The following is a 57,671-nucleotide window of genomic DNA, read 5'->3' on the forward strand; positions in this document are numbered from 1 at the left end:
CTTGCTCAACAATAGATAATTTAAAGCCTAATGTATAATCTCGCTGAGTACGCTTAACGTCTTTAGTTTTAGTGGTTTTCATAAAATAAGTCCTAAATGTGTAAACACATTTCAGGACAAGACAATGAATGTATGCAAAAAGGCCTCCAGTTGGAGGCCTTTTTACGTTAATTCTTATCTGATGAATTAGGTTTTATACATGTTTCGGTTTTCAATTGCTTCACGCCAACCGCCTAACCATTCTGACTTAGGATCGATTTGCTGATAAGGGCATAGCTCTTTTGAGCGCCCGGCTAAACCTGCTTTAAAACCTTGAGAATGAGCTCTTTCTAAACGATCTCTTTTTTGTCTCTTCATCGGTAATATCCTCACCTTTTTTAATTATAAATTTTGTAGCATTAGTGAAATCTACATTTAATGAATAGTTAATAAAAATGTTAAATTCAAATAGCAAAATTAATTAATTTGTTTGACATTAACTAACATGCTGATGCAAAAATAATTTAACATTAATAAAAACACAGTGGTCGCACCACTTCATTTCTTACTACTTCTTTAATTTACAATACGGCTATCTAACCGCTTAAATGCACTTATGTGCTAAGGCGTGTTCTACTTTGCTGATTTAAATATCTCCATTAAAGCGATTAAATAACTGCTTAATGAAAGCAGCTAATGGGAAGCATATAGTTGGTATTTATGGTGCTTTACCGCCTTGTCTAAATGCCAAACACCACTGCAAATTTAACCAGCAAAAATCAACACGACCTATTTATCCGACACACCTTTTTTGGCTAAGTTCCAAACAAAAATGTAATCATGACGATTTTATTGCAATTTGCCCTTTTGTTTAAAAAACAGCTTTAACGATTTATTTTTAAACAATTGGTATTTATGCTTGATTAATTAAAGTCGATCGGTCTAATATGGGTTAACTTTAAAAAGGCTATTAGGGGTTACTTATAATGAATACTGCTCAAGCACCTGCACGGCGCGGAAGACCCCCTAAAATACCTCGTGAAAACGCCGATACCAAAGCGCACCTTATTAGGGTTGGCCTAGAAACCTTAACTGAATTTGGTTTTAGCGCAACTGGCCTTGATACCATTTTAAAAAAAGCCGGCGTGCCTAAAGGCTCGTTTTATCATTACTTTAAAAGTAAAGAAGCGTTTGGTATTGCCTTAGTAAATGCCTACGATGACTACTTTATTACTAAGCTCAAAAAATATTTAACCGATAGCAATACACCGCCCCTGGAGCGCTTAATTCACTTTACGCAAAGCGCCATTATGGGCATGCAAAAATACCAGTACAAACGCGGTTGTTTGGTCGGCAATTTAAATCAAGAGCTAAATCATTTAAGTGATGAATTTAAAATCCGCCTACTACAAAGCTACGTAGCATGGCAGCAGCAAGTTGAGCTGTGTTTAAATGAAGCACAGCAACAAGGCACGATTGCTAAAACTGTTGATACGCAGCTTATGAGTGAATATTTTTGGATTGGCTGGGAAGGCGCCGTTATGCGAGCTAAACTTACCCAATCAAGTAAACCCCTTACGTTGTATACAGAAATGTTTTTACGCGCATTACTTACCTAATGCGCATTTTATTTAGCCATTAAAAACCGATCGGTCTAAAAGGATATGTTATGAGTAACTCAGTTAAAGCTATTGTAATTACGAAAGACGAAAACTACGCTGCGGCGCTTAGTGAAGTGCAGCAAAGTGACCTACCAGATCAAAACGTGCAACTTGATGTACTTTACAGCACACTCAATTACAAAGATGGGTTAGCCATTACAGGTAAAGGCCCTGTTGTGCGCAGTTTTCCTATGGTGCCAGGCATCGATTTAGTGGGCACAGTAAGTGAAACAAGTACCGATGAATTTACTGTTGGCGATAATGTAATTTTAAATGGCTTTGGTGTGGGCGAAAAACACTGGGGTGGCCTTGCACAAAAGGCATCGCTTAATAGTGATTGGTTAATACCCCTCCCTGCAGCGCTTTCGCCAAAACAAGCAATGCAAATTGGCACCGCAGGCTACACAGCAATGCTGAGTGTTATTGCCCTTGAAAAACAAGGCATCACTCCAAGTGATGGCGAAATATTAGTGACCGGTGCAAACGGCGGTGTTGGCAGCTTTGCCATTTATTTATTAAATCAGCTGGGCTATAACGTAACCGCTGCCACAGGAAGAATGGAGCAAAGCGATTACTTAAAAGAGCTAGGTGCGTCACAAATTATTAGCCGAGATGAGCTTTCAAACCCAGGTAAGCCACTTCAAAAAGAGCGCTTTGCAGGTGCTGTAGATTCAGTAGGCAGCCACACACTTGCTAATATTTGTGCATCGCTTAAATACGGTGGCGTGGTTACTGCGTGTGGTTTAGCCCAAGGCATGGATTTACCCGCCTCTGTAGCGCCCTTTATTTTACGTGGTGTATCTTTAATTGGTATAGACAGCGTTATGCGCCCTAAAAAAGACAGAGTAGAAGCATGGGACAGACTAGCAAGCTTAATAAAAGCCGATTACCTTGATAAAATTTCAACCGAAATTACACTTGAGCAAGTAATCGAAAATGCCGAGCAACTTATGGAAGGTAAAATTCGCGGCCGCGTAGTTGTTAATTGCCAAAGTTAAGCAATTTTATCTATTAAAGCCTCGTTATTAAATTTATAATGGCATTTGTATTTTTATTAATGAGGCAACACCTATGAGCAACCAAGATCTTTACAGTAATAACCCACTGCAAGGCGTAAAATTAGAGCAAGTGGTTGAAGAACTGGTTGAGCAATATGGGTGGGAGCTACTACACGCTTATTTGCAATTAAACTGTTTTAAAAACAACCCTGATGTAAAATCGGCGGTTAAGTTTTTACGTAAAACACAATGGGCACAAGAAAAGGTAGATAACTTTTACCTATACCGCCTTAAAAACTTACCTAAACCCGACGATGTGCAATACGAATTACCGCCACGAGATAGAGTTATTCCTGCGGATCATAAACCGGGGGAGCCGTGCGAATTAAGTTTTAGTGATGCAAAGCGAATTATGGAAAAAAAGGCCACTAAACAACGCGCCAGGGCGCGAAAACAACGCTCAAATGCAACTAACCCGTGGGGTAACTAAGTTAACCTCAACTCTGGATAATAAATCTATCTCTAGCAGCTATTTTCAGCGCTAACAGCGTTGAATTTACTTGCAATAGGCTAGCTATTGACGCGTAAATTCGCCTTGTTTTCACCGAAAACCGCTGGCTAGAGAATTAAGCTTAAAGATCATCATGATAAATTATGTTGGTATATCTCTTAACCAGAGTTCAGGTTAAGTTATATTTTTAAAGCCAATGTATATTGGCTTTTTTAGCTCTGCAATTTTAGGGCTTAGTAACCTCGTTTACGCCAAAAATCATTAACAGAGCCTTGCTCTTCAAGTGCTACGTTAAATGTTTTATCGGCAATAATTTTATTATTTAGGGTGAGTGTCATTCGCCAATCACCTAATTTATTTTCAATAGGCTCCCACAGCGTATCACCTAAATAAAACTGCCAGTCGTTCTCTTTAATGTATTCAACGCCTTCAAAGGGCGGCATTATTTCACCATTACTGTCTGGTATATCGGGGTGATAAATGCAAAAGTGAAGTTTTTCGCCTTTTGCTTTTTTAATATTAATTATTAAACCAAATTCAACATCAAGCTTGGCAATTACATTGGTTGTAAACTGCTCAATTTGTGGCAATGCTTTACTTTTGCTATCCCAGGTAGAATAAATCCCACAACTTTGAATCGACACCTCAGGTTTTGATTTTGCCATTACACCATTCTTTACTTTAGGCTGTTAATGCACTGATTTTATAATACATGCAGCTTAAGTAGAATCACCTGATTAACAAACATACTCAATGTTGATTTATTTTTGCACATTGCTTGCACATTTAAGATCAAAAATAGCGTCAATTAGTACTTAATTGGCTGTGTATGATGAATCACTCTCTCTGTAATAAAGTTAAACTATTAAAAATTTCGTTATTAAGCGCAGCAATTTTTCTCTTGTTGCATGTGGCAGTGATGAGCAAAACCTAACAACCGCCACTGATGAAAGTACAAGTTCAAGCAGTGACAGCACAACAGCAACAAGTGGCACCAGCTCAACCGAGCAAGTGCTATGTGAATACAGTTACAATGAATACAACGACTCAACATCAGTGCAAACCACCAGCTCTGCTGATTGGGCATGCACAGGTACAACACGCGATGTAGTTGCTAATGGCATTCCCGATCATGATGTGGGCACGTTTCCTAACCCCGATAATCCAAACACTATTTCTGAGCAAACAGTGAGTGAGAGCTTTACGTTAACGCCTGAACAAAGCGATACAGCAACCTTAATGGGCGGCCCTCGAGGCGTGTTAGGCATAGTACTAAATGGCGTTAAAATTGATGCTGGTACCGGCGGCAGTTGTGATGACTCTGGCGATAATTGCTCGCTTGGCGATAACAGTGACAACTGGAGTATTGAAGCACTAAGCCAAGATACCTTTAGTTTTGGTACTGACGATAACAACGCACACGTACAGCCCGATGGGACATATCATTATCATGGCATGCCTGAGGGGTTTATCTCCCTTAGAGGCGGCAACAGCTCAACAATGACTCTAATTGCATGGGCGGCTGATGGGTTTCCTATTTATGCGCGTTATGGCTATAGCACCGCAGATGATGCAAGTTCGTCACTTAAAGTGATGACAGGTAGCTACCAACATATTAGTACTGTGAGCGATAACCGCCCTTCTACCGATATTTATCCACTGGGAACTTTTGCACAAGATTGGGAGTATGTAGCTGGCTCTGGCGATTTAGATGAGTGTAACGGGCGCTTTGGTGTTACCCCTGAATTTCCACAAGGCATATACCATTACTATGCAACCGATACTTATCCGTTTTTTCAACGCTGTGTTAAAGGCGAGCTATAAATTTACTTATAGGCAAAGTGAGCATGATGAAATTACATAAAAAAGCACTTGTTGCGCTTATTTTAGTGGCCAACATTGTTATAGCACCGGTTGTTTATGCACATTTAATGGTGGCTCAACACGGAACATTAAACCTGATTGATAACCATGCCTTTATTGTGCTCTCGCTGCCTATTTCTGCATTTAATAACCTTGATGATGATTTAAATAAAAAAGTATCTATGGATGAATTTAACGCCCATAAAAAGCAAATCAGCAAAACCATAATGCGAGGGGTTTATTTAAACGATCATCATTATAAGTTCTCCCTAGAAGGCTTATTACTAAACCCTGAAGTTTCGCATACTGATACTAATAACATTGAGTACATAACCATTACGGGCCGATATACAGTGCCCGATATAAGCGCACAGCTAAAATTAAACGTTAGGTTATTTAGTCAAAATTCTGATTTAAATAAGTACCACATTACTGCCACTAACAAACAGCAAAAAATGACTCATCAGTTTGACTTAATACCGCGTACGCCCTTTAGCACAGTGTTTTAAACTAACAATTAAGTAGCCAAGGGCAGACTTAATATTAAGCTGCACTTTTTTAATTTATTGCGCTAATAATTTTGGATTTTTAGGAAAGAAATTCTCTGGTTGTTTTTCACAAAGCGAAAATTCGCGAGTGTTTTTATAAGGAAGCTTCATAAATCCTGCTACCCCTACATCAGTAATGTTAACTGCATACTGCATTAATTTATTAAGTAACCGTTTAAACTCTAATTCTTTGCTTTCATCGAGTAAGCGATAGTAATGGTGTATTTTCATTCTATCTGGCAGGGCTTCAAATATAATACAGCCCGTATGATGAATTTGATTTAGCTCAAACACGCATCTAATCACTTTTTTAGGAAGTTGCAGCTGCTCATCAGGGTCTTTACCGTCTTCAAAGTAAGAATGTGGACGTGCAATTTCGTTTGCCTTCATACTGACAACTTCATAATCAAGCTCAGGGAGGTTATCAAACTTAAACGCCCCAGTTCCATCTCGCTCTAACTGAATAGTTTTACGCGCATCAAATAAACAACACTTAAATAAACCTTTTTGACTTATCGCTTGTGCAAGCATCACGGTATTATTAATGGCATCGGTAAAGGCTGTTTTTAAACTTTCATCATGCATAATAAGCGATGACTCAACAAACACCGACTCATCTTTCCAATGAAAACTCAATCCACCCACTACCGGGTATTTAGCTAGGCGGCTGATAGAGGCCAAAAAGGCTTTTTCGGTATCGCCGGTATCAAACAAAAACTCTTTATAGTAACGGTCTAATTGAGCATCGTTTACATCAAGCAATTGCTGATTATGATCGGCTTGTCGTAAAAACTGTTTTCGCGAGCTATATACTACGGTGTCGGGCTTATCGCCTTTACCAAACCAATACGGAATAGCAGGACGAGGCTCCGCTTTTTTAAGTTCAGGTAAATACGCCTTAGCCATTTTGGTAATGTTACGGATAAAATAATCGCCTGCGCCATCGCGTATGGTTTTATTTTTAGACAGCATGCCATCAATTACATTGGCAAGCTCTTTGGGTAAGCCAAGCGAGCTTGCAGGAATGGCTTGCGCACCAAAACGACACGACTGAGCGGAGGCAAGTGCATATAAAGTAGAAGCCACGCCTTGTTCATCAAAGCGTGGTGATGACTGCTCACCGGACATTTGCGCATCACCTATAAAATACACATCGCCCATTCTGGCATTAGTAGTGCTTAAATCTCTCGACATTAAATCCATAAAATTACTGGCTATAGGCTCACCCTTACTATCAACCTGTGCGTAAACAGAACTTCCCCAATCAACTAAAGACAGCGCATCGCTTTGCTCATCCCATACTAAGTTAGAAGGTTTAATATCGCCATGCACTATAGGTTGAGGGGTTAAACCATTTTTATGATTACGCAAATCAATTAATACATTACGTAGCCGCACCGCTAATTGCATTATATGGGCGGCACTAAAACGCCCTTTTTTTAGCGATACTTTTTCAAGGTCTTCTCCAATGGCACGGGCCATCATTAGAATACCTTGCTTTTTTATACGCTCAAAAGCATAAAAGGTAGGCACTAGCGGGTTATTAATTTGCGAGAGCATATACGCTTCGTCTTCTAGGCGGTCGCGCACACTTTGGGCAAGCGTAATACGCGAGAACTTAAACACCCAAGGTAAGGCATTTTCGTCATTGCCAGCAAACACAAACCCAAACGCGCCTGAGCCAATCATCTCTACATTTTTATACCCAAGCGCACTCAGTTGTTTAATACAAATATTAAGCCATTGACGGTGTTTTTTGGCATCTCTATGTGACAGCAAATAAACAGATTGCTCTTCGTTAATATAAAAATTGCGAATTTCTTTGGCTTTCAATACAGGCTCTTTGTTTTATAGGTTAAATAGTGAGTTAGCCACATGATTATTAGTGTTATATAGCCAGATTACAATACTCACTAGGTAGTTTTTACTAATACCTAAAAAGCTAACTAGCCAAGTGCTAAACATGCACTATTACAACTTGATAACAAATGTTGCATCCAATCGATTAGCTAGACCGTATTTAAACTATCTGCTTATTTTAGATAGTAAATACATAGGGATTTTAGCGATGAAGAGATTAGCTTTACTTACACTGAGCACGTTATATAGCATTAGCACCTACGCGAATATAGAGACCCTTACTGTTTATGGGCATAGAGATGGTTTAATTGGCGAGTCTATCAGTGCCTCAAGCGGTATTATTGGTCAAGGAGAAATACAGCAGCGCCCCATGCTCAGAAGCGCCGAAATGTTAGAGCTTATTCCAGGCATGGCGGTTACACAACACAGTGGCTCGGGTAAGGCTAATCAATACTTTATTAGAGGCTTTAATTTAGATCATGGCACCGACTTTGCCACCAGCATTGAGGGCATGCCCATAAATATGCGAAGCCATGGACACGGGCAAGGTTATACCGATCTTAATTTTATTATTCCAGAAGCTGTTTCAACTATAAATTACCAAAAAGGATCATACAGCGCTACACAAGGGGACTTTTCAAGTGCTGGGAGTGCGCAATTTAATTTAGCTAATAACTTAAAGCACAAGCAAATAGAGCTAAGCATTGGTGAAGATAACTATAAACGTGCAGTAGTGCTTAGTGCGGTTGATTTATCTAATGCCAAGTTAATAGCAGCAGCTGAGTGGCAAGGCTATGATGGCCCATGGGATGATATAGACGAAAACGTAAATAAGAAAAATGCCCTACTTCGTTATGTTGGCAAAGCTTTAAATGGAGATTTATCTATTACAGCAATGGCCTACGACAACACATGGCAATCAGCCGATCAAATTCCACAGCGCGCAGTGTCACAAAATATAACGTCACCATTAGGGTCGCTTGATACCACCCTTGGGGAGAGTTCGAGTCGCTATAGCCTATCAAGTGTTTGGCAATGCAAGCATATAAAAACCAGTATTTATGCCATAAATTATGATTTAACGCTGTTTTCTAACTTTAGCTATTTTTTAAACGACCCTATAAATGGCGATCAGTTTAACCAACAAGATAGCCGCACTATTTATGGTGGTGAGCTAAGTTATCAATTTGACTCCCTTACTGCTGGTTTAAATATGCAGCACACAGCAGGGCTTGAGGTTCGCCATGACGATATAGACAAGGTAGGACTTTATAACACTAAAGCGCGAGAGAGACTCAATACAATAAGACAAGATGCCATAAAACAAACAAGCTATTCGAGTTATTGGCAAACAAAAATACTTTTCACACCTAAATTAGAGGCCACCGCAGGCATGCGGTACGACTATTTTGATACCGATGTTAGCAGTATTACACGGGTAAATTCGGGCAAAGCAAACGATGACTTAGTAAGCTTTAAAGGCAGTTTAAATTATAAACTTACTGATTTGTTAGTCGCTTATGCAAACTGGGGGCAGTCGTTTCATTCAAACGATGCCCGCGGTACTACCATTAATATTGACCCTGTTAGCCAACAAAATGCCGAAAAAGTAGATTTACTGGTAAAAAGTGAAGGTGCTGAACTAGGCCTACGTTTTGCCGATGATAAAAACGTTAATTTATCCGCCGCTTTATGGTGGCTTACACTCGACTCAGAGCTTTTATTTGTAGGTGATGCGGGTAATACAGAGCCCAGTGATGCATCAAAACGTTATGGTCTAGAGCTAAGCGCGTATTATTGGATTAATGAACGCTTTAGCCTAGACATGGAAGCCTCGTTTACTCATTCAAGATTAAATATAAACTCTGACAAAAACTATATAGAAGGCGCAGTACCTGTTGTTGCAAGTGCAGGTTTAAATTGGCATATAAGTCAAATGTGGCAATCATCATTTAGAGTACGTCACATAGGTAAACGTATGCTTTCTGACTCTGGTGATAATCGTTCTGAACCATTAACGGTAGTTAATAGTGCTATTAGCTATAAACAAACTCACTGGAAAGTCGATTTTGAACTACTAAATTTATTTGATAGTACCGATCACGATATAGATTACTACTACGCTTCGCGCTTACCGGGCGAGCCTGCACAAGGTGTTGAAGATAACCACTTTCATCCTATTGAGCCTCGCACAGCCCGCTTATCAATTAGCTTATTATTTTAATCGAGTAAAACACTGTGTATAAAAACAGTACGCATATAAAAGCGCACCTTAATACATTTTTTAAGGTGCATTTCGCTGAGATGGCGCTGTTTTAAAACTTTTTAACATAGCGTGGGGATCTACGTTTTTACTATGTTGGCTGCTCGCCTGTGCCCACCACATCAGTTGGCTAAAAGTACGCGAATAATAATTAAACCACGATTTTTCTTCTTCACCCACTTGCATTGAACCATCGCTATTTAGCACCTCTTGCGCCTTTGGTACATGAACCATTGCAGAGACTGGTAAACACCCAAGTTCTGATAAAAAGGTACGTAAACTAATTGCCGCACGTAATCCTCCCCATTGCCCTGCCGAATAGGTGACAATAGCGCTTGGCTTATACGAGAACAACGAGCTGCCAAAATGGTTTAGCAAATCAGCTAATGCCGGGCTCATACTATGATTGTACTCTGGGCTTACCATTATATAGCCATCGGCTTGGGTAATTTTATCTGCTAAGGCTGTTAAATGTGCTGGAGCTTGGCTTTTTGCATAGGCAAAATGAGGTTTAAATACATCCTCTGAAGGAAAGTCGAGCGCGTCTATAAGTTCAAACTCGTGCTCGCTGTAGCGCTCGTTTAAACAATTGAGGCATGACTCAGCCACTCGCTCTCCTAATCGTGCTGGCTTAGGGGGTGTGCTATCTCTAACGGTGCCTAAAAAAACTAAAAATTTCATAAAAGCCTCTTTAATTGAGTGTTGTACCCACTATACCTTAAACCTAAAACATATTAAAAATGCGAGGCTTTTATTTGTTTGCACAATTTTTAGCACTCTAAACAAAAATTAATAAGGGTGGCACCCATCACTTACGCTTTAACGCTAACGCCAAGCCTACCCTCAATTAAATTGATAACTAACACCAAACCCTGCCCAAAATAAGGAGCGTAAATGTTCATCACCGCTATAGTGTGCAGCATCTTTGTTTATTGCAACGCTGTAACTGGCATAGCCAGATAGCATGACATTATTTAATAGTTGATAAGATAAATTAGCAGCAAGTTTTACGTTATTAAGGCCATTGTGGCCATCGCTTACATAACCACTATTAAAACCCGCCGCAGTTTGCAGCTCCAATCGCATTAAATCACTAAATGCATACTCTTTTGTAATTGCCAGCTCTATAAAAGAGCCACTGAGCGATAACGAGTGATAGATACTCGCTATTGCATGTATATCCCAATCATATGCATAGCTTATATCTAGGCTAAGCTCATTATCATGGGAATTTACTCCTTCCTCGCGTGCTTTTATATGGTTGTAACCTGCATACAACGTTAGGTGCTCTGCAAGCTCAGTTGAATAAATAGCATTTAAATTTAGCTCATCGTAGTCATTATCAGTGTCTGTTGCTAACCAAGGGATAAACGTAAAGTCATTGTAATTTATTTCGCCCGCAATAGAGGCTAAAGCGCTACCGGGCAAGTTATCGCGCCCTTCTGTCACATAATGGCTTTCCCATAAAGGATGAATATGAATATTTAATTTTTCATTTTCGTGATCAGGGTGGGCAACGCTTTTTATATTACCCCCTACACCTACCTCAAGCTCGTGTAGCGATTCGTTCGCAGCGCTTTTACTCGTACCTAAAGCCAGCGACATAATGCAGATCAAGTGAGAGATTTTTAAATTAGTTTTCATTAAAAGGTCCAAAACCAAAAAGTTGCGCATAATAGTGCTATTTAACGAAGCTCAGCAATAAAAAGATGCCTTTTTAAACAATTTATTTAAAAAATGGCTCACATCATTAAAAAACTAAGTAACTTGCTCATTTTACAATCTATAAGGTAGGATAAAAATGAGAAACCAACAACGCACATGGCTGATTTATAAATATAACTCGCGCATATTGTGCAATTAACAAGCAGGTAAGCGTTTGGCTCTTTAAATCTATATATAAGTTGGTATCCTACGCGGCTTTTTGATAATCATATTAAAATAATTACCCAGAGTTTAAGGTTAATTAGCCAAGGTGGGGCTCTCGCTGCATGGCACGTAAAGTGGCAGCAATCTAGGTTCAACGTAATAAAACGTTGTTCTAAATTTAAAAGCAAATATTAAGGTAACAGTATGCGATTTGGCCCAGGATTACTTGTAACAGCCGCATTTATTGGCCCCGGAACAATCACAACGGCAAGTGTTGCCGGTGCAAACTTTGGGTTTGCATTAATTTGGACATTACTTTTTTCGGTTATTGCCACTATTTTGTTGCAGTCTATGGCTGCTCGATTAGGAGTAGCAACAGGGCAAGATTTAGCACAAGCGTTACGTGCACACATTAAAACCCCTTATCTTAAAGCGCTTGCTAGTTTTTTAGTAATAAGTGCTATTGGTGTAGGTAGCGCTGCATATGAAGCCGGAAACCTCAGTGGTGCAAGTATGGGGTTGGTTGGTATTTTCCCAGGGGTAAGTGCACAAATATGGACGCCGTTAATTGCCGTATGTAGCGCTATTCTTTTATACAGTGGTAAGCACAAAGTGGTAGAAAATGCATTGATACTGCTGGTGATCCTTATGAGCCTGGTATTTATATCTACCCTAATTATGGCTGCGCCACCAATGGCTAAAGTACTCGCTGGGTTTATACCTACAATCCCAAGTGGCTCAATTACAACGGTATTGGCCCTCATTGGCACAACCATTGTTCCGTATAACTTATTTTTGCACTCTGGTGTTTTGGCAGCGCAAGATCATTCTCAAAGTGATAAAGACACTGTTATTAAACAAACTAACTTAGATACAGGTTTATCAATTACGCTAGGTGGGGTGATCACCCTTGCCATTTTATCAACCGCATCTGTTGCCTTTTATGGCACCGATGCTGGTAAAATTAGTGCAGCAAATATGGCCGTGCAACTTGAGCCATTACTTGGCGAAGCAGCCCATTACTTTTTTGCTATTGGCTTATTTGCCGCAGGATTAACCAGCGCAATAACAGCCCCATTAGCAGGTGCGTATGCGGTATGTGGCATGCTTGGTTGATCAAGCGAAATGAGTAACACCCGTTTTAAAACAGTCGCCATTACTATTTTAGCTTTTGGCGCATTTGTGGCCTCACTGGGGCTTGACCCTGTTGCGGTAATTATATTTGCACAAGCTGCAAATGGATTACTACTGCCCATAATTACCGCATATTTGGTGTGGTTAGTGAATCAAAAATCAGTCATGGGAAAATACACCAACTCAACACTTTTAAATGTAGTTATATTACCCGTGCTACTACTCATTTTTTCGTTAAGTTGTTACAAGCTATCAGGGTTAATTTTTTAAAACCAATTAACGTTTAACCATGGGCATGCCCATGGTTGAACATACAACCTGTGCTGCCTTGGCTGCTTTCAACTTGAATGGTGGCGTGTTCAATGTCAAAGTGGTCATGTAAATGGTGCTGTACTTCAATTAAAAAGTCGTTATTTAATGCGTTGTTGTCCGTTACTAAGTGAACAATAAGCGCAGACTCTGTGGTACTTAGTGGCCACACATGTAGCCCATGCACACCTGTTACATGCTCAATGCTTAAAAAATACTGCTTTAGTTTTTCTATACTAATATTTTTGGGTACGGCGTCTGTGGCGTAATTAAGCGAGTCTTTAAATAATCCCCATGTGCCAATAAACACAATCACTACAATACTCAAACTTACAACAGGGTCTACCCATTGCCAGTTTTTAAATAAAATAACAATGCCGGCAATTACCACACCTAAAGACACCGCTGCATCGGCCGCCATATGTAAAAAAGCACCTCTAATATTTAAATCGTGCTTTTGCCCCTGCACAAACAACAACGCAGTTAATGTGTTAATTACTACACCAATCAGCGAAACCACTATAACCGTCATGCCTGTAACCGGCTGAGGGTTTTCAAAACGTTCTATGGCATGCCAGGCTATGCTAGCAAGGGCAGCCATAAGTAAAACAGAGCTCATTAAAGACGCTAACACCGTTGATTTTTTATAGCCAAAGGTGCGCTTGTCGGTAGCTGCTTTACTTGCCAAAACATTTGCCCCCCACGCAAGTAATAAACTAACCACATCGCTTAGGTTATGCCCTGCGTCGGCTAAAAGCGCGAGGGAGTTGGCAAAAAAACCGTACCCGGCTTCTATCACGACAAATATAAAATTGAGTAAAACGCCTATAGCAAACGCGCGATTATAGTGACTAATATGATGGCTGTGATCGTGACTCATGTTGCTCCTTACATAGTAAATAACTTGATTAACCTGAGCTGTGAAAAATCTATTTTTAGCGCTCGCTGTGTTTAATTTATACAGTTAATGAGGTATGTGTTCGGAAAAGTTTAAGCGTACCTAATAAATAAAACAGCCCATAAATACTGCATACAATTGAGCTTACAATCCAAAATACAATGGAGTTGTGATGAATTAACTGACTGGTTGTTACAAAAGGAGCGATTAATCCTGCTATCCCCCTTAGTAAATAAACACCTGTTATTAATACCAAAGCCGTTTTTAAAAAAAGCAGCTTTAAAATAACACCTGCGCCAGAGAGCGCATACATGCCCCATATAGCAAGTATGGCTGATATAATTAAAGTAACAAAGGTAGGATACGTACTTCCCTGCTCAGCCAACTGCGCCATGTGCTCACCAGCACCAAAAAAGCGATACCAATCAGGGCCGCCAAAAATACAGGCAATATGTAAAAGTGACGCTATAAAACTTAAAACCCCCGCTATAACCAATAGCTTATTAAACTTCATATACTTATAAACCTAAGTTATTGGCTTAGGTAAGCAACAAAACCAATTAACGCTGCGTAAAAGCTAAAGCCAAGTAAACATATTAGGTAAACGTTTTTAGCTTTATTTGCCTTAAAGCTCATGTAATCTTTAATGTCAGCTTTAAACTTACCAAAGGTGAATACGTTTAAAATTGCACAGCCGGTAGAGTACAAAATAAACTCTAAAATGGTTTCTATCATTAGCCACATAACAATATCTAAAGCAATGCTCATAACACTCATCCATTAAGTAATGTAAAAACAGCGTATCAAATCTATAGTTGATTATCAGCGTATTTATAGCGTTAAGGTGTAACAATAAATTTCGTAAGCCCTATTAATTGCCCCGACTCAGTTACCACTTTTACTTGCCACTTACCTTTAGCATTATGCGGAAAATTTACTTTATGAGTCCATGCTCTGTAGCCTTGTTTTCGCCCGCCATTAATATTGAGCGTAATTCTGTCGACCTCTTTTTTATTGTGTATCCATACATGAAATATTTTTTCGTTTAGACCTCTTGGCGCTTTTACTGCGGTCCATGTGTATAACCCTTCATGATGAAGTGTATATAAATCAAGAGTATCAATGCTACCTAGTGGTTTTTTATGCTCAACATCTACTTTGTGCGCCAAGGTAATATCGGTTAAACGCAGGGCTGCTGGCGGAACAAAGCTGCGAAGCTGCCAAACCCCGGCGCTTATTACACATAAAATTAAAACTAAAATAGGAAAACGCCACCAGCGCGCATCAGGCATTAAGTTTGTTAAGCTAGGTAAAGTAATAAGCACTGAGGTTACAAGCGCAATTGCTAAGCTTTGGCTCGTAGTTAGGTTTAATAAAATAGGTAACGTAACAAGCAAAACCACAAATAATGCAAAGTTATGAAATACTGTAAACAGCGTGCGGTTTTTAGCTAACTTTTTATAGTAAAATGGATCTATTACCGATATGAAGGCACATATAATAATCAGCGATGTAAAGAGTGCTTGTGGGTGATCCCACTGAGTAACCGCTAAAAAAAACGGTAACGCAAAAAATAGGCTTTCTTGTTGCACCATTTGCAGTGCAAAGCGCATTACATTAGGAGATACGGCTACCCCAAAGCGCTCTTGTACTTTATCGCGTAGCCAATTGTCGATGATCAACCAAAACCAGCTCACCAGTAAAACAATGGCAATAACCTGCGAGAGCGACTCTTTTCTATCAACCATTACATAGCTTGCAACACCTGAGCAAAACGCCAATACAGCCAATAGCCCTGGTCGCTTTTGCATTGCCACTATAAATTGAGTAATGAGATTTTTTAGTTTGTTCATTTATTTTAGTGTCCGTACATAATGTACTTTATTATTATCAAGTTAGTTAAAACAGTGTAACTAAGCTTAGATGAACAACACATAGATGCCTGCAGGTATTATTTTTAGTTGTTGCATTAAAAACCACTCCCTTTTAACCGCTATTTTAATAAATAAGTGCCTATAACTCGCCGTAAAACTACAGTACTTTTTAAAACTGTAACTTTAAGCGTTAATTAAAATAAGGGATACAGCCGTGCCTGAATTTTATTAATGCGCAACGTGAATTTACCACAACAAACACATCTAGACATCTAAACACCTATAAATTATACGCTGCACTATTTTTTTACATGCCTAAACACAGGTTTATATTCTCTCAGTAACACATTTAATTTATATAAATGAATCAAACTCATGTTTTATGTGAAATTAAACCGTTTTTATTAAAGCACCAATCAACGTATAAATTATCCATCGGCCAGCGCTTATAAGCATTAAGCCTGTTTATTACAAAACCACCCTTTGAGCACGCTAAAGGCTTAGGTTTTAAATATACAATATGGATAGAGTTACCATGAGTAAAAACATTACATTTAATATTAAAAGTCAGCGCCTTGATGAAAACTACCAACCCGCTGAAAATACCCGTATAACCACTAATTTTGCAAACTTAGCACGAGGCGAACACCGCCAACAAAACTTAAGAAAAGCGCTAAATATGATCAACAACCGCTTTAACACCCTTGCTAATTGGGATAACCCAACCGCTGAGCGCTACAGTGTAGAGCTTGAGATTATTTCTGTAGATATTGGTTTAGATGAAAACAGCCAAAGCTTTCCTTCTATAGAAATATTAAAAACGAATATTATTGATACCAAAACAAACAAGCGCATAGAAGGTATTGTTGGTAATAACTTTTCATCGTACGTTCGCGACTACGACTTTAGCGTGTTACTTCAGCAACATAATAAAAATAAACCACAATTTAGTATTCCCGATAATTTTGGTGAGCTGCATGGTAAGTTATTTCAATCGTTTGTAAGCTCCAACACCTATAAGCAACACTTTAAAAAACCACCGGTAATATGCCTCAGTGTGTCAGATAACAAAACCTATCATCGCACTGCCAACGAGCACCCTATTTTAGGTATTGAATACCAACCAAACGAATCTTCGTTAACAGAGCAATACTTTAAAAAAATGGGCCTACAGGTGCGTTACTTTATGCCTGCAAATAGTGCCGCACCCTTTGCCTTGTTTTTCTTTGGTGACTTACTAAACGATTACACCAACCTTGAGCTAATAAGCACCATTAGCACAATGGAAACCTTTCAAAAAATTTATCGCCCAGAAATTTATAACGCCAATGCCAAAGCGGGTAACGCCTTTAAGCCTAATTTAAAAAATGCCGACCACTCACTCACGCAAATTTTTTACGACAGAGATGAGCGCAGTAAATTAGCCGCCGAGCAAGGCAAGTTTGCTGAAGAGCATTTTATAAAACCGTATAAATCAGTGCTTGAGCAATTTACATCAGCAAACGTCTAACCTTATTTTAATAAAGGGTCACTCTTATTATGAAAACATTATTACCTACATCTACAGCTGGCAGTTTACCAAAGCCCTTATGGCTTGCAGAGCCAGAAACCCTTTGGTCGCCGTGGAAGCTTCAAAACAACGAACTTATTGAAGGCAAAAATGACGCCCTGCGCATTGCACTTCACTCACAACAACTCGCTGGTATTGACATAGTGAGCGATGGCGAGCAAACACGCCAACATTTTGTAACTACATTTATAGAGCACCTAAACGGTGTTGATTTTGAAAAACGAAAAACGGTAAAAATACGCGACCGTTACGATGCAAGTGTTCCAAGCGTAGTTGGCCCTGTTAGCCGCCAAAAACCTGTATTTGTAGAAGACGCTAAGTTTTTGCGCTCGCAAACTAACCAACCTATAAAGTGGGCACTACCCGGCCCAATGACCATGATAGATACACTTTATGACGACCACTACAAAAGCCGCGAAAAACTAGCCTGGGAATTTGCCAAAATACTCAACCAAGAGGCCAAAGAACTAGAAGCCGCAGGCGTTGATATTATCCAATTTGATGAGCCCGCGTTTAATGTATTTTTTGATGAAGTAAACGATTGGGGCATTGCCTGTTTAGAGCGCGCAATTGAAGGGTTAAAATGCGAAACTGCTGTGCATATTTGTTATGGCTACGGCATTAAAGCTAACACCGATTGGAAAAAAACACTTGGCAATGAATGGCGCCAGTACGAAGAAGCCTTTCCTAAATTACAGCAATCAAATATTGATATTATCTCACTTGAGTGTCACAACTCACACGTACCTATGGACTTACTTGAACTGATCAGAGGTAAAAAAGTAATGGTAGGCGCTATTGATGTAGCCACCAATGAAATAGAAACACCCGAAGAAGTAGCTACTACTTTACGCAAGGCCCTACAGTTTGTAGATGCCGACAAACTCTACCCCTGCACAAACTGCGGCATGGCCCCGCTTTCGCGCGAAGTTGCAAACGCTAAGCTTAATGCATTGAGTAAAGGCGCGGAAATAGTAAGAAAAGAGCTATTAACGCAGTAAAGCTTGCTTTAAAACCAGCTATGTAATTAAAACCTGCGCACTTATTTTAAAATTAAGTGCGCTAATACGTATAGCTACAAAGGGGCTTGCAAGCTCAAGCGTATGTTTAGCAAAGTTGATTCAGGGTGCTAATTAGCTTTACTAAATTAAATTAAAATTTGTATGTAAAATATTATCATTGCAACAGTAATAAACGTAAGAAGTCCAATAACCACAGTCCGCTCAGGAATAGAATGAACTATCAGTGATGGCATTTTTTTAAAAACAGGAAAAGTTGGAAAAAAGAAAACTGAATGCTTTTCAAAATTTTTATATTTATCCCACACCTTTGAGAAAAACAGCTTGATACCTGAGAGATACATCAATACAAAGGTTGAAGCCCCAAGCACTTCTAGCATGGCCATAAGTTCAATACTTACCATTATTTCTGGCCCAGCTAATAGCATGACTATGATTACCGCTAAAGCGTGCCAAACCCCCTTTGACATCGCTATTTTTATCCTATCAAACACCAAATTTTCCTTGTAAAGCTAACGAGCAGTGACGTAGCTGCATAATTGCGAAGAGCCGCTGCGTTACTGTCCCAGTGAACGTGTTTAGCGTTTTGTTATATGCCGTTTTTTCTACGTCCATCTTCATAAAGAACAAAACAGTCTGCACTAATTTTACGAGACTGTTTTTGTACTTCGCACTCTAGTAAAGCTCTTTTGTTGGCGAGTTCTTGATTCGGATATCCATACCCATAGCCACTTACCCATGCGCCGTCTTTTTCCACGGCAACTGCATAAGCTTTCTGATTCCTATAATTTAGATATCTTTTTATATCACTATCCATTTCCGTTTTTGTAGCTTCTGGAATTGATTTTGTAGCGCAAGAACAAAGAACAACTATTGATAATGGTATTAGAAAAAGCTTCATTGTTTAAAACTCCTTTTTAGGCATATGATGAGCCTGTAGATTAACTCGTTATTAAATTTGTTTTTATTGATTAACAAACCATAGCTGAGTTCCTATTTTGGTTCAATTGATTACTGTATTTTTACGCAGAATATTAAAGTGTTTGATATTGTTTTAATTGGCGTTTTGAAGGGATTACGAGTGTTTGAGTGGCTTTTATTTAGGGTAAAAGGGGGTAATCTCCCCAAAAAATAATAGAAGCCAAATGTAGAATTTTCTCTTATTGTAAACACAGGAGAAGATTATGAAAAAAACACATTTTACAGACAGCCAAATCCTTGCCATTTTAAAACAAGCAGAAAGCGGCGTGTCTATTCCTGAGCTGTGCCGCGAACATGGCATGGGCAATTCAACCTTTTATTAATGGCGCGCTAAATACGGCGGTATGGATGCGTCTTTAATGACACGAATGAAAGAACTTGAAGATGAAAATCGTCGTTTAAAGAAATTGTATGCTATAGAGCGGTTAAAATCTGATGTTATTCAAAAGACAATGGCAAAAAAGTGGTGAAGGCTTCTGAGTAAATTATTAAATCAGAAAATTATTAAATCAGAAAATTATTAAATCAGACACAAATTATTAAATCAGACACAAATTATTAAATCAGACACAAATTATTAAATCAGATACCCACTATAAATCAGCGAACTGAACTATGTCACTAAACATTCTCCTCGGGTGCCGAATTAATTTTTTATTACTTGGTCACTTTTATTTCATCCAATAAATAAGTCAGTGGCATTCTCAAACCTGAATTACACGCATGAAAATAACTGCAAGATTGCAGTTTTAATTTTTACTGAATAATTTTTAATTTATGCGAGTAGCTTTTCGCAATTGCTAATATTTGAACGCCGTTTGCGCTTTAAATTTTCACAGTAACTTGCTTGTGAAGTGGGCTTCCCTACTGCACCATGAAATACGCGCGTAAATTGTGTGGTAAGTTTTAACCAGTTTTCTGGCGATATATTAAGCCTTACTAGCAAAGGAATGGTTATATTATCAATATGCCCGCGTTTATCCTCTCGCATTATTAGCCCTGTTAGCGCAACAAGCTCTAGTCTTGTTTTTTATACTAAATAAAAGCTACTCTCTAATTGCGTGAAGTGCAAAATTTAAGATGGGTGTCTCGTTAATAATTCCGCCATATTCATCATGCCGGTAGTAAATCAATTTAGGGGACTAGGTAACACTTTAAAATTGTTTGCGGCTGGGACTTTCGAGCTGTTCTATTAATTTAGAATAAAAAGGCTTGCTAATACAATGGGTGTGATAAAATTATTTTTATGCTAAACAAACAAAAAATTAAGGTTCTTATATGAAATGTCCACATTGTAAGTTAGATATTCATCTTCAGCCTCATGTTAGTGAATTAATGGAAAGTAAAGAAGGTTATTGGTTTGATCGCTTTGGCACATGCCCTTCTTGTGGAAATATAATAATTGATTTAATAGTTTCTGAAGGGATTAACCGCCACTTTAATTCTAAGCCTGATGGCAATCAAAAAGTTTTTAGGGCTTACCCACAAACTACTTCTTTTGATGAACCAAATGAGGTAGTCCCAGAATATTTAAGAAAGGATTTTATTGAAGCAAGTCTTATTATAACACTTAGCCCTAAAGCTAGTGCCGCTCTAAGTAGAAGATGTCTTCAGACAATATTAAGAGAAAAGGCCAATATTAAAAAAGGAAGCTTAGATAGAGAAATACAACAAGCTATGGAACATCTACCATCACATATAGCAGGCGCAATTGATGCTGTAAGAAATATTGGTAACTTTGCTGCTCACCCTATGAAAAGTAATTCAACAGGTGAAATAGTTGAGGTTGAAGTAGGAGAAGCTCAATGGAATTTAGATGTTATAGAGTCATTATTTGATTTTTATTATGTACAGCCTAGTTTATTGGCACAAAAGCAGGAAGCGTTAAATAAAAAGTTAACAGATATAGGTAAGCCGCCTTTGAAAACTAATACAATTTAGAACGCGAAAATGTTCAACGTTTTAATACAGCGGGTATCCTACTCATGTAGTACAACAAAGTGCCAACGGGGTTATGAGCCCTTTTTCAAGATTATCAATCTCCCCGATTTAAAACAAAAAAGCACAGCCCACAAGCGCCATGCTTTTTAAATCAATTTTAACCCAGTTCGGTTTACAAACGAATACCGCCGTCTATTTCAACCACGCGACCGGTGAAAAAGTCGTTTTCGATTATGTACTGTGCGGTATGGGCAATTTCGTCGCTTTCGCCTAAACGCCCTACGGGTGTTACTGCCAGCATGCGCTGTTTGGCTTCGGGTTTCATGGCGTCGGTCATGGCGGTACTTATTACACCTGGTGCAATAGCGCCTACGCGTATACCAAAACGGCCAAGCTCTTTAGCCCACGTGGTGGTAAGTGCCACTACGCCAGCTTTTGATGCCGCGTAGTTTGTTTGGCCTATGTTACCTGCGCGCGCTACACTCGACATATTAACTATTATGCCGCCTTTGCCTGATTCAATCATGTGGCTTGCAGCTTCGCGCCCTGCTAAAAATACGCCAGTGAGATTTACATCAATCACTGATTGAAATTGCTCAAGGGACATTTTTTTAACCACTTTGCCGTCTTTAGCTTTTATAAACATGCCGTCGCGTAAAATACCGGCGTTGTTTATAAGCACACCAATGTGGCCAAAATCGCTATTAATGGTATTAAATACGTTTTCTACTTCGCTCTCAACAGTTACGTTTGCGGCGTAGCCTTTAATAGTGCCAGATACACCTTCAAGCTGTGTGAGTTCTTCGCATGCGTTGTTTAACAGCTCTTGCGCCATATCTATAAGTGCGATGTTAGCTCCCATAAGGGCAAATTTTTTCGCCATTGCAAAGCCTAAGCCTTGTGCGCCACCGGTTATTACTACCGTGTTATTTTTAATTTCCACGCCTTGCTCCTACTTAGAAAACAGTTTAAAAATGGCGCTAAAATCATCACTGCCAGCACCTTGGTGCTGTAGCATAGTGTATAAATTTTTAGCCATTGAACCCATTGGGGTTGAAGAATTACTTTGCTGCGCGGCTTCCATGGCAAGCCCTAAATCTTTTGCCATTAAATCGACCATAAAGCCCGGTTTGTAATCATTGCTTGCAGGGGCTGTATCCATTACGCCTGGACATGGGTTGTAAAGCTCAAGCGTCCAGTTACGGCCAGAGCTTGCAGTCATAATGTCGCTGAGTACTTTTGCATCTAGCCCATTATTAATACCCATTTGCAAGGCTTCGCTCGTACCTGCCATTAAAATACTTAACAGCATGTTGTTGCATATTTTTGCAACTTGTCCTGCGCCAATATCGCCTGCATGAAATATGTTTTTACCCATATCATTAAGCACAGGTTGTGCGGTATTAAACGCGGCTTTATTACCACCAACAATAAACGTAAGCGTGCCTGCGGTTGCTCCAGCAACACCACCCGATACCGGTGCATCTACAAAGCTAATACCCTGCTCGCCAAGTGCGCTGCCAACCAAACGGGCCGACTCTGCATCTATTGTTGAGCAATCTATTACTAAGGTGTTTTTGCTAAGCACATTAATTAAGCCGCTATCGTCGTTATTGCCCAAATAAAGTGATTTAACATGTTTGCCCGCAGGTAACATACTAATAAGTATATCGGCATTGGTAGCACATGCATTTGCATTTTCAGCTGCGTGTGCACCTTTACTTGCAAGTTCATTTAAGACCGACTGGTTTAAATCAAATGCTGTAACATTATGGCCGGCTTTAATTAAATTAGCCGCCATAGGGCCGCCCATATTACCTAAGCCGATAAAACCAATATTGAGTTTAGTCATCGTCTTTCCTTTATGTGTGTGTTGGGGTGTCTAAGCCATTGAGAGGGTGGTTTTCGTCAAAACGGTTAGCAAAAAAGCTCTCTATTATGGCTTGTGGTACATCATTCAGTGTTTTGTATTGCCAATTAGGCGCGCCGTCTTTATCTATTAATAGTGCTCTTACGCCTTCTTGAAATTCACCTACTTCGCCAGCGCGTACCGACATACCCAGCTCCATTTTAAAACACGCTAGTAAGCTTTTGCCTTTACTGGCTTTTAGCTGCTCACTTACTAGCGCGCAACTTAGTGGGCAACCATGCTTAAGTGACTTTTGGGCGCGTTGCAGCCATTTATCGTCTGTAGCTAGGCCTAAAATATAATCAACTTGTTCTTGTAGCGTATTAAGCTCAGCTAATTTTTGAATGGTTGCTAAGTTAGCTTTAATATTGCCTTTGGGCATACGCGCAGATTGGTTATCTAAATCGGTTAATAATTTAGTCAAACGCTCATGATTTAAACTTGCGGTTTTGCCCCACTTAGCCGCTAAAATTTGCGCTAGCATGGCATCATATTTAGTGCTGTCGATAAAGTGATCGGCAAGCGATACAAAGCGTGCATCTTCACAATTAATAGAGGCCGATGTTAACCCTAAAAATAGCCCCACACCTTGTGGCATTTTATGCAAAAAGTAACTACCGCCTACATCTGGGTATAAGCCTATGGTTTGCTCTGGCATAGCAATGCGCGATGTTTCGGTTACTACCCGGTGGCTAGCACCGGCCATTAGGCCTAAACCGCCCCCCATTACTATGCCGTGCCCCCATACTAAAAATGGTTTTTCGTAGCAATGAATAAGATAGTCCAGCTGGTACTCTAGGGTAAAAAAGTCTTCCACTAAGCTTGTTGGTTTACCTTGCGCCATTGCATGATGCAGGCTGACTACATCGCCACCGGCGCAAAATGCTTTATCCCCTGCGCCTTTTAACAATACCATTGCAATTGCATCATCGCTTTGCCAAGCACGCAGCTGCGGCTCGAGTAATTTGATCATGTCAAAATTAAGGGCGTTTAATGCTTTAGGTACGTTGAGTGTAATAAGCCCAATTAAGCTGCCGTTTGCTGCACTTGCCGTTTCAAATAGCACGGGGTCGTCGGCATTATTTAATAACGTTAAATTACTCATTAGCCATTTACCCAATTTGCGCGGCGTTTTTCTAAAAAGGCATTAACGCCCTCTTGTTGATCTTGTGTATCAAACAGCCCAACAAACAATTCACGCTCAAGTGGTAATACGCTTGCCATAGGTTGATGGCGGCCTTTTTGTATAAGCGTTTTACATGCAGCTACCGAGCTTGGGCTTTGCTCGCTTACTTGATTGGCAAGTTTTAACGCCGCTGCAAAGCTTTCGCCTTGTGGGACTACTTCTTCTACTAAGCCAATTTGCAGGGCTTTATCGGCTTTTAAGCGCTCGCCACATAAAATCATGCGTTTTGCCCAGCCTTCACCTACAAGCCATGCTAAATTTTGCGTGCCACCCGCGCACGGTAATAAACCCACTTTTGCCTCTGGCAGTGCCATTTGTGCTTGCTCTTCTGCTATGCGTATATCACATGCAAGCGCTACTTCTAGTCCGCCGCCCATGGCATAACCGTTAATGGCCGCAACCGACACCCCTGTAAAATTAGTCAGTGCTTCAAATGCTTCGCCAAATACACGCGACATATCAGCGGCAACGCCTTTATCGCCACTAGCAAATACGTTTAAATCGGCACCGGCGCTAAAAAACTTTTCGCCTTCGCCAGTAAGCACTAAGGCATAAATATTTTTGTTGTTATTAAGCTCGTTAACTTTGTTTTTTAAATCAATTAAGGTGTCTTTTGTCCAGGTATTAGCTGGTGGGTTAGACATAGTTAAAATAGCAACATGGCCTTCGGTAGTCAGTTCAATACTCGGGTTAGATTGTGACATAACTTGCTCCTTATAAAACGTCGCTTGCAGACTCGGCTAAAATACGGCGCGCTATAATTACACGCATAATTTCGTTAGTGCCTTCTAAAATTTGATGAACGCGTACATCACGTACATGGCGCTCAAGCGGGTATTCTTTTATGTAACCGTAACCACCATGTACTTGCAGTGCCTCGTTACACACGTTAAAGCCAACATCGGTGGCAAAACGTTTAGCCATGGCGCAGTAGGTAGTTTTTTCACTATCGCCGGTATCAAGTTTAAATGCCGCAAGCCTTACCATTTGGCGCGCAGCTACAAGCTCAGTGTTCATATCGGCAATTTTAAATTGCAACGCCTGAAACGCAGCCAAAGGCTTACCAAATTGAGTACGCTCTTTTAAGTACTCTTTTGCCGTGTTTAGCGCAGCTTGTGCTGTACCAATTGAGCACGTGGCAATATTAATACGCCCGCCATCTAGGCCTTGCATGGCAAATTTAAAGCCTTCGCCCTCTTTACCTAATAAGTTATGCGCCGGAATACGCACATCTTCAAAACTAATTAAGCGTGTTGGTTGTGCATTCCAACCCATTTTCTCTTCTGCTTTACCGTACTCAACGCCTTGTGCGTCACCAGGGACTACAAATGCCGAAATACCCGCAGCGCCTTCGCCACCTGTACGTGCCATTACTACTAATACTTCGGTTTCGCCCGCACCCGATATAAACATTTTTGAGCCGTTAATAACGTACTCATCACCTTCAAGCACAGCTTTTGTTTTTAGTGATGCTGCATCTGAGCCCGCCCCTGGCTCTGTTAAACAATAAGAGGCAAGTAGCTCGCCCATTACTAGTTGTTCTACGTATGCATCTTTAACTGCATCTGTACCAAAACTTGCTACCATCCACGTAGCCATATTATGAATAGTTAGCATGGCCGTTGTAGCTGTACAGCCCATCGCAAGCTGCTCAAATATAATGCTTGAATCTAAGCGTGATAAACCAAGGCCGCCGGCTTCCTCTGGCGTATATAAACCGCAAAAGCCAAGCTCGCCCGCCGCTTTAATCGTATCTTTAGGAAAAATATGCTCGCGATCCCACTTTGCTGCATGTGGAGCAAGTTCTGATTCTGCAAATTGGCGTGCAGTTTCTGCAAAGGCTTGTTGATCTTCTGATAAGTTAAAGTCCATGGTAGACCTCTTTAATTGTGTTGTTAGTGTGTCCCATTAGGGTAAATGAGTGAAGAGCGGCAAAGGCTGATGTGTGTGTTCTAGTTGCTTGTCAGCGGATTTAGCCTTTGCGCCCTTCTTTATTATTATTTTTGAGTGTGTTTATTTTAAATTAATGCTCATGTTTGGACCTGAAGCGATGTCATCTTCAAACCAACGTGAAGTAATGGTTTTAGTTTCTGTGTAAAAACGTATACCTTGCTTACCATAAGTGTGTGTATCGCCGTAAAACGAGCCTTTCCAACCCGTAAACGAGAAAAACGGCAACGGCACCGGAATAGGCACATTAATACCCACTTGGCCTACTTCAATTTCGTGTTGAAATTTTCGAGCCGCAGCGCCACTTGAGGTAAATAACGAGGTACCGTTGCCGTACGGGCTTTCGTTAATAAGGGCAATTGCCTCATCAAGCGTATCTACAAACATACAGGCAAGCACAGGGCCAAATATTTCTTCTTTGTATAAGTCCATTTCTTTCGTCACATCGGTAAATAATGTTGGGCCAACCCAGTTACCTTGATCAAAGCCCTCTACTGTGTAGTTTGAGCCATCAATTAAACAGGTGGCGCCTTGCTCTTTACCGCTTGCTATAAGCGATAAAATACGCTCTTTTGCTGCTTTTGATGTTTGTGGGCCGTAGGCTGCGTCTTTGTCATCCCACACGCCTGGGCGTACGTTTTCAAAGCCTGCTTTTATTTCATCAACCCACTCACTTGCTTGGCCTACAAACACAGCCACCGAAATACCCATACAACGCTGGCCTGCTGCACCAACCGATGCGCCAACTAGGTTATTTACCACGTGCGATTTACTCGCATCTGGCATAATAACCATGTGATTTTTAGCACCCACACAGGCTTGTACGCGCTTAAGGTTTTGTGTGCCTTTAGAATAAATATAGGCACCTACACCACACGAGCCCACAAACGAAATTGCACGTACGGCTTTGTCTTCTAATAAGCGGTCTACTTGTGGTTTTGTACCATGAACCACTTGTAATACGCCTTTTGGTGCGCCGGCTTCAATAAATAGCTCAGCTAAACGCATTGGTGTGAGTGGGTCTTGCTCAGAGGGTTTTAAAATAAAGGTGTTACCACATACAATAGCTAGCGGAAACATCCAAAGAGGGATCATCGCCGGAAAGTTAAACGGCGTAATGCCTGCACACACGCCAAGGGGCTGCATGTAAGAATAGGTATCGATTTTACGAGCAACGTTTTCCATTGTTTCGCCCATCATTAGTGACGGTGCATTTGCAGCTTGTTCTACTACTTCAATACCGCGCCATACATCGCCTTTTGCATCTTCAAACGTTTTACCTAGTTCGTGGCAAATAATGGTCGCGAGCTCATCGTGGTGCTCTTTTAACAGCGCCGCGAATTTCATCATAATGCGGGCACGCTCGGTAATGGGCACATCTTTCCATGTTTTAAATGTTTCTGAGGCCGAGGCAATCGCTGCATCCATTTCTGAGTCGGTAGTGCATGGAACTTGCGCAAGTACTTCTTGGTTTGCTGGGTTAATTACATCAATAAGCTCTTCAGAAGCCGACTGAACAAATTCGCCATTTATGAGTAGTGGAACTTGGTGCATGGGTAAATCCTGTTGTTAGTGTGTTCTTTTAAAAAATGGCACCGTTTTGTTATTAGTATGAGTACGGTGCATTTTAGTTGCTGTTAGTTAATTAACTTTTTTGTTAGTAAGCCTCTACAGCCATGGCTACAGCTTCGCCGCCGCCAATACATAAAGACGCAACTCCTTTTTTAAGGCCACGGTTTTTAAGTGCGTGAATAAGCGTGACTAAAATTCTCGCGCCGCTGGCACCAATTGGGTGGCCAAGTGCACACGCCCCACCGTTTACGTTTACTTTGCTCTCATCAAGTTTTAATTCGTTAATAGCGAGCATGGTCACCATGGCAAAGGCTTCGTTAATTTCCCACAGGTCAACATCAGCGGTTGTCCAGCCTGCTTTTTCAAGCACGCTGTTCATAGCGCCCACAGGTGCTACTGTAAACTCACTTGGTTTTTGAGAGTGCGTGCTGTGCGCTACAATTTTACAAAGCGGTGTTAAGCCTTGCTCTTTTGCTTTTGATTCGCTCATTAATATAAGCGCTGCGCCACCATCAGAAATTGACGATGAATTAGCCGCAGTGATGGTGCCGTCTTTTTTAAAGGCAGCACGCAGGCTTGGTATTTTTTCTGGGCGGGCATTACCGGGTTGCTCATCAACCGATACGGTTACATCGCCTTTGCGAGTTTTTATGGTGTGCGGCGCAATTTCGTTTTCAAAGCTGCCGTTTTCAATTGCCGCATTAGCTTTACTCAACGAGCCCAGTGCAAACTCATCCATTTGCTCACGGCCAATGCCGTACTCATCGGCAGTATCTTGTGCAAAACAGCCCATTGCTTTGTTATCGTAAGCATCTTCTAGGCCATCGCTCATCATATGATCTTTAATTTCGCCGTGGCCCATACGCATACCGCCACGTGCTTTAGGTATAAAATACGGTGCGTTACTCATGCTTTCCATGCCACCAGCAATTGCACTGCTAATTGAGCCCGCTTTAATTAAGTCGTTTGCGAGCATGGCGGCTTTTAAACCAGAGCCACATACTTTATTAATGGTGGTAGCACCCGTGCCCAGAGCAAGGCCTGCTTTTAACATTGCTTGGCGTGCTGGCGCTTGGCCAAGGCCCGCTGGCAATACACAGCCCATAATTACTTCATCTATTGCATCATTTGCTAAACCAGTTTGTGCAAGCGCACTTGCAATGGCGGTTGCGCCAAGCTCGGTAGATTGTGCATCGGTCAATGCGCCCATAAACCCGCCCATTGGCGTACGCTTTGCTGCTACAATTACCACTGATTCTAAAGTCATAATTAACTCCGTTGTATTTATATGCAAATAGTTGTTAGAATATTTGCTCTATTAATTTAATATTCATTTATTGTTTAACACCCTTACACAATACTAACGTTTACGCTAACGTCAACTAAAAAGCGTTTAATTTTTAGTTTTAAAAGTGTAAGCATTATTTTCCAGTAACGGCGAAGTGAACAATTAATAAAAATAAACTATTGAATATTAATAATATAATTTAACATTTCACATCAACACTCCTTTATAAATAGTTTCACACCATACCAAGCTTTACCTTTACGTAAACTTCACTTATATTGGAGTTATTCGAATGAGGTAAACACAACTATGAAACCAGATAACCAAACAAACTTTGCAAGTTCTGCAAAAGCGTCAAGCAGTAACGATCAAACCTTTAGTATTAGCGATTTAGCTAAAGAGTTTGATATTACCACCCGCTCTATTCGTTTTTACGAAGACCAAGGTTTAGTAAGCCCAGAGCGTAATGGTCAAACCCGTATTTATTCAAAACGCGACAAAGTTCGCTTAAAACTAATACTGCGTGGCAAACGCTTAGGCTTTACATTGGCTGAAACAGGCCGTTTGTTTGAACTGTACGACGCTGATAAATCAAGCGCTAAACAGCTGGTGACTATGCTCGATTTAATTGCAGAGAAAAAAGCCGACCTTTCTCAGCAAATGGACGACATAAAAGTTGTGCTTATGGAATTAGTGACAGCGGAGCGCCGCTGCAGAGACACACTTAATAAAATAGACGAGTAGCCTATTTTAATAATAAAAACACACTGACAACACACACAGGAATGAATCATGAGCACTATTTCACTTTATAAAGAGATGAACTTTGGCCTTGGCGAAACCGCCGATATGATCCGCGACCATGTAAATAGCTTTGCAAGCCAAGAAATTGCGCCACTGGCTGAACAAACCGATATGGACAACGCGTTTCCTAATCAGCTTTGGCCGCAAATGGGCGAAATGGGTGTACTAGGCATGACCGTTTCTGAAGACTTTGGCGGTGCAGGCTTAGGTTACTTAGAGCATGTAATAGCCATGGAAGAAATTAGCCGTGCGAGTGCATCAATTGGCTTAAGCTATGGTGCGCATTCAAACTTGTGTGTAAATCAAATTAACCGTAACGGTAACCAAGCACAAAAAGAAAAATACTTACCAAAGCTTATTAGCGGCGAACACATTGGTGCCCTTGCCATGAGCGAACCAAATGCAGGCTCTGACGTGGTATCAATGAAACTTAAAGCTGAAAAAAAAGGCGATAAGTACATTTTAAATGGCAATAAAATGTGGATCACCAACGGCCCCGATGCACACACATTTGTTATTTATGCAAAAACAGATTTAGAAGCCGGCGCTAAAGGCATTACCGCATTTATTGTTGAAAAAGACTTCTTTGGTTTTTCTACCGCGCAAAAGCTAGACAAGCTTGGTATGCGTGGCTCAAACACGTGTGAACTGGTGTTTGAAAACTGCGAAGTACCCGAAGAAAACATTTTAGGTAACCTAAACGAAGGCGTTAAGGTACTAATGAGCGGCCTAGATTACGAACGTGTAGTACTTGCTGCAGGCCCCCTTGGCATAATGCAAGCCTGTATGGATATTGTTGTACCGTACATTCATGAACGTAAACAGTTCGACACCCCTATTGGCCAATTTCAGTTAATTCAAGGCAAAGTAGCCGACATGTATACGCAAATGAACGCCGCGCGCTCATACGTTTATACCGTTGCAAAAGCATGTGACCGCGGCGAAACCACCCGTAAAGATGCCGCCGGCGCCATTTTATATGCTGCGGAGCTTGCCACTAAAATGGCGCTCGATGCCATTCAAATTTTAGGGGGTAACGGCTACATAAACGAATACGCCACAGGGCGCTTATTGCGTGATGCCAAACTATACGAAATTGGTGCTGGCACATCAGAAATACGTCGCATGCTTATTGGCCGCGAACTCTTTACCGAAAGCCGTTAAGGATTAAATTATGACGATATTAAAATCGAGCGTTAATCCGCACGACCCTACTTTTGTGCAAAATCACAAAAACATGGCAGCTTTGGTTGATGATTTACATAGTAAAGTAGCCACCATTAGCTTAGGTGGCGGCGCTGCATTAAAAGAGCGTCACGAAGGCCGAGGTAAGTTATTTGTACGCGACCGTATTAGCACTTTATTAGATGAAGGCTCACCGTTTTTAGAAATTTCGCAATTTGCAGCCTTTGGTGTGTACGAGCAAGAAATTGCCTGTGCAGGTGTAGTTGCCGGTATTGGCCGTGTTAAAGGCATTGAATGCATGATCATTGCAAACGATGCCACGGTAAAAGGCGGTACTTACTTTCCGCTTACCGTTAAAAAGCATTTACGCGCGCAAGATATAGCCGAGCGCTGCCACTTACCCTGTATTTATTTAGTTGATTCGGGCGGTGCCAACCTGCCCGAGCAAGACGATGTATTCCCTGATAAATTACATTTTGGGCGTATTTTTTATAACCAAGCCCGTATGTCGGGTAAAGGTATTCCTCAAATTGCTGTGGTAATGGGGTTATGTACTGCCGGTGGCGCATACGTACCCGCTATGGCCGATGAAAGCATAATAGTTAAAGAACAAGGCACTATATTTTTAGCCGGCCCGCCACTTGTAAAAGCAGCGACCGGTGAAGTAGTCAGCGCCGAAGAATTAGGCGGCGCCGATGTACATTGTAAAACATCGGGTGTGGCTGACCACTTTGCAGAAAATGACGAGCATGCGCTGTCTATTGCCCGCCAATGTATTGAGCGTATTAATTACACGCGCCCTACAGCCCCTCTTTTAGAGGATGTAAAACCGCCACGTTACGATATAAACGAGCTTTACGGCATTGTAGGCACTGACCTTAAAAAGCCGCTTGATGTGCGTGAAGTTATTGCCCGTACGGTTGATGATTCATCGTTTGATGAATTTAAACGCTACTTTGGTGAAACGCTGGTCACAGGTTTTGCCAGCATTTACGGTAACCCTGTAGGCATAGTGGCTAATAACGGCATTTTATTTAGTGAGTCGGCGCAAAAAGGCGCGCACTTTATTCAACTATGTGCACAGCGCAATATTCCTTTAGTGTTTTTACAAAATATTACCGGCTTTATGGTAGGTAAAAAATACGAAGCTGAAGGCATAGCAAAGCACGGCGCTAAAATGGTGATGGCGGTTTCGTGTGCCGATGTGCCTAAATTTACGGTGCTAATTGGTGGCTCTTATGGCGCTGGTAACTACGGTATGTGTGGTCGCGCATTTGAACCCACCATGATGTGGATGTGGCCCAATGCCCGAATTTCAGTAATGGGCGGTGAGCAAGCCGCAGGTGTAATGGCGCAAGTTAAACAAGATGGTTTAGCCCGTAAAGGCCATAGCATGAGCGAGCAAGAAGTTAGCGATTTTAAAAAGCCAATTATTGATCAGTACGAAGAGCAAGGTCATCCGTATTACGCAAGCGCCCGCTTGTGGGATGATGGCATTATTGACCCTGCCGATACCCGAAACGTATTAGGCCTTGCCTTAAGTGCAGCTAAAAATGCACCACAGCAAGACTCTAAGTTTGGCGTATTTAGAATGTAACCGGAGCGCAAAAATGTCAGTAACACTACAAATAACAAAATCTAATGTGGCTGTACTTGTTTTAAGCCGAGTTGAAAAACGTAACGCATTTAATAGTGAAGTAATACACGAGCTAATTCAGTGCATAGAGCATGCAAATACGCTCGATATTCGCGCTTTGGTTTTAAAAACTGAAGGCAAGCACTTTTCTGCCGGTGCCGATTTAGCCTGGATGAAATCAATGGCTGATAACAACTACGCCGATAACTTGGCCGATTCTATGCAGCTCGCTAAATTAATGCAGGTACTAGCCGCCTCTCCTCACCCAACCATATGTGCTGTACAAGGCGCTGCATTTGGTGGGGCATTAGGCTTAATTGCATGTTGCGATATTGCCTTAAGTAAAGACGATGCGCAGTTTTGTTTAAGCGAAGTAAAGCTAGGGCTTATTCCTGCGGTAATTAGCCCGTATGTAATTAAAGCCATTGGTGAGCGTGCCGCGCGCCGCTACTTTTTAACTGCCGAGGTGTTTGATGCCCACACAGCAAAACAACTTGGTTTGGTTCATCAGGTGACCGGTAATTTAGACTGTGCCCTTGATAACATGCTGCAAACATTAATCGATAACGGCCCAGTCGCTGTAAAAGCCGCTAAATCATTAATTAACGATGTAGCAAATAAGCCTATTAATGATGATCTTATTGAACTCACGGCCGAACGTATTGCAAATATTCGGGTATCGGACGAAGGCCAAGAAGGACTGAGCGCCTTTTTTGATAAACGCCCTCCCGCTTGGCAACTGTAGGACTAATTATGAACATACACACATTAACAAAGATACTCATTGCCAACCGTGGTGAAATTGCATGCCGTATAATGCGAAGTGCAAAGCAAATGGGCCTAACAACGGTCGCTGTTTACTCTGACGCCGACAAACACGCACAACATGTAAAAATGGCTGATGAGGCCTACCACATTGGCCCTGCACCAAGTAAAGACTCATACCTTGTAACAGATAAAATTTTACAGGTTGCAAAAACAAGCGGTGCCGACTGTATACACCCTGGGTACGGTTTTTTATCTGAAAACAGCGAATTTGCTAACGTCTGTGAAGCTAACAACATTGCGTTTATTGGCCCACTTGCAAGCAGCATAGAAGCCATGGGCTCTAAAACCCGCGCCAAAGAAATTATGGCCGCGGCAAATGTACCATTAGTGCCAGGCTATTACGGGGATAACCAAAACTCTACTTTTTTACAATCTGAGGCTGAAAAAATTGGTTACCCCGTGCTCATTAAAGCGGCCTTTGGCGGCGGCGGTAAAGGCATGCGCGTTGTTGAGCAAGCCAAAGACTTTATAAGTGCGCTTGAAGGCGCACAGCGTGAAGCTATTGCGGGCTTTGGTAACGACTTAGTACTGCTTGAGCGCTATGTTAACCAGCCTCGCCATGTTGAAGTACAAGTTTTTGCCGATAACCACGGTAACTGTGTTTATTTAGGGGATCGTGATTGTTCCCTGCAGCGCCGTCATCAAAAAGTAATTGAAGAAGCCCCAGCGCCTGGTTTGTCTGACGAACTACGTAAAGAAATGGGTGAAGCCGCAGTACGCTGTGCCCTTGCAATAAACTACAGAGGTGCAGGTACGGTTGAGTTTTTACTGTGTGGCGATGAGTTTTTCTTTATGGAAATGAACACGCGCCTACAAGTAGAGCACCCTGTAACCGAAATGGTAACCGGCGTAGATTTAGTTAATTGGCAAATTAATATTGCCGCTGGGCAAACACTGCCGTTAACGCAATCAGATATACAACTCCAAGGCCACAGCTTTGAAGCGCGTATTTACGCAGAAGATCCAAGTAACGACTTTATTCCCTGCTCGGGCACAATAGAAGCGTTAAGCACACCACTTAACAGTGAGTTTGTACGTATTGATACCGGTATTGCACAAGGCGATGAAATAAGCCCGTTTTACGACCCTATGATTGCAAAACTGATTGTGCATGATGATAACCGAGAGCAAGCATTATCGCGTTTACGCCAAGCACTTGAGCAATTTCACTTAGCGGGTTTTAGCACTAACATTGGCTTTTTACACAACTTAGCAAGCCACCCTACATTTGCTCAAGGTGCGCCAAGCACCCACTTTATTGCCGAGCAAGGCGATGCATTGGTAAGTGTTGATAGCGCCGCGCTTGAAAAAGCACAACTAATTGCAGCCTTTGCCTACCTTGAATCGCTTGGTGCTAAAAAGGCAACTCAGCAAAGCGCAAGCCCGTGGCAACAACTCATTGGTTTTACGCTTAACGCACCACAAAAAGTGGATGTACCATTTACAGACTTAGCTATAAGCGCCGTTAAAACTAAAACGGGTTATGTTGTAACGCATAATGATAAGTCGTTTGATATAGCAGGCTTTGTAAACCAAAACGTATGTAATGTGTTTATTAATGGGGAAAAATTTACCGCCCATGTTAGCCACTTTGATAACAGTATTAGCGTGATGTTTGCTGCGCTGCAAATTAAGCTTGCTTTAAACACTAAACATTACATTAGCAGCCATGAAAGTGACGCCCTGCCCCTTGCGGCGCCACTTAATGGCACTGTGGTTAAGCATTTAGTTGATGTAGGCAGCACCATTACCAAAGGCGATGCCGTAGTGATTATTGAAGCCATGAAAATGGAATACACGCTCAATGCTCCTCATGATGGTATTTTACAAAGCTACTGCTTTGATGAAGGCGAATTAGTTTCGCACGGCGCTTTATTAGCAATTGTAGAAGACACCACGGCGCAGGAGGCATCGTGATGGCTGCTTTTCCAACTGAAGTTAAAATTGTTGAAGTAGGCGCGCGTGATGGCCTACAAAACGAAAAATCAGTCACTGCAGCTGATAAAATTTCATTAATAAATGCACTTAGTGACGCGGGCTTAAAAAATATTGAAGCCGGTGCTTTTGTATCGCCTAAATGGGTGCCACAAATGGCCGATTCAGCCGAGGTGATAACAGCGCTTAATTTACCCCATGTAAATTTAAGTGCGCTTACACCCAACTTAAAAGGCGCGCAAGCAGCCCATGCCGTTGGCATAAAAGAATTTGCCATATTTACCGCGGCAAGCGAATCGTTCTGTCAAAAAAATATAAATTGCAGTATTGATGTGAGTATTGAGCGTTTTAGCGACGTTATGGCATTTGCAAAAGCCAATAACATACGTGTACGCGGTTATGTAAGTTGTGTACTCGGTTGCCCTTATGAGGGAGAAATAGACCCCCATAAAGTACTTAGCGTTTCGCAAAAGCTTTTAGATTTAGGCTGCTACGAAATAAGCCTTGGCGATACCATAGGTGTTGGCACTGCAAATAAAGTTACCCAGCTTTTAACACTTTTGCTTGAGCATATTGATAAATCAAAACTGGCGGTGCATTTTCATGATACCTACGGGCAAGCGCTCACAAATATTTACGCAGCGTTAAGCTTAGGTATAGCAACGGTTGATGCCGCTGTTGCAGGCCTTGGCGGCTGCCCTTATGCCAAAGGGGCGTCAGGAAATGTTGCCACCGAAGATGTGGTTTACTTACTCAATGGGCTTGGCATTGAACATGGAATTGATTTACAAAGGTTAAGTAGCGCTGGTTGGAAAATTACACAAGCACTTGGCAAAACGCCTGTAAGCAAAGTTTCAATTGCATTAGGCAACACACAAAAATAATAGCTTAACTTGCCAAATGGCAGTTAATACAATGAGGAGAGTCTCATGGCCGGTTTTGATAAAGTGGTTTCTAGTTACGAAGCTGCAATGGCAGGGTTAAAAGACGGCGATACCGTTATTGCTGGCGGCTTTGGCTTATGCGGTATTCCTGAGGGCTTAATTAAACAAATTAAGGCAATGAACACCAAAGAGCTAACCGTGGTTTCTAACAACTGTGGTGTAGATGACTTTGGATTAGGAATTTTACTTAAAGATAAACAAATTAAAAAAGTAATTGCCTCATACGTTGGCGAAAACGCCCTGTTTGAGCAGCAATTACTAAGCGGTGAAATAGATGTAGAGCTTACCCCGCAAGGTACCTTGGCTGAAAAAATGCGTGCTGGTGGTGCAGGTATTCCTGCATTTTATACCGCTACAGGTTACGGTACGCCCGTTGCAGAGGGTAAAGATGTAAAAGAGTTTGACGGTCGCCCTTATATTTTAGAAGAGTCGATCACCGGTGAGTTTGCCATTGTAAAAGCGTGGAAAGCCGACCGATACGGTAATTTAGTATTTAGGCACACTGCCATGAACTTTAACCCAATGGCCGCAACAGCAGGTAAGATTACCGTTGCCGAAGTAGAAGAAATAGTAGAGCCCGGTGAACTTGAGCCAAGCCAAATTCATACCCCAGGCATTTTTGTAAATCGCGTTATTAAAGGCGACTTTGAAAAACGCATTGAACGTGTAACAACACGAGATTAAGCAGGAGCATAGGTTATGGCATTATCACGTGAACAAGTTGCAATGCGCGTTGCACAGGAACTACAAGACGGCTTTTACGTTAATTTGGGCATAGGAATTCCGACACTCGTCGCAAACTATGTACCTGATGGTATTGAAGTTATGTTACAGTCAGAAAATGGGCTTTTAGGTATGGGTCCCTACCCAACAAAAGCCGAGCTAGACGCAGATATGATAAACGCGGGTAAAGAAACCGTGACAGCTGCCACAGGTGCAGCCATATTTAATAGTGCAGATAGTTTTGCCATGATACGGGGTGGTCATGTAGACTTAACCGTTCTGGGTGCATTTGAAGTAGACCAAAGCGGCAACATTGCCTCGTGGATGATCCCCAAAAAGCTGATAAAAGGCATGGGGGGCGCAATGGATTTAGTCGCTGGGGCAAAGAATATTATTGTTACTATGACCCATGCCAGTAAGCATGGTGATTCTAAATTATTAGAGTCTTGCACATTACCGCTAACGGGCGTTAATTGCGTTAAAAAAATAGTAACAGATTTGGCCGTACTTGAAGTTAAAGACGGCGCATTTCATTTACTCGAGCGCGCTCCGGGCGTATCGGTTGATGAAATAATTAGTAAAACAGCAGGTAAATTACTTGTTGACGGTGAAGTACCAGAAATGGTTTTTTAACGCTTTACCATGTACCGACCTCATTCCCAGTGCCAATGGCGCTGAGTTACCCAAAATCCCTCGCAAGAGGGATTTTTTTTGCCTGCCATAAACTTTTTTTCAGTTTTAATACAGTTGTAGTAAATATTATCTATAATACAAATAGCTTTTAATGTAAGCGCTTAGATTATTTGCACTAATTTGTGGATTGTCTGCACCTTTTTTGTGAACTAGTGCTATATTTAAAATTAAACTATTGATATTATTATGTTAAATTATTGGTTCGATTATTGCCTATTAAAGGCGTCTTAAATTAATTAAACAATTCTGGAAAACATGCAAACTCCTATTCGAGGCCTCCGCTCTTTTTGCTTTGCAGCAAAAAGCCTAAGTTTTAAACATGCAGCTAAAGAGCTGTACTTAACGCCCTCTGCGGTAAGCCATCAGATAAAACAACTTGAAGAACAACTGGGCATTGAACTCTTTCAACGCCAAACCCGATCCATTAGTTTAACGGCTGCGGGTAAAAACTTTTTTGATGCCATTTCGCCTATTATCTATACGCTTGAAAACACCATCAACGAATTCAGTCAATTGCAGCAAAACACTAATATAACCATTACGCTGCCTGAATTTTTTGCCAGTGAACTACTTATGCCTAAATTAAGTGAGTGGACATCTGAGCACCCTAATATAAATTTACAAATGGATACGCTCAAAACCCGTAAAGAGCTAACCCGTCACAGTGATTTATCGATTGTTTTATCCTCAAGTAAACCCACTGAGGGCCTTACTACAGAGCTATTTAATCTTGAATATATACCTGCGTGTAACGAAAAACTGTTAAAACAGTGGAAAGACGATCACTGCCAAGCATTAAACCAAGTACCATTAATCCTTCACAAAGCAAGGCCGTGGGCATGGCACCAATGGGCTGAAAAAGCGGGTATAGATGACTTTTCGCCTACGCAAATTATACAAATCGATAGTATGTTTGGGGTCGCTCGTGCAGCGCAACAGGGCATTGGCATTTCACTTATACCGCTGCCTATTAGCCAAAGCTGGTTTGATGAAAAATGGCTTTATAAATTATTTCAACAGCCCCTTACCACCAAAGATAAATACTATTTAGTACAGCATGAAGCTAATTCGCCAAATCCCGCGCTAGATTTATTTGCTAAATGGGTTGTATCTACATTTAGCAACATTCAAGGTTAGTGTTGCCTTAGTAAATGCAATTTACATTTTTGGTTTGATTACGCCAATTTTAATGTGTGCAGCACGTAGCAAGTGCTAAAGCTGCACACAGTAAACTGTAAAGCTCCTTCTTTTTTACTTTCCTGAAGCTTAACAACACCGTTTAGTGATTTATTATTAATTAAATATTTTTATTTAATCATTCGTTTTTTCCCTACAAGCTAACCTATAAAAATTTATCATTTTAAATCAATAAAATAACACAACATGTTAGACTAAAGTCTATAGCTTACTTTTTTTCACTTATTGGTTTTATTTTTATCGTTTGTCTGACTTTTACGATTATTTTAAAGTTAACTCATCCCAAGCAAACAGCTAAACGTTTTTACTAATTAGACATTATTTACTGTTTTGCACCAAATAAATGCAACCTTTTTAGATGTGATAGCTCTAACAAGGTAAGAAAAGAATCTTATATTGTGTGTGTAAGATGTTGTCAGTGTGAAAAAGCAGTTCAAGTCAGGTGGTGACTTGGTTTGGACTGTTTTTTATTCCACCAGCAGCACGCAGCAATAACGTAATTAGCTACTGTGTAGCAAACCAAATCTTATATTGTGTGTGTAAGATGTTGTCAGTGTGAAAAAGCAGTTCAAGTTAGGTGGTGACTTGGTTTGGACTGTTTTTTATTCCACCAGCAACACGCAGCAATAACTAAATTAGCTACTGTGTAGCAAACCAAATCTTATATTGTGTGTGTAAGATGTTGTCAGTGTGAAAAGCGGTTCATGTGAGGTGGTGACCTTATATGGGCCGTTTTTGTTTTATAAACACGATTACCTGCCCCACCGTTTTATACCAATTCGCTTAAATTTAGTATTATTCAACTATAAAGTTATGTTTTTGTTTAAGCTCTTCAATGGCATTTTCATTGTCTTTTAAAAATACATTAAACTTTTTAACGAGCTGTGGGTGTTTAATGCTCGATAACATAAATGCTTGGTGATCAACAGGCAACTGATGCTGAAAAAACACAGGGACGGGAGTATCAAAAAATTCTTCTATATTGTATTTAAGTACATCGTGTGAAATATATATACAATCAACTCGCTCTTTATGCAGCAAATAAATCATCTCAATAACGTTATCATTTTCGAGTACTTGCAAGCCTGACATTGAGGTTAACTTTTCAAGCCCTTGCAATGTAAAGCCACGCACTTTTGCAAGTGATTTGCAATCTTCAAGTTTAATATTGTCCTTTAAGCTCGCTATCCCTGTATGTGTAACTAATGAAGGCACAGAGTAATTAATATCTTGTTGATGCTGATTTTTATAACTTACTTGCCAATTAGGGTTGTCGGGGTATTTAAAGTCAACATGGTGATGCTCTATAAATTCTTTATAAAGGCGCGGAATAGGCAAAGTGTAAAATTCAAATTTAATATTTTGTTGTTTTGCAAATAGTTCCAGTAACTCTTTACTAAAACCAAAATAATCACGCTTACTAGTGCCACTGCCATCGTAATAAGGTAGGTATTCTATATTCTCTACCTATTACATATTTTTGGGTTGGCTGTGCTAATACAGGGCTTATAGTTATAAGCCCTGATACAAGTGCTAACGTGTTAATCAATTTGATAGTAAAATGCCGTTTATATCGTTTGGATTACTAATTTATATATCATAATCACAGTTAATTAAAGTTTAGATTTATTAAATATAAAAGAGCGAATTAATCGCTCTTATAAATTAGCTTTTGTCACGAGGTATAAACTCTAACACAGTAGCATTAATACAGTATCTATCTGTGCCTCTTGGTCCCTCACCTTTAAATAAATGCCCTAAATGTATACCTGTGCTTTTTGATTTAAGCTCAATTCGAGTCATCCCCCAGCTGGTATCTTTATGCTTAGTAACACTATTTTTAACCGGATGTTTAAACGACAGCCACCCCGTGCCCGAATTAAATCTATCGCGAGTATCAAATAATGGCTCACCACTTAATTTATCAACAAATACGCCATCGGGAGTGTTTTTAAATTCTTTATACTCCTTACAGTAAGGTCGGTCGGTGCGCTCATTAAATGCGACTTCGTAGGCATCACTATCGCCTAGCTTAAAGGCGCCAAGCGCTTTGTAAAATTCAGCGGGGCTTGCATAGCCTTGACGCGCGTACACCTCTTTTCCATTTTCTAAAAACAAAATGGTGGGGGTTGCCCAAGTTGCCGATTTTATAGTTAGGCCATTAAGCTCATCAGCATGGCGAAATGTCAGTGGGATTGAACCTTTGTAATTGTTAGCGACTGTTTTTTTAAATTTTTCACAGTAAGGGCAGTATTCGCGCGAATCAAGTACCACAATCTGCTTGCCCGTGAGTAAAACGTTATTGTCTACATCTGCCTTTTTAGTTTTATTAAATACCACACCCGTGGCGTGATCTGGGCAATAGCCATTTGGGTTCTTTTGTAAATAATTTTGATGGTACTCCTCAGCAGATACAAACCCCTCAAGCGGTTTTATTTCTGTTTTAATTGCCCCATAACCGGCTTCACTTAATAACGGCTGATACTCGGCTTTAACTTGCTCTGCAAGCTGCGCTTGCTCTTTAGTGGTAGTAAGAATAATTGATCGATACTGCGTGCCAATATCATTGCCTTGGCGATTCGATTGTGTAGGATCATGGCTTTCAAAGTAATTTTGTAATAGCGCTTTAGAAGAAATGATATTGCTGTTGTACATCACTTGCACTACTTCAGCGTAGTTGTTTTCGTCAAACCGGCGAGATTGGTCGGTGATATTTTTATAGCTTGCTTTAAAGCCGTGCCCGTCTGCATACCCCGACTCTGCATCAATAACCCCTTCTAGTGCTTCGTAGCGCTTTTCGGCTCCCCAAAAACAGCCAGAACCTAACACAATGGTTTTTATATGCATTGTGGCCTCTACGTTGCTGTGCTCTATTTTTTCGGTTGATAAAGCAAAACAGCCGGCGCTAAATGTAATAGCGGCGCCTAATAAATAAACTGAGCGAGAAAATGTCATAAATACCTCTTAATACCTGCGTGTTTTAATTAAGACCCAACATCCCTTGTTTTAATTTCAGTAAATAAATACGTGCTAAATTTGAATACAGTTTGAGTCTGCATTTCTTTTTCGTTTATTTTTCTTATGGCTAGGTACTGAATAAATTGACAAAACTATGTTAGCTTTGCTGCACGTTGTATAAAAAGATTAAATTATGACTGCATTTTTACAGGTATTTACTTTAACAAATAACAGTTTGCTATTAGATGCCACACAGCATAAACAAAACAATGTGTTAGACACTCAAAAAAAAATTTGGGCACTCACTAAGCAGCTAAAGCAAAGTAACGAATTTATTGATTTAGTCCCAGGCATGAACTCTTTAACGCTTTATTTAAAATCAACAAGTAATTTAGAAAAATGGCAAAACGCCTTGCCTGATTTATGGGACAAAGTACAAGCAACAACATTTAAAGGCACTCACCATAAAATACACACTACTTATGAAGGAGAAGATTTAGATTTTGTTGCCAAACAAACTAATTTAACACCCCAGCAAATTATTCAAATACATAGCCAAGCCACTTACCACGTTTTATTTTTAGGGTTTCAGCCCGGGTTTGCTTACCTACATGGATTAGATTCACGCTTGCATATCCCACGCAGAGACACTCCGCGTACCAAAGTACCTAAAGGTGCCATTGCTTTAGGCGCAGAGCAAACTGCCATTTACCCAGCAGAAACACCTGGCGGTTGGCATATCATTGGCCACACAAACACGCCCCTTTTTGATAGCACACACTCAGATCCTTGCTTATTTAAACCCGGCGACACGCTATCGTTCGTTTCAATAAACACAGTGCAAGGAGCATAAAGTGATAAAAGTTCTTAAACCTGGTGTACAACTTACAATTCAAGATGGCGGGCGCTGCGGTTATCGTCATTTAGGTGTAAGCCAAGCGGGTTGTTTAGACCCTTACGCACAAATAATTGCCAATAAATTAGTGGGTAACAAAGATAATGAAGCTGTGCTTGAAGTTACGTTAGGCCTTTGCGAGTTACAGTTTGAAACCGATACTGTTATTGCCCTACAAGGTGCTGATTTAAACGCTGCGCTTGATGAAACACCCTTGTACCCTGGCTGGAGTTACCAAGTAAGAGCCAAACAAACTTTAAGCTTTGATACTGGCCGCGCTGGTTTGCGTGCCTATGTAGCCGTACAAGGTGGCATTGATGTTAAAGATATCATGGGCTCAAAATCAACCGATTTAAACGCGCTCTTTGGTGGTTTAGCAGGTAAAGCACTTAGCGAGGGCGACATGATTCCTATTAAAACATCGCCCGTGCCAATAACGCGCTTTATACAGCGCGGCGCTATTACTCCGCCTAAACTAAAGGTGATTAGGGTACATGCAAGCCCACATGCGCAACTATTAGGTGATACGCTACTTAAACAGTTTTTTTCAACGGCGTTTAAAGTAAGCCATAACAGCAACAGAATGGGCCTTAGGCTAACAAACGAAAGCCCCCTAACTCATAGTCACTCACTTGCCTCTCTTGGTACAGGCCTGGGCTCTATTCAATTACCGCCCAGTGGTGAGCCTATTGTATTACTTAACGACGCTCAAACAACCGGTGGCTACCCATTACTTGGCACGGTAATAGAGGCTGATTTACATCAATTTGCGCAATTTAGACCCGGTGACTCTATTGAATTTAAGCAAGTAACCCATGAGCAAGCTAGCTTAGCAAAACAAAAGCTTAAAGGTCACTTACATCAGCTCAGCTTGGCGCTTAAATACAGTTAACTTTAAGCTGAGAAATAAACCTATTACAAGGAGCTAATAAAAGTACAAGCGGCGCTCTACTTAACTTGCAATAAGTATGCGTAGTTTGGTTAATTAAGTGCATAAAATTAAAACACGCTAACGCAAAAAATTATAATAAGGCAATTTAAGCTCTGCTTTAATTTTCGCACACACTTGGTGCATTTGTGCAGTGTGCGTTTTTGCAAATACTGCACTAAATGCCTTATTAACGCCACTTTACACACCAAAGGTGTTGTAAATATAGCTACACTTGTGCGTGGCGCACTAATTTGGTGCGCGCGCTTTTCACTTGGTGCATAGATTATTCTTAATTAATTGTAAAAGCAGTGTGACTTGAGTAATTATTTCTGATAAAACAAGGTTTCGCAGCACAGCAAAGTTGCCCTGCTGCACACATAATAGGAATGAGGAGTTACTATGTGTTCAATTTTTGGTGTATTAGATATTAAATCTAACGCCACTCAGTTGCGTACCCAAGCAATTGAAATGTCAAAACTACTAAGGCACCGTGGCCCAGATTGGTCTGGTGTGTATTCATCTGAAAAAGCGATTTTAGTGCATGAACGCTTAGCCATTGTTGGTGTATCAAGCGGCGCACAACCATTATATAACCCTGAAAAAACAAATATTTTAGCGGTTAACGGCGAAATTTATAACCACAAAGAGCTGGCAGCAGAGTTAGAGGTTGATTTTGAGTTTCAGACTCAATCAGACTGTGAAGTTATTTTAGCGTTATACAAACAAAAAGGGCCTGAGTTTTTAGATGACTTAAATGGTATTTTTGCATTTTGTTTATACGATGAAGAAAACGATGTGTACTTAATTGGCCGCGATCACATTGGTATTATTCCGCTTTATACTGGCCACGATGAGCATGGTAATTTTTATGTTGCCTCAGAGCTTAAAGCGCTTTCACCAATTTGTAAGCACATTGAAGAGTTTCCACCAGGGCACTACCTATACAGCAAAAATGGTGAACTAACGCCTTATTATAAGCGTGATTGGGAAACCTTTGATGCAGTTAAAGATAACAGTGCACAAGCACAAGACGTAAAAGAAGCGCTAGAAAGCGCTGTAAAACGCCAGCTAATGTGTGATGTACCGTATGGCGTATTGCTATCGGGCGGTTTAGACTCGTCGGTTATTTCGGCTATTACGCAACGTTTTGCCGCTAAACGTATTGAAGATAACGATGAAAGCGACGCATGGTGGCCTAAGCTGCATTCATTTTCTGTTGGGCTTGAGGGTTCACCTGATTTAGCCGCTGCGCAAAAAGTAGCGGATATGATTGGCACAGTACATCACCCTATTCACTTTACCATTCAAGAAGGTATTGATGCGCTTCGTGAGGTTATTTACCACATTGAAACGTACGATGTAACCACCATCCGTGCTTCAACGCCAATGTATTTAATGGCGCGCCAAATTAAAGCTATGGGTATTAAAATGGTATTATCGGGCGAAGGCGCTGATGAACTATTTGGTGGCTATTTATACTTCCATAAAGCACCAAACGCGCAAGAATTCCATGAAGAGCTAAACCGTAAAGTGTCAAAGCTGCATATGTTTGACTGTTTACGTGCTAATAAGTCAATGGCTGCATGGGGCGTAGAAGCACGCGTACCGTTTCTTGATAAAGAGTTTGTTGATGTGGCTATGCGTATCAACCCTGAAGCAAAAATGTGTAAAGATGGCAAAATTGAAAAGCACATTTTACGCGAAGGCTTCGATGGCTACCTGCCTGAAGAAGTACTGTGGCGTCAAAAAGAGCAATTCTCAGACGGTGTTGGCTACAGCTGGATAGACACGTTAAAAGAGTTTGTAAACGAGCAAGTAAGCGACCAAGAGCTTGCTAATGCTAAGTTTAAATACCCTATTAACACGCCAGATTCTAAAGAAGCGTATTACTATCGCTCTATTTTTGAATCACACTTCCCAGGTGATGCATCAGCTAAATGTGTACCACATGGTAAGTCGGTTGCGTGTTCAACCCCTGAAGCACTTGCATGGGATGCATCATTTCAAAATAATGCTGATCCTTCAGGCCGTGCTGCTGGCGTTCACAACGACGCGTATGCAAGCAAAGGCTAAACGCGCCCTTTTATCGCAACGTAGGCTACAACAGCCTAGGTTGCGATATATAAAGCACCTTTATTCAGTTCCTGTATTTTCTAGTTCACAGCATAACTTAGCCGGTTCAAGTGCGTTAATTATTATTTATACGCAAGGGTTAAGTACGCGTGTAATGCAAAAAATTGCATCAAACTCGCAGCACCCTGCTAGCGTTTTTTTAAATGAAAATGAAATTTCTCACCGTGTATGTAACATTCGCTGGTTTAACCAAACATCAGAAATTAAGCGCTGCGGCCATGGCACCCTTGCTGCTGCAAAATGTTTATTAGCACACTTTGGTTTTTGCCCTTCACACTTTATTTCAAACGATAAAGAACGGTTTAAAATCAAGCGAGCTACAGGCCGGGTACAACTTCAGCTAGCGGCTATTAATTCTAAAAAGAGTGATGAGGTTAACAGCCTTAGTGATGTGTTTTCGCACTCTATAAAAGCAACTTACTCAACAGCTTATAAAAATGGCTATACCGTTGTACTGTTTAAAAACATGGCTGATTTAAAGCATTTAGAGGTTAATTTTACACATTTAGTAAATGTGCATAACAATGCGGTAATTGCACTGCAAATACATAGTATTAATAAAAACAGCGCAAGCGCATATTTTAGGTATTTTGCGCCGCAATTTGGGGTAAATGAAGATACGGCTACAGGCTCTGCTGTGTCGGTTATTGCGCCCCTTATTTTTAGACTATATGGTTTAAATAAAGTAACCCTTATACAGCAGTCACCAAAAGGCGCGCTGCTAAACTACACGTTTAGCAGCAATCAGGTAGTTGTAAATTAAGCTATTACATTGGCCTTAGTAGGCAAAGTGCAAAGTAGCTTTTCTCGTCTTGCCATGTTTGTTCAAGCGATAAATTAGCCTGAGCAGCAAGATTTTTAAACGACTCAAGCGTATATTTGTGCGAGTTTTCAGTGTGAATACTCTCTCCCGCTACAAAGTCTATTTGCTTATCGTTAATGACCACGCTTTGATTACACTTGCTCACTAAATGCATTTCAATGCGGCTGTGCACTTCGTTAAATCGCGATTCGTGTTTAAAATTATCTAAAATAAACGTGCCATTTAACTCGTTATTTATACGCTGGAGCAAGTTTTTATTAAAGGCTGCGGTAATGCCGGTTTTGTCATCGTAAGCATCAAGTAACACTTGTCGCTCTTTTACTAAATCAATACCTATTAATACATAGCCATCAACACCACATAAACGGTGGAAATTATTCATTATTTCAATGGCTTTTACTGGCGCAAAGTTACCCAGTGTAGAGCCTGGAAAATAAACTAAATTTGTTTGGCTGTCTAAGGCGGTGTCTTTTGTTAACTGCTTAACCATTTGGCTATGGGTAAAATCACCTAGCAATGGTGTAATGGCCAACTCCGGAAATAACGGTGATAAATGCGCTAACGAGTAATTAAGCATCTCTGATGATATTTCAAAAGGAACAAAGGTTTTTACATTGCTCATATGGGCGAGTAAATACGCGACCTTTTTACCCGAGCCACAGCCAGGCTCAATAATTGATAGGTTCTCGGGCAGTCTATTAGCGATAGCTTTTGAGTAATCTTCTAATATGGCAAGTTCAGTGCGGGTAACATAGTACTCTTGCAATGAGGTTATTTGCTCGAATAAAGCCGCCCCTTTATCATCGTAAAAATACTTACACGGCAGCGACTTTTGCTGTTGAGCAAGTCCATGTAATACATCATTTAAAAAGTCTAGATCGGTGATTGATTGCTGATTAATTGCTGTTACTTGGCTCATAGTATGTCCTTTGCTAGTCTAATGCCGCTGCACATCCACGCTTGGTGCGGATAAAAAAAGTTACGGTAGGTCTGTCTTAAATGATCTTTTGGGGTAAACACACACCCACCACGCAAAACCATTTGATTATTCATAAATTTACCATTGTATTCCCCTGCGGCTCCGCTAAAGGGTTTAAAGCCTGGGTAAGGTAAATAGGCGCTATTAGTCCACTGCCAGCATGTATCGCTTAACTGCGAGATAACATCTGGGTTTTTACATACACTTGGCGTAAGCAAATCGTTTTGCTGTTGCTTAAGTGCTTGCTGCTGCGCTACATACTCCCATTCAAACTCAGTAGGTAGTCGCGCATTTACAAAATTAGCGTAGGCTGCCGCTTCAAAATAACTTACATGGCTCACTGGCGCATCTAAATTTAAAGGCTGCAGTCCGTAGAGGGTAAATTCAAACCACTGCCCGTCAATATACTGCCAGTATAAAGGGTGACTAAGTTGCTCGGTGTTTATATTAGCCCAGCCATCACTTAACCAAAATGAAGGGTTTTTATACCCGCCCGCCTCTATAAATTGTAAGTACTCTCTATTAGTCACTAATCGATTAGCAAAACTAAACGCATGGATAAGGGCTTGATGTTTAGGTTGTTCGTTATCGTACGAAAAACCGTTTTTAGCATCAGCCCCTATATTGGTTATGCTTTGGCTAAATTCGGTATATTTTAAAGTGCCTAGCGAATCACTCACCTTTATTAAGTCATTTTGGCTTTGGCTGTAGGCAGGAAAGCTTGGATTAACCGAAAAATTATATTTAATATCCATTAGCATGAGCTCTTGATGTTGCTGCTCATGATTCAGCCCAAGTTCTATAATATTGCACAGCGTTTGGTTAGTGCCTAATTGAAGCAGCTCGTTTAGCGCATTATCAACATAGGCTCTGTAGCGCAACACCACCTCTAAACTAGGGCGAGATAAACATCCTCTATTAGCACGCTTAAACTGCTCACCTATGCCGTTATAGTAGGAGTTAAAAAGTACCTTAAATTGTTCATCAAAGAGCGTGTAGTTAGGCAGATACTTAGCAAGTAAAAATGTTTCAAAAAACCACGTGGTGTGAGCTAAGTGCCATTTCATTGGGCTTGCATCATCCATTGCTTGTAGTTGGCAATCTTCTGCGCTGAGGTTTTTTATAAGTGTAAGACTATGTTGGCGAATTGACTGAAATTGAGCGTGTATTTTTTCAGTACTGTGCGCTTCATTCGTTTTCGTGTTTAGCATATTAAAGTTAGTCCTTTTCACTCTTTGCGATTAAATAAAGCCTACCCCAGATTTTACCTTTATGCATGTTACATAATGATTAAATCAAACCCTCTACCCATTTAAAACGTAGACTAATGTATTAACGACTTAACGAGTTTGGTGGCGCTGCTTTAATTTTAGTTTAATAACAAACTAATTTTTAACACTCACTGAATTAACAATAGCTTATCTTTTTAGTGATAAATAGCTTTTAGCGCTAAGTAATCAGGCATATATAACCAAATAGTTTTACATTTACGATTTAACTCATACACTATTAAGGGTATGATCAGCGATTAATTTAGTTAGTCCTCAAATAAGTTTTATTGTAAATAATGCAACTTACTTTGTGGCTAATTAACTTAGTGTTATGCCGGAACTCTCTGGCTTGTTAGGACAACATAAGAGGTATTCATGAGCGAAAATCATGACAAGTATAGTATTGATAATACGGACTACACCGTAGGTCAAGATAACGTGCAAAAATGGGGATTTGATATACATAATCCTGTTTTTGGTATTAGTGCCGGTTTGATTGTCATCTTTTTAGTCGCCATTCTCGTTTCGGATGCGCAAACAGCCAAAGCAACGCTTGATGGTATTAAGCTCGATATAATAAATAACTTTGATGCGTTTTTTATGTGGGCAGCAAACTTCTTTGTTATATTTTGTTTGGCATTAATTGTATCGCCCTATGGTAATATTCGTTTAGGCGGAGAAGGTGCTAAACCAACGCACTCGCGTATGTCATGGCTTGCCATGTTATTTGCCGCAGGTATGGGTATTGGGTTAATGTTTTGGGGTGTTGCAGAGCCTGTAGCTTACTTTACCGGCTGGTACGAAACCCCACTTAATGTAACCGCAAATACGCCAGAGGCTGCAAAAGTAGCAATGGGTGCAACCATGTTTCACTGGGGTCTTCACCCGTGGGCTATTTATGCCGTTGTAGCGCTCTCACTTGCGTTTTTTACTTATAATAAAGGTCTTCCTTTATCAATCCGTTCAATTTTTTATCCACTATTAGGCGACAGAGCTTGGGGTTGGCCTGGTCATATTATTGATATTCTTGCCGTGCTTGCCACTTTGTTTGGCCTTGCAACCTCGTTAGGTTTAGGCGCGCAGCAGGCTTCTGCAGGTATTAATCATGTATTTGGTACTGATGGCGGCGTAGGCGCACAATTATTGGTTATTATTGGCGTTACCTTACTAGCTATTATCTCAGTAGTACGCGGCATTGATGGCGGCGTAAAGGTCCTTAGTAATATAAACATGCTCATTGCATTTGCCTTACTTCTGTTTGTTGGTTTAGTTGGTTTTGCTGTGGCAATCGGTAACGTACCAAATACGGTTATGGGTTATGTTGAAAATATTATTCCACTGAGCAACCCCCATGGCCGAGAAGACGAAACATGGATGCACGGTTGGACTGTATTTTACTGGGCATGGTGGATTTCGTGGTCACCGTTTGTAGGTATGTTTATTGCGCGTGTTTCTCGTGGTCGTACAATTAGAGAGTTTTTAATCGCTGTATTATTAATTCCTACTGCGGTTACTATTTTATGGATGTCTATTTACGGCGGCATTGCAATAGACCAAGTTGTTCAAGGTGTTGGTAGCTTAGGCGTAAACGGTTTAACCGATGTGCCTATGGCGATGTTCCAAATGCTAGACGAACTGCCTATGTCGAGCGTGCTTTCGTTCCTCGCTGTGGTTTTAGTATTAGTGTTTTTCATTACCTCTTCTGACTCGGGTTCATTAGTTATCGACTCAATTACAGCAGGCGGTAAAGTGGATGCGCCAGTACCACAACGCATCTTTTGGGCTACGGTTGAAGGCTCTATTGCTGCTGCTCTATTATGGATTGGCGGTACAGAGGCGATTCAAGCATTACAAGCGGGTGCTGTTTCAACAGGTCTTCCGTTTACTTTAGTGTTACTACTAATGTGTGTAAGCCTATTATTAGGATTACGTACTGAGCCTCGCGCTGTTAAATAATTAGTCGCTTGCCAGTAATCTAAAAAACGCCGCATAATATGCGGCGTTTTTTATTAGCTAAGCTAAACGCTTTTTAATAATTTAACTCTGTATTGCACTCGCTAGAATTTAAAATAAATTTAACTTAGTAATTCAGCCAATGGCGTATCATCGCGGTAATGGTATTGCAGCTGTGCAATTAACAGCTCTGCTGTGGCTAATGCATCAGTTAGCGCATTGTGATTATGATAGGCATGTAAAGAATATCGGCTGCGGCAATCTGTGAGTCTAAGTGAGCCTACCTTTTGATTAAACAAACGCCCTATTAAGCCTTGGCGGGCGCGCAGTGCTCGTTGCTCAATTTCCATGGTATCGACTAATGCAAACTGGATCCCTTCGTTAATTCTCGCAAGTAATGCATTGTTTAAAAAGTGCCGCTCTATCGCTGCATAATGCACCACCACGACTTTACCACTAAGTGCATTAAGTAGCGGCCCTAGTCGAGAGGTTAAATCGGGAGCATCATCCACTTCTGAATGCGTAATACCATGAATAACAATCGACTCCTCACTTAAGCTTTTACGAGGCTGTACTACCCAATGCTTAGCATGTGTGCAATATACTCTTTGCATTGTAAAAGGGACTAAGCCAATACTGACTATATCGTCCACCTCACTATTTAGACCGGTTGTCTCAAAATCAAGAGCCACAAACGAAATGTCTTTTATGGGCGTGTGCGTATCACCATAAGCGTGCTGATAAAACGCTTTTAAATGCTCATTTTTAGCGTTGTTAGCCAGTGTTTTATAATGAGCCTGCCAGTCAAAATACGATTGCTTAGCCATTCGCTACTTAACACCCGCATTGGCTGAATAGCTAAACTTTAAGTAGCTTTGTGCTTTTTCGAGTATGGCAAACGCTTCTTTTAAATTGCGTTGCTCAAACGGCGAAAGTAAATGCGGGTCTATGTCGTTATCGGGCTCTTCTTCTTGCTCTATTTGCCATGCTTGATGACGAATTCGCATCATGGCAATGTATTCTAACGCGTCACGTAAATCCTGTGCTTTACCCTCAGGTAACAGTCGCGATTCAATAATATCTTCGAGGCGTTCAAACGAATTTTGCTTACGAGAGCCTATCGCCAGTGCATGCACTCTTATCACATCAGAAAGCGGCGCGGTACCTCTGCGTTTTAAGTTCATTGAGCGCTTATGCTGGCCGTTATGCTCAAGCACAAAGCCTTTAAAAAAACCAAGTGGCGGTGTGCGGTTTCGGGCATTGGCGGCCATATTTGCTAAAAACACACGGTTTTGTTTACTTTGCTTAGCAATAAAAATTTTAAGCTCGTCGGCCCATTTTGTTTTACCCCACACCCCATCTAAATCAAAGAATATTGAGCTGTTAAGCAGTGCTTGTGGTTTAGGTAAGGCTATCCACTGTGAGAATTGATCAAACCATTGCGAGCGTGTTTTACGCCATTTTTTGAACGAGGCCATAATTTCTCCGCTGCAATAGGTATAACCACATTGCGCTAAGCCATCACACACAAAATCAGAAATATTTTGAAAGTACTCGTTGTGTTTTTCATCATCGTAATTGTCATCCAAAATAAGTGCGTTATCTTGATCTGTTACAATAAGTTGTTCATCTCGCGCCATAGAGCCTAACGCTATAAAACAGTAAGGTACTGGCGGCGGTCCATATTTTTCTTCAGCCAGTACTAATAAGCGCTGTTTAAAAGTACGCCCTATTACCGCCATTGCCGTACCAATCATATGTGAATTAGCATCTTCGTTTACCATACGTACAAATACATTGGGCAGCTGGCGCGCGTAATGTGCTAAATCTTCAATGGTTTGCTGCGCTAAAATACCGCGTACCAAGAGTAAACTACTTTGCGACTCGTACCTTAAAATATCGGATAGCGAAATAACCCCAATGGGTCGGCGCTTTTGTACCACAGGTAAGTGGTGTAAGTTGTCGCGCAGCATGGCAAGGACGGCTTCAAATACATAGGCATTTGAATCAAGCAGTACAAGATTAGTCGACATAATTTTATCTGCGGTAACATCAAGCCCTAGGCCTTCGGCTACCACTTTTGTGCGTATATCGCGGTCGGTAATAATGCCTACTATTTGCCCATCGTCTTCTTCTGGGTCGTCGCTTATTGGTTTGTCTAAATCGGTAACTAACACAGAGGAAACCGCTTCTTCTGTCATTACTTTAGCCACATCTTGTATGGTGGTTTGAGTGCTTAGCGTTACCACATCGCGATGAATGAGCGATTTAACTTTGGCGGTTGTTAAATCGTTGCTGTCGGCTTGCTCAACTAACGCTTGGCGAAGGCGTACATTGCCATCGGCTTCAAAATAATCTGCAAAGCCGTCAAACTCGTCACAAAAACGATTAAAAAGCGTAAAATTTATACAATACACTAGGGTGTCTTCGAGTGCCTTTGCAGGAAAGCGCACTTTACGATTCATCAACAAGCCCATTTGGCCAAAAATACCGCCCACATCTAAGCGGTTATAAAGCTCATTATTACGACGATAAATTTCCACAGAGCCACTGCGAATTATAAATAAATCAGCGATGTCTTGGCCTAACGTTAAAATATCAGTTTGCGAGCGGTAGTAAGCTACCTCAACTTGTTGCGCAAGCTCGTTTAAAGCGTTTGTCGGTAAGTCATCAAATGGCGGGTGCTGCGCTAAAAACTGCGCAATTTCAACTTGTTCGGCTTGCATTGGGGATTCCTTGTGGCCACACAAAAAGGCATGTATATGCTTAAGCGGCTATCTTAACAAACAAGTAGTGCCAATCAAGCCATAACCACGCCCAGCAGACTTTTAATTTAAAAACGTTGCTGGGCATGGCTTTAAGGTTAGTCTATTTTTTCAAGCTCTTGTGCGAGCTGCTTAGATTCATCCCCCCTTGGCGTGGTAAAGCGTGCTAAGCCTAAGTAAATTACCGGAGTAAGATAAAGCGTAAACAACACCGCAAGTGCTAAGCCGCCAAACACCACCCAGCCAATTGCATTTCGGGCCTCAGCCCCTGCGCCCGAAGATAGAATTAACGGCAATGCTCCAAGTAGAGTTGATATAAGGGTCATCGTAATTGGGCGTAAACGTACCAGCGCAGCTTGCTCGACGGCTTTTCTGACCGTTAAACCTTGATCGCGTAATTGGTCTGCAAATTCAACAAGCAAAATTGCGTTTTTAGCGATTAAGCCTATCAGCATCACTAAACCAATTTGAGAGTAAATATTTAACGACGTGCCGGTTAAATAAAGCGCTAATATGGCCGAGGTAATACCAAAGGGAACGGTTATCATAACCACAATGGCACTATTTACATTTTCAAATTGAGCAGCCAATACTAAAAATACAATTAAAAAAGCAAGTACATAAGTTACAAGTACTTCGCTAGATGTTTCTTCATACGTTAGCGCTTCGCCTTTAAACGCAAGTGCAATACCTGGCTCTAACGACTGCTCAGACACTGTTTTTATTTGCTCTACTAAAACAGCAATGGTTAACGATTCTGGCAACTCCATGCTGAGCTCTATTGAGCGGCGCTGGGCATGACGTTCAAGCTCTGCAGCCACGCCTTCTTCAGAAATATAGGCCACACTACTTAATGGTACTAAACTACCATTACCCGCTCTGATATATAAATTAGCCAAATCACTTGGACTGTTTATGGTTTGGTTTTGCGCTTGTAGCATAATTGGCACAGACTGATCGCCAATGTTTAAATCTTCTACGTCGTCGCCATTTATTGCTGCGCGCAAAGTAATGGCAATGTCGTCTAGCGATACACCGAGCTCTTGTGCACGGCGTCTGTCTATATTTACTCTAAGTTGTGGTTGCGATGGCTGATAAGAAATACGCACAGGTGCCACCTCAGGAACGGCTTTTTCTAATGCCGCAGAAAACTGCTGAGCCGCTTTAAATATTTGCAAATAATCTTGCCCAAGCAACGCTATTTCAACGCCTCCCCCTTGACCACGTAGATTTAAACTATTAGCCCCACCTGGGTAAGCCGGTGCTCCTGGAATATCGCCAAGTGGCTGGCGTATCTTATTAATAATTTCTTGTTGGCTAAAATGGCGCTCATCCCAATGCTTTAATGGCACAGTAATAAACACAATATTAGGGTCCCATTGACCTACCACAGTATAAATAGACTCAATTTCTCCGCTATCGACAAAAGGAAGTAAAATATCTTCCATTTTTATCGCTTGCCTATCCATAAAGTTTAGCCCTACACCATCTGGGCCACGTGCAAATATACGAATTTTACCTCGGTCTTCTGTGGGTAAAAGCTCGCTGTCTAAACTGGCGTACAACGCACCTGAGCCTGCTGCAACCAATAAACAGAGCGCAAACGTAAGCCATGCATGGTTAAGCACTTTATGAATTGTTTTTGTATAAATACCACCCAACCAATGGCCTAGTTTAGCAAATGGGTGAAAACCGCCCTGCTTTAACTTTAATTTGGATGTAAGAGCAGGCACTAATGAAAGTGCCACAAAGCTTGATATAATTACCGCACCGGCAAGTACTCCACCAAACTCTCTAAATAAGCGACCCGCAGTAGAGGGTAAAAACGCAATAGGTATAAATACAGCGGCAAGTACAGCCGTGGTTGCTACAACAGCAAAAAACACTTCGCGCGTGCCTATTACAGCAGCTGCCCGACGCCCTAAACCTAGCCCCCGCTGGCGCTGAATATTTTCACTTACTACTATGGCATCATCAACAATTAAGCCAGTGGCTAATACAAGCGCCAACAAGGTTAAAATATTTATTGAAAAACCCAGTGCCCAAATAAGTGCTAAAGACCCTATTAAAGCAACAGGAATAGCAAAAGCAGGCACTAAAGTGGCGCGCCAAGAGCCAATAAATACCCACAAAGTGACAACCACTAACAGTACTGTAAGTAATAAAGAGTAAATTACTTCATCTACTGAGCTTCTTATAAATTGTGCGTCATCGGAGGTAAGTGTAAATTCCATTTCTGGAAAGCGCGTTTGCATGCTTGTAATAAGCTTGAGCACTTCATCTGATATTTCAATTGTATTTGATTGTGCTTGTCGAATAATTTCCATACCAATAACGGGCTTACCGTTTAGCCTTACCATAGAGCGCGGATCGGCAGGGCCAAAATACACAGCCGCAATATCACTAATTCGGGTATCGCCTTGTATTATAATATCGCCAACTTGCTCTGGAGTAATAGAGGTTGCATCGGCACGTACAATAATTTGCTGATCGTTTGACTTTAAACTCCCTGCTGGCACATCAAACGGCGCTTGGCTAAGCACTTGTGCTACATCAGGCACTGTTAAATTAAAGCTACTTAGTTTTAGCGGGTCTATACGTACTCTTAATACGCGTTCTCTATCACCGTTTAAGCGAACATCTGCGACACCCGGAATAGTTAAAAATTGCGGCGCTAAGTCAACATTTACGCGCTCGGTAAGTGCTTCAAGCGATAAACTTTCACTTGAAACAGTCAGAGATACAACTGCTTCGGCGTCGTTGTCGGCTTTAATAATAGAAACACGTTCTACTTCCTCTGGAAGGTCTCGCTCTACACGTGCAACAGACTCACGCGTTTCATTCGCAGCGTCATCTAAATTTATGCCTGGTCTAAATTCGACCACAATACGTGCATTTCCCTCTTCACTTTGTGCGCGTATTGATTTAACGCCACTTACACGCGCTACTGCGCCTTCTAATTTGCTGGTTACTTCGGTATCAACGGTCTCAGGCGAGCCACCAGGAAATGGCGCCGAAACCGTAATACGTGGTCTATCTACATCAGGAAGCTCTCTTACTTCAACACCCGCAATAGCGGCAATACCTGCAATAATAATTAATAAGTTAAGCACCACAATAAGTACTGGGCGGCGAATCGCCATTGAGGGTAAGTCTTGCATCATAGGTTGCTGTTTCATACCTACTCCTGCGTATCTTGCGCGGGTAAATTAAAGCTTAGCTCTTGGCCTGCACGTAAGCGTTGTACCCCTTCAATTACTAAAGTATCGCCTTTATTTAACGGCCCAGAAACCAATAATCGCCCCGCCAAGCGCTGCTCTATTTTTACATCAACACGTGTGGCTTTTTTATCAACGCTGGTCCATACATACGGGCCTGTTGCCCCCCACAGTAATGCAGCCTCAGGAACTGCAGCAAAATGCTCGCCTAACACTTCAATATGTACTCTAAAGCTCATACCAGGTAAAAATTGTTGTTTTTCATTATTTAGCTTGGCTTTAACACGTAAAGTACGAGTTTGTGGGTCTACGCGTGAGTCTAAATAGGCAATATCAGCGTTAATGGCAGTGTCTGATTGCCAAGGAAACACCGTTAAGCTGCTTTTATTACGCAGCATACTGATAGCCGACTCAGGTGCGTTAAAATTTATGTACAGGCTTGTTGTGTCATCTATTGTGGCAATAGGCGTTTGCTCAGTTATTCTATCGCCTACCTCAACATCTGTTAAACCCATAATGCCATTTATCGGCGCAATTACTTTTCTGTCTTCAAGCTCAGTTTGAGCCTGTATGAGGGTGACTTTGGCAAGCTCTACAACGGTTTTAGCATCATCAAC

General features: G+C 41.0%; 48 protein-coding genes and 4 pseudogenes (1 of these 52 running past the window's edge). 25 read left to right on the forward strand and 27 right to left on the reverse strand.

What is annotated here, in order from left to right:
• Positions 1–186: 186 nt before the first annotated feature.
• On the reverse strand, positions 187–357 hold the full coding sequence (gene rmf, locus PSI06_RS06105; RefSeq protein ID WP_004586522.1) for a ribosome modulation factor: 171 nt from the start codon (positions 355–357) through the stop codon (positions 187–189).
• A gap of 608 nt (positions 358–965) precedes the next feature.
• Here rmf and acuR point away from each other — a divergent pair.
• The 3 genes from acuR to PSI06_RS06120 all read left to right on the forward strand — a co-directional run bounded on the left by acuR (position 966) and on the right by PSI06_RS06120 (position 3,128).
• Complete coding sequence (acuR, locus tag PSI06_RS06110) at positions 966–1,598, forward strand: acrylate utilization transcriptional regulator AcuR (protein ID WP_054982497.1); 633 nt, start codon at positions 966–968, stop codon at positions 1,596–1,598.
• A gap of 50 nt (positions 1,599–1,648) precedes the next feature.
• A complete protein-coding gene (gene acuI, locus PSI06_RS06115; protein ID WP_273603213.1) occupies positions 1,649–2,638 on the forward strand; it encodes an acrylyl-CoA reductase (NADPH) in 990 nt (329 codons plus the stop codon).
• A gap of 73 nt (positions 2,639–2,711) precedes the next feature.
• Positions 2,712–3,128, forward strand: a complete 417-nt coding sequence (locus PSI06_RS06120; protein ID WP_004586518.1) for a VF530 family DNA-binding protein — start codon at positions 2,712–2,714, stop codon at positions 3,126–3,128.
• A gap of 254 nt (positions 3,129–3,382) precedes the next feature.
• Here the strand turns inward: PSI06_RS06120 and PSI06_RS06125 are convergent, their stop codons facing one another.
• Positions 3,383–3,814, reverse strand: coding sequence for a DUF3859 domain-containing protein (locus tag PSI06_RS06125; protein WP_004586517.1), 432 nt, complete (start codon positions 3,812–3,814; stop codon positions 3,383–3,385).
• A gap of 164 nt (positions 3,815–3,978) precedes the next feature.
• On the opposite strand from PSI06_RS06125, the pseudogene PSI06_RS06130 reads away from it, so the two are divergent.
• Positions 3,979–4,973, forward strand: a pseudogene (locus PSI06_RS06130) (YHYH protein).
• Between the two features lie 23 nt (positions 4,974–4,996).
• Positions 4,997–5,521 (forward strand): hypothetical protein, encoded by a 525-nt coding sequence (locus tag PSI06_RS06135; protein WP_273603214.1) that lies wholly within the window; start codon positions 4,997–4,999, stop codon positions 5,519–5,521.
• A gap of 54 nt (positions 5,522–5,575) precedes the next feature.
• On the opposite strand, the gene PSI06_RS06140 is transcribed toward PSI06_RS06135, so the two are convergent.
• Complete coding sequence (locus PSI06_RS06140) at positions 5,576–7,393, reverse strand: protein kinase domain-containing protein (protein ID WP_273603215.1); 1,818 nt, start codon at positions 7,391–7,393, stop codon at positions 5,576–5,578.
• A 235-nt stretch (positions 7,394–7,628) separates the two neighbouring features.
• On the opposite strand from PSI06_RS06140, the gene PSI06_RS06145 reads away from it, so the two are divergent.
• On the forward strand, positions 7,629–9,644 hold the full coding sequence (locus PSI06_RS06145) for a TonB-dependent receptor (RefSeq protein ID WP_273603216.1): 2,016 nt from the start codon (positions 7,629–7,631) through the stop codon (positions 9,642–9,644).
• A gap of 60 nt (positions 9,645–9,704) precedes the next feature.
• On the opposite strand, the gene PSI06_RS06150 is transcribed toward PSI06_RS06145, so the two are convergent.
• Both PSI06_RS06150 and PSI06_RS06155 read right to left on the reverse strand, forming a co-directional pair.
• Positions 9,705–10,364, reverse strand: a complete 660-nt coding sequence (locus tag PSI06_RS06150; RefSeq protein ID WP_029772277.1) for an NADPH-dependent FMN reductase — start codon at positions 10,362–10,364, stop codon at positions 9,705–9,707.
• Between the two features lie 162 nt (positions 10,365–10,526).
• Complete coding sequence (locus PSI06_RS06155; protein ID WP_273604997.1) at positions 10,527–11,327, reverse strand: hypothetical protein; 801 nt, start codon at positions 11,325–11,327, stop codon at positions 10,527–10,529.
• A 429-nt stretch (positions 11,328–11,756) separates the two neighbouring features.
• Between PSI06_RS06155 and PSI06_RS06160 the strand changes: the two are divergent.
• Positions 11,757–12,956: pseudogene (locus PSI06_RS06160) on the forward strand (Nramp family divalent metal transporter).
• Between the two features lie 13 nt (positions 12,957–12,969).
• Here the strand turns inward: PSI06_RS06160 and PSI06_RS06165 are convergent.
• From PSI06_RS06165 to PSI06_RS06180, 4 genes are all read right to left on the reverse strand, one after another.
• Positions 12,970–13,875 (reverse strand): cation diffusion facilitator family transporter, encoded by a 906-nt coding sequence (locus PSI06_RS06165; RefSeq protein WP_273603219.1) that lies wholly within the window; start codon positions 13,873–13,875, stop codon positions 12,970–12,972.
• A 76-nt stretch (positions 13,876–13,951) separates the two neighbouring features.
• Entirely contained in the window at positions 13,952–14,407 is a 456-nt protein-coding gene (locus PSI06_RS06170; protein ID WP_273603220.1) for a hypothetical protein, read from the reverse strand.
• Between the two features lie 17 nt (positions 14,408–14,424).
• Complete coding sequence (locus tag PSI06_RS06175) at positions 14,425–14,661, reverse strand: hypothetical protein (protein ID WP_273603222.1); 237 nt, start codon at positions 14,659–14,661, stop codon at positions 14,425–14,427.
• A 71-nt stretch (positions 14,662–14,732) separates the two neighbouring features.
• Positions 14,733–15,746 carry a DUF5924 family protein gene (locus PSI06_RS06180; protein WP_273603224.1) on the reverse strand — a complete coding sequence of 338 codons (1,014 nt, stop codon included), beginning with the start codon at positions 15,744–15,746 and terminating at the stop codon, positions 14,733–14,735.
• 556 nt (positions 15,747–16,302) lie between these two features.
• Between PSI06_RS06180 and PSI06_RS06185 the strand changes: the two genes are divergently transcribed.
• Together PSI06_RS06185 and PSI06_RS06190 are read left to right on the forward strand one after the other, a co-directional pair.
• Positions 16,303–17,277, forward strand: coding sequence for a DUF1852 domain-containing protein (locus tag PSI06_RS06185; RefSeq protein WP_273603225.1), 975 nt, complete (start codon positions 16,303–16,305; stop codon positions 17,275–17,277).
• 29 nt (positions 17,278–17,306) lie between these two features.
• A complete protein-coding gene (locus PSI06_RS06190; protein ID WP_273603226.1) occupies positions 17,307–18,338 on the forward strand; it encodes a methionine synthase in 1,032 nt (343 codons plus the stop codon).
• Positions 18,339–18,484: 146 nt separating this feature from the next.
• On the opposite strand, the gene PSI06_RS06195 is transcribed toward PSI06_RS06190, so the two are convergent.
• Complete coding sequence (locus tag PSI06_RS06195) at positions 18,485–18,850, reverse strand: hypothetical protein (RefSeq protein WP_273603227.1); 366 nt, start codon at positions 18,848–18,850, stop codon at positions 18,485–18,487.
• A gap of 95 nt (positions 18,851–18,945) precedes the next feature.
• Positions 18,946–19,257, reverse strand: coding sequence for a hypothetical protein (locus PSI06_RS06200; protein ID WP_029772268.1), 312 nt, complete (start codon positions 19,255–19,257; stop codon positions 18,946–18,948).
• A gap of 283 nt (positions 19,258–19,540) precedes the next feature.
• Between PSI06_RS06200 and PSI06_RS06205 the strand changes: the two are divergent.
• Positions 19,541–19,801: pseudogene (locus PSI06_RS06205) on the forward strand (transposase); the annotation flags it as partial.
• Between the two features lie 311 nt (positions 19,802–20,112).
• On the opposite strand, the pseudogene PSI06_RS06210 reads toward PSI06_RS06205, so the two are convergent.
• Positions 20,113–20,367, reverse strand: a pseudogene (locus tag PSI06_RS06210) (transposase); the annotation flags it as partial.
• A 248-nt stretch (positions 20,368–20,615) separates the two neighbouring features.
• Here PSI06_RS06210 and PSI06_RS06215 point away from each other — a divergent pair.
• On the forward strand, positions 20,616–21,278 hold the full coding sequence (locus PSI06_RS06215) for a DUF4145 domain-containing protein (RefSeq protein WP_273603228.1): 663 nt from the start codon (positions 20,616–20,618) through the stop codon (positions 21,276–21,278).
• 172 nt (positions 21,279–21,450) lie between these two features.
• On the opposite strand, the gene PSI06_RS06220 is transcribed toward PSI06_RS06215, so the two are convergent.
• The 7 genes from PSI06_RS06220 to PSI06_RS06250 all read right to left on the reverse strand — a co-directional run bounded on the left by PSI06_RS06220 (position 21,451) and on the right by PSI06_RS06250 (position 29,162).
• Positions 21,451–22,221: an SDR family oxidoreductase gene (locus PSI06_RS06220; RefSeq protein WP_273603229.1), complete on the reverse strand. Its 771-nt coding sequence runs from the start codon at positions 22,219–22,221 to the stop codon at positions 21,451–21,453.
• A gap of 9 nt (positions 22,222–22,230) precedes the next feature.
• Positions 22,231–23,130: a 3-hydroxyisobutyrate dehydrogenase gene (gene mmsB / locus PSI06_RS06225; protein ID WP_273603230.1), complete on the reverse strand. Its 900-nt coding sequence runs from the start codon at positions 23,128–23,130 to the stop codon at positions 22,231–22,233.
• A gap of 10 nt (positions 23,131–23,140) precedes the next feature.
• Complete coding sequence (locus PSI06_RS06230; RefSeq protein ID WP_273603231.1) at positions 23,141–24,292, reverse strand: enoyl-CoA hydratase/isomerase family protein; 1,152 nt, start codon at positions 24,290–24,292, stop codon at positions 23,141–23,143.
• Positions 24,292–25,077 carry an enoyl-CoA hydratase gene (locus PSI06_RS06235; protein WP_055253520.1) on the reverse strand — a complete coding sequence of 262 codons (786 nt, stop codon included), beginning with the start codon at positions 25,075–25,077 and terminating at the stop codon, positions 24,292–24,294. Before PSI06_RS06235 ends, PSI06_RS06230 begins: the two co-directional genes overlap by 1 nt.
• 10 nt (positions 25,078–25,087) lie before the next feature.
• Entirely contained in the window at positions 25,088–26,245 is a 1,158-nt protein-coding gene (locus PSI06_RS06240) for an acyl-CoA dehydrogenase family protein (RefSeq protein ID WP_054982474.1), read from the reverse strand.
• A gap of 141 nt (positions 26,246–26,386) precedes the next feature.
• Complete coding sequence (locus PSI06_RS06245; protein ID WP_273604998.1) at positions 26,387–27,877, reverse strand: CoA-acylating methylmalonate-semialdehyde dehydrogenase; 1,491 nt, start codon at positions 27,875–27,877, stop codon at positions 26,387–26,389.
• A 103-nt stretch (positions 27,878–27,980) separates the two neighbouring features.
• Positions 27,981–29,162: a thiolase family protein gene (locus PSI06_RS06250; protein ID WP_273603233.1), complete on the reverse strand. Its 1,182-nt coding sequence runs from the start codon at positions 29,160–29,162 to the stop codon at positions 27,981–27,983.
• Between the two features lie 330 nt (positions 29,163–29,492).
• Between PSI06_RS06250 and PSI06_RS06255 the strand changes: the two genes are divergently transcribed.
• The 9 genes from PSI06_RS06255 (at position 29,493) to PSI06_RS06295 (ending at position 39,068) form a co-directional block, all read left to right on the forward strand.
• Positions 29,493–29,927, forward strand: a complete 435-nt coding sequence (locus PSI06_RS06255; RefSeq protein WP_273603234.1) for a MerR family transcriptional regulator — start codon at positions 29,493–29,495, stop codon at positions 29,925–29,927.
• Between the two features lie 48 nt (positions 29,928–29,975).
• On the forward strand, positions 29,976–31,151 hold the full coding sequence (locus PSI06_RS06260) for an isovaleryl-CoA dehydrogenase (RefSeq protein WP_273603235.1): 1,176 nt from the start codon (positions 29,976–29,978) through the stop codon (positions 31,149–31,151).
• Between the two features lie 10 nt (positions 31,152–31,161).
• Positions 31,162–32,769 (forward strand): carboxyl transferase domain-containing protein, encoded by a 1,608-nt coding sequence (locus PSI06_RS06265; protein ID WP_273604999.1) that lies wholly within the window; start codon positions 31,162–31,164, stop codon positions 32,767–32,769.
• Between the two features lie 13 nt (positions 32,770–32,782).
• Positions 32,783–33,553 (forward strand): enoyl-CoA hydratase/isomerase family protein, encoded by a 771-nt coding sequence (locus PSI06_RS06270; RefSeq protein ID WP_004587898.1) that lies wholly within the window; start codon positions 32,783–32,785, stop codon positions 33,551–33,553.
• 8 nt (positions 33,554–33,561) lie between these two features.
• Entirely contained in the window at positions 33,562–35,553 is a 1,992-nt protein-coding gene (locus PSI06_RS06275; protein ID WP_273603236.1) for an acetyl-CoA carboxylase biotin carboxylase subunit, read from the forward strand.
• Positions 35,553–36,455, forward strand: coding sequence for a hydroxymethylglutaryl-CoA lyase (locus tag PSI06_RS06280; RefSeq protein ID WP_273603237.1), 903 nt, complete (start codon positions 35,553–35,555; stop codon positions 36,453–36,455). The genes PSI06_RS06275 and PSI06_RS06280 overlap by 1 nt, the downstream gene beginning before the upstream one ends.
• Before the next feature lie 45 nt (positions 36,456–36,500).
• Complete coding sequence (locus PSI06_RS06285) at positions 36,501–37,199, forward strand: CoA transferase subunit A (protein WP_004587895.1); 699 nt, start codon at positions 36,501–36,503, stop codon at positions 37,197–37,199.
• 15 nt (positions 37,200–37,214) lie between these two features.
• Positions 37,215–37,871: a 3-oxoacid CoA-transferase subunit B gene (locus PSI06_RS06290; protein WP_004587894.1), complete on the forward strand. Its 657-nt coding sequence runs from the start codon at positions 37,215–37,217 to the stop codon at positions 37,869–37,871.
• Positions 37,872–38,186: 315 nt separating this feature from the next.
• Positions 38,187–39,068 (forward strand): LysR family transcriptional regulator, encoded by an 882-nt coding sequence (locus PSI06_RS06295; protein ID WP_004587893.1) that lies wholly within the window; start codon positions 38,187–38,189, stop codon positions 39,066–39,068.
• 855 nt (positions 39,069–39,923) lie between these two features.
• Here PSI06_RS06295 and PSI06_RS06300 read toward each other — a convergent pair.
• Positions 39,924–40,466: an amino acid ABC transporter substrate-binding protein gene (locus PSI06_RS06300; RefSeq protein WP_407073066.1), complete on the reverse strand. Its 543-nt coding sequence runs from the start codon at positions 40,464–40,466 to the stop codon at positions 39,924–39,926.
• A gap of 327 nt (positions 40,467–40,793) precedes the next feature.
• Positions 40,794–42,083 (reverse strand): peptide-methionine (S)-S-oxide reductase MsrA, encoded by a 1,290-nt coding sequence (gene msrA, locus PSI06_RS06305; protein ID WP_273603238.1) that lies wholly within the window; start codon positions 42,081–42,083, stop codon positions 40,794–40,796.
• 196 nt (positions 42,084–42,279) lie between these two features.
• Here msrA and pxpB point away from each other — a divergent pair, with 196 nt between their 5' ends.
• The 4 genes from pxpB to PSI06_RS06325 all read left to right on the forward strand — a co-directional run bounded on the left by pxpB (position 42,280) and on the right by PSI06_RS06325 (position 46,808).
• Positions 42,280–42,939 (forward strand): 5-oxoprolinase subunit PxpB, encoded by a 660-nt coding sequence (pxpB, locus tag PSI06_RS06310; protein WP_273603239.1) that lies wholly within the window; start codon positions 42,280–42,282, stop codon positions 42,937–42,939.
• Position 42,940: 1 nt separating this feature from the next.
• The gene (locus tag PSI06_RS06315; protein WP_273603240.1) at positions 42,941–43,873 is read left to right on the forward strand and encodes a biotin-dependent carboxyltransferase family protein; all 933 of its coding nucleotides are present in this window, start codon (positions 42,941–42,943) and stop codon (positions 43,871–43,873) included.
• A gap of 438 nt (positions 43,874–44,311) precedes the next feature.
• The gene (gene asnB / locus PSI06_RS06320; protein WP_273603241.1) at positions 44,312–45,985 is read left to right on the forward strand and encodes an asparagine synthase B; all 1,674 of its coding nucleotides are present in this window, start codon (positions 44,312–44,314) and stop codon (positions 45,983–45,985) included.
• The gene (locus tag PSI06_RS06325; RefSeq protein ID WP_273603242.1) at positions 45,969–46,808 is read left to right on the forward strand and encodes a PhzF family phenazine biosynthesis protein; all 840 of its coding nucleotides are present in this window, start codon (positions 45,969–45,971) and stop codon (positions 46,806–46,808) included. Before asnB ends, PSI06_RS06325 begins: the two co-directional genes overlap by 17 nt.
• Before the next feature lie 4 nt (positions 46,809–46,812).
• Here the strand turns inward: PSI06_RS06325 and egtD are convergent, their stop codons facing one another.
• Positions 46,813–47,787, reverse strand: coding sequence for an L-histidine N(alpha)-methyltransferase (egtD, locus tag PSI06_RS06330; RefSeq protein WP_273603243.1), 975 nt, complete (start codon positions 47,785–47,787; stop codon positions 46,813–46,815).
• The gene (gene egtB, locus PSI06_RS06335) at positions 47,784–49,058 is read right to left on the reverse strand and encodes an ergothioneine biosynthesis protein EgtB (protein ID WP_273603244.1); all 1,275 of its coding nucleotides are present in this window, start codon (positions 49,056–49,058) and stop codon (positions 47,784–47,786) included. The genes egtD and egtB overlap by 4 nt, the downstream gene beginning before the upstream one ends.
• Before the next feature lie 435 nt (positions 49,059–49,493).
• Here egtB and PSI06_RS06340 point away from each other — a divergent pair, with 435 nt between their 5' ends.
• Positions 49,494–51,074, forward strand: a complete 1,581-nt coding sequence (locus PSI06_RS06340) for a BCCT family transporter (protein WP_004587884.1) — start codon at positions 49,494–49,496, stop codon at positions 51,072–51,074.
• A gap of 119 nt (positions 51,075–51,193) precedes the next feature.
• Here the strand turns inward: PSI06_RS06340 and PSI06_RS06345 are convergent, their stop codons facing one another.
• The 4 genes from PSI06_RS06345 to PSI06_RS06360 form a co-directional block, all read right to left on the reverse strand.
• The gene (locus PSI06_RS06345; protein ID WP_273603245.1) at positions 51,194–51,898 is read right to left on the reverse strand and encodes a 3'-5' exonuclease; all 705 of its coding nucleotides are present in this window, start codon (positions 51,896–51,898) and stop codon (positions 51,194–51,196) included.
• A gap of 3 nt (positions 51,899–51,901) precedes the next feature.
• The gene (locus PSI06_RS06350) at positions 51,902–53,797 is read right to left on the reverse strand and encodes a DUF294 nucleotidyltransferase-like domain-containing protein (RefSeq protein WP_004587882.1); all 1,896 of its coding nucleotides are present in this window, start codon (positions 53,795–53,797) and stop codon (positions 51,902–51,904) included.
• Between the two features lie 137 nt (positions 53,798–53,934).
• Positions 53,935–57,015 (reverse strand): efflux RND transporter permease subunit, encoded by a 3,081-nt coding sequence (locus PSI06_RS06355; RefSeq protein WP_273603246.1) that lies wholly within the window; start codon positions 57,013–57,015, stop codon positions 53,935–53,937.
• A gap of 2 nt (positions 57,016–57,017) precedes the next feature.
• Positions 57,018–57,671, reverse strand: partial view of an efflux RND transporter periplasmic adaptor subunit gene (locus PSI06_RS06360; protein WP_273603247.1) — the 3' portion only. It continues 363 nt past the right edge of the window; 654 of the gene's 1,017 nt are visible here — the last part of the coding sequence; its start codon lies off the right edge, out of view — the gene reads right to left on this strand; it ends in the stop codon at positions 57,018–57,020.

This window comes from Pseudoalteromonas sp. GABNS16E (assembly GCF_028598715.1).
Classification (GTDB): domain Bacteria; phylum Pseudomonadota; class Gammaproteobacteria; order Enterobacterales; family Alteromonadaceae; genus Pseudoalteromonas; species Pseudoalteromonas atlantica.

Excerpts from the sequence above, each read along its gene's own strand:
- egtD (WP_273603243.1), bottom strand. The coding sequence starts at position 47,787 with ATGAGCCAAGTAACAGCAATTAATCAGCAATCAATCACCGATCTAGAC.
- asnB (WP_273603241.1), top strand. The coding sequence starts at position 44,312 with ATGTGTTCAATTTTTGGTGTATTAGATATTAAATCTAACGCCACTCAG.
- PSI06_RS06250 (WP_273603233.1), bottom strand. The coding sequence starts at position 29,162 with ATGACTTTAGAATCAGTGGTAATTGTAGCAGCAAAGCGTACGCCAATG.
- PSI06_RS06265 (WP_273604999.1), top strand. The coding sequence starts at position 31,162 with ATGACGATATTAAAATCGAGCGTTAATCCGCACGACCCTACTTTTGTG.
- PSI06_RS06185 (WP_273603225.1), top strand. The coding sequence starts at position 16,303 with ATGAGTAAAAACATTACATTTAATATTAAAAGTCAGCGCCTTGATGAA.
- PSI06_RS06350 (WP_004587882.1), bottom strand. The coding sequence starts at position 53,797 with ATGCAAGCCGAACAAGTTGAAATTGCGCAGTTTTTAGCGCAGCACCCG.
- PSI06_RS06180 (WP_273603224.1), bottom strand. The coding sequence starts at position 15,746 with ATGAACAAACTAAAAAATCTCATTACTCAATTTATAGTGGCAATGCAA.
- PSI06_RS06155 (WP_273604997.1), bottom strand. The coding sequence starts at position 11,327 with ATGAAAACTAATTTAAAAATCTCTCACTTGATCTGCATTATGTCGCTG.
- PSI06_RS06230 (WP_273603231.1), bottom strand. The coding sequence starts at position 24,292 with ATGAGTAATTTAACGTTATTAAATAATGCCGACGACCCCGTGCTATTT.
- PSI06_RS06285 (WP_004587895.1), top strand. The coding sequence starts at position 36,501 with ATGGCCGGTTTTGATAAAGTGGTTTCTAGTTACGAAGCTGCAATGGCA.
- acuR (WP_054982497.1), top strand. The coding sequence starts at position 966 with ATGAATACTGCTCAAGCACCTGCACGGCGCGGAAGACCCCCTAAAATA.
- PSI06_RS06280 (WP_273603237.1), top strand. The coding sequence starts at position 35,553 with ATGGCTGCTTTTCCAACTGAAGTTAAAATTGTTGAAGTAGGCGCGCGT.
- PSI06_RS06275 (WP_273603236.1), top strand. The coding sequence starts at position 33,562 with ATGAACATACACACATTAACAAAGATACTCATTGCCAACCGTGGTGAA.
- PSI06_RS06175 (WP_273603222.1), bottom strand. The coding sequence starts at position 14,661 with ATGAGCATTGCTTTAGATATTGTTATGTGGCTAATGATAGAAACCATT.
- PSI06_RS06190 (WP_273603226.1), top strand. The coding sequence starts at position 17,307 with ATGAAAACATTATTACCTACATCTACAGCTGGCAGTTTACCAAAGCCC.
- acuI (WP_273603213.1), top strand. The coding sequence starts at position 1,649 with ATGAGTAACTCAGTTAAAGCTATTGTAATTACGAAAGACGAAAACTAC.
- PSI06_RS06120 (WP_004586518.1), top strand. The coding sequence starts at position 2,712 with ATGAGCAACCAAGATCTTTACAGTAATAACCCACTGCAAGGCGTAAAA.
- PSI06_RS06235 (WP_055253520.1), bottom strand. The coding sequence starts at position 25,077 with ATGTCACAATCTAACCCGAGTATTGAACTGACTACCGAAGGCCATGTT.
- PSI06_RS06200 (WP_029772268.1), bottom strand. The coding sequence starts at position 19,257 with ATGAAGCTTTTTCTAATACCATTATCAATAGTTGTTCTTTGTTCTTGC.
- PSI06_RS06240 (WP_054982474.1), bottom strand. The coding sequence starts at position 26,245 with ATGGACTTTAACTTATCAGAAGATCAACAAGCCTTTGCAGAAACTGCA.
- PSI06_RS06295 (WP_004587893.1), top strand. The coding sequence starts at position 38,187 with ATGCAAACTCCTATTCGAGGCCTCCGCTCTTTTTGCTTTGCAGCAAAA.
- PSI06_RS06150 (WP_029772277.1), bottom strand. The coding sequence starts at position 10,364 with ATGAAATTTTTAGTTTTTTTAGGCACCGTTAGAGATAGCACACCCCCT.
- PSI06_RS06125 (WP_004586517.1), bottom strand. The coding sequence starts at position 3,814 with ATGGCAAAATCAAAACCTGAGGTGTCGATTCAAAGTTGTGGGATTTAT.
- PSI06_RS06340 (WP_004587884.1), top strand. The coding sequence starts at position 49,494 with ATGAGCGAAAATCATGACAAGTATAGTATTGATAATACGGACTACACC.
- PSI06_RS06255 (WP_273603234.1), top strand. The coding sequence starts at position 29,493 with ATGAAACCAGATAACCAAACAAACTTTGCAAGTTCTGCAAAAGCGTCA.
- PSI06_RS06270 (WP_004587898.1), top strand. The coding sequence starts at position 32,783 with ATGTCAGTAACACTACAAATAACAAAATCTAATGTGGCTGTACTTGTT.
- PSI06_RS06145 (WP_273603216.1), top strand. The coding sequence starts at position 7,629 with ATGAAGAGATTAGCTTTACTTACACTGAGCACGTTATATAGCATTAGC.
- PSI06_RS06135 (WP_273603214.1), top strand. The coding sequence starts at position 4,997 with ATGATGAAATTACATAAAAAAGCACTTGTTGCGCTTATTTTAGTGGCC.
- mmsB (WP_273603230.1), bottom strand. The coding sequence starts at position 23,130 with ATGACTAAACTCAATATTGGTTTTATCGGCTTAGGTAATATGGGCGGC.
- msrA (WP_273603238.1), bottom strand. The coding sequence starts at position 42,083 with ATGACATTTTCTCGCTCAGTTTATTTATTAGGCGCCGCTATTACATTT.
- pxpB (WP_273603239.1), top strand. The coding sequence starts at position 42,280 with ATGACTGCATTTTTACAGGTATTTACTTTAACAAATAACAGTTTGCTA.
- PSI06_RS06290 (WP_004587894.1), top strand. The coding sequence starts at position 37,215 with ATGGCATTATCACGTGAACAAGTTGCAATGCGCGTTGCACAGGAACTA.
- egtB (WP_273603244.1), bottom strand. The coding sequence starts at position 49,058 with ATGCTAAACACGAAAACGAATGAAGCGCACAGTACTGAAAAAATACAC.
- PSI06_RS06215 (WP_273603228.1), top strand. The coding sequence starts at position 20,616 with ATGAAATGTCCACATTGTAAGTTAGATATTCATCTTCAGCCTCATGTT.
- PSI06_RS06325 (WP_273603242.1), top strand. The coding sequence starts at position 45,969 with ATGCAAGCAAAGGCTAAACGCGCCCTTTTATCGCAACGTAGGCTACAA.
- PSI06_RS06165 (WP_273603219.1), bottom strand. The coding sequence starts at position 13,875 with ATGAGTCACGATCACAGCCATCATATTAGTCACTATAATCGCGCGTTT.
- PSI06_RS06245 (WP_273604998.1), bottom strand. The coding sequence starts at position 27,877 with ATGCACCAAGTTCCACTACTCATAAATGGCGAATTTGTTCAGTCGGCT.
- PSI06_RS06345 (WP_273603245.1), bottom strand. The coding sequence starts at position 51,898 with ATGGCTAAGCAATCGTATTTTGACTGGCAGGCTCATTATAAAACACTG.
- PSI06_RS06260 (WP_273603235.1), top strand. The coding sequence starts at position 29,976 with ATGAGCACTATTTCACTTTATAAAGAGATGAACTTTGGCCTTGGCGAA.
- rmf (WP_004586522.1), bottom strand. The coding sequence starts at position 357 with ATGAAGAGACAAAAAAGAGATCGTTTAGAAAGAGCTCATTCTCAAGGT.
- PSI06_RS06170 (WP_273603220.1), bottom strand. The coding sequence starts at position 14,407 with ATGAAGTTTAATAAGCTATTGGTTATAGCGGGGGTTTTAAGTTTTATA.
- PSI06_RS06355 (WP_273603246.1), bottom strand. The coding sequence starts at position 57,015 with ATGAAACAGCAACCTATGATGCAAGACTTACCCTCAATGGCGATTCGC.